This is a genomic window from Paenibacillus melissococcoides (assembly GCA_944800085.1).
In the GTDB taxonomy this organism is placed as follows: domain Bacteria; phylum Bacillota; class Bacilli; order Paenibacillales; family Paenibacillaceae; genus Paenibacillus_B; species Paenibacillus_B melissococcoides.
Window position 1 is genome coordinate 344,980 of sequence record CALYLO010000003.1, and the last position, 57,671, is coordinate 402,650.

Below are 57,671 nucleotides of genomic sequence, written 5' to 3' on the forward strand. Positions count from 1 at the left end.
CTGGCAGGCGCCTATGTCGGCTTCGGCATTATACTTATTTTTACGGTCGGCGGCAGCTTCAAGGCGGCAGGCTCTCCTGCCGTGCCGCTGGTGATGGGCATGTCCTTCGGCATTGCCCTCACCCTGGTCATATTCGCCGGCTCCGAGCTGTTCACGGGGAATAATATGCTGTTCACCGTCAGCTCCTTGTCGGGAAGAACGCCTTGGCGGACGACATGGGCAAACTGGTGCATCGTCTTCCTCGGCAATCTGCTTGGGGCGGTTCTGTTCAGTCTGCTCATTCGAGGATCGGGCGTGTTCGGCGCCGTGCCGGCCGATCATCTGCTGTTCACGGCAGCGGCCACGAAGATGAAGCTGCCGATCGATCAGCTTTTCTTCCGCGGCATTCTGTGCAACTGGCTCGTCTGTCTGGCGATCTGGACGGCGATGCGCGCCAAGGAAGATATCGCCAAGCTGGTATTGATCTGGTGGATGCTGTACGCCTTCATCGCCACCGGGTTCGAGCACAGCGTGGCCAATATGTCCCTGCTGACGACGGCATTGCTGCTGCCTCAGCATCCGGAGACGGTGACGCTTGCGGGATGGCTGCATAACATGATTCCCGTGACGCTGGGCAATATCGTCGGCGGAGCCATTTTCGTCGGCATGGCCTATTGGTTCATCAGCCCGGTCCGGAAGCAGTCATAACGCGCATTCAGCGCGGCACATCTCTGGATATAGTCAGCACATCAGCATTACATCAAGAGCACATCAATGAAAATGCATGAATCAAGAGAGCCTGAAGCGGGAGCAATCATCCGGCTTTGGGCTTTTTTGATGTCAATAAAAGGGGGCCTTGCTGCTTCAGCCTCTTGTTGCCGCCCGACTTGCCCGAAAATGCTGCAAAAGTGCAGCATTCGGATGGCTGCTTCTTATCCGGGCTGGAATTCCTGCAGAAGTACATCAATTTAGTGACATCGCGAGAAGTAGGGGATAGATTGGGCCAAAATGATGCACTAGCGCAGGGATTTTTACAAAAATAAGCTTAAATGGCGAAAATTGATGTATTATTGCAGTATTTTGGTGAAAATGAGCAAATTGCGGATTGCAACTGAGCAACAAAGGATTGCAACTGGGCAAATGCGGACGGGATGCGCTTGCGCAGGCCCGAAATTGCAAAAAAGCCAGCAACATCAAGCTGCTGGCTTCGATATGCGATTGGATGCGGAACGAAGGGGCCGTTATAATCGAATGACTAGATGCGGCAGATCTCCTTCGGACACATTTCACACCGGCAGACGTCCCGCAGATGATCCAGCTCGCGGATGACAATCATGCCGCTCTCGTATTCGAGCACGCCCTTCTTGCGGAGATCGCTCAGCATCCGGTTCACGCTCTCGCGGGTAGCGCCAATCATGTTCGACAAATCGGTGTGCGTAATCTTCTTGTTGATGAGCACGCCGCCGTCGTCCAGCTCCTCTCCGTACGTGTTGGACAGGCGGATCAGCGTCGAGCACAGCGCGCCCGGCTTGCCGTACATCATCAGATCGCGGAATTTCGTCTGCGTCAGACGATGGTGGATCCCCATCCATTTCATGAAGTCGATCGAAAAATCGCAGTATTGACAGATTAAAATCTCAATATCCTTCTGATCGATCAGGCCGAGCTCGGCTTCCTCGATCACTTCCGCCGTGAAGCTGTGCTTCGTGCTGTTGAACTGGTCGACCTGCCCGATCATGTCTCCGGCTTGATACATATAGAGAATCAATTCCTTGCCTTCATCCGTCGATTTCGTTATTTTGACGCGGCCGCTCTTCAGAATGAAGAGCTTATCGGACACGTCGCCTTCCCAGAATAGATGCGAGTTCTCGGGGTAGGTCCGATCCTTCGCAATCTCCAACAGCCGCTGTCGGTTCTGCTCCGAAAAACACGATAAGTTGCAGTGTTCGCCGAGTTGTTCCATCATGTTGGCCACTCCATTCGCCTCCAATTGTCTATTTCCAAAGTTATTTATTGGGTTTTATGATATATCATGTGACATGTTTCACTAAATCCTTTGATACTACTATCATGTACGTTCCAGCGAGTCTTGTCAATTTAGAAATGTTTAAATTTTTTACAAATTAGCGACAGATTGTGACGAGTGTCACAAAGTCTGGACGGGCTGTAAAAGATAGACGAAAAAAAGAGTCAACATGTGATGTGGATCACATACAGATTTGCAGCAATAAGCTACACTAAGATTGTGAAAAGATTCACAAATAATAACCGAGGAACATCGGATGATATCCGCAGATAAATAAAGCAAACCGACAGAAATGCGGAACCCCGGGTTGACTTGGTCTACGGAGCGGAGGCGGAGAAGATGGCAGCACAACCAAAAGCAACGGCAGTAGAAAAGAAAAATGTCCCGAATGCACAAGAGCATATTGATCAATTGGTGGCACGCGCCAAGAAGGCTCAAGCGGCATTTATGGACATGACGCAGGAACAGATTGACACGATTGTGCAGCAAATGGCGTTGGCCGGTCTCGACAAGCATATGCATTTGGCGAAAATGGCAGTCGAAGAAACGGGCCGCGGCGTGTATGAAGACAAGATCACGAAAAATATTTTTGCCACGGAATACATCTTCAACTCGATTAAGTACGAGAAAACCGTCGGCGTCATCGAGGACAATCCGAATGGCGCTTATATGAAAATTGCGGAGCCGGTCGGCATCGTGATGGGGATTACCCCGGTCACGAACCCGACGTCCACGACGATGTTCAAGGCGCTCATTTCCATTAAGACGCGCAACCCGATCATTTTCGGATTCCATCCGTCGGCTCAGAAATGCAGCGCGGAAGCAGCCCGCATTTTGCGCGACGCCGCGGTCAAATACGGCGCTCCCGAGCACTGTATCCAATGGATTGAATATCCGTCGATGGACGCGACCAATGCGCTGATGAATCATCCGGATGTGGCGCTCATCCTCGCGACAGGCGGGGCGGGCATGGTCCGGGCGGCGTACAGCTGCGGCAAGCCGGCGCTCGGCGTAGGCCCGGGCAACGTGCCATGCTTCATTGACAAGACGGCGGATCTGGAGCAGGCGGTTACCGACCTGATTCTGTCCAAAACGTTCGACAACGGTATGATCTGCGCATCCGAGCAGGCGGTCATCATCGAAGAACCGGTCTTCGCCGAAGCGAAAAAGCTGATGCAGGCCAAGGGCTGCCGCTTCCTGACGAAGGAAGAGACCGGCAAGCTGCAGGGCATGGCGATGAAGGCCGAATCCTGCGCCGTCAATCCGGCCATCGTCGGTCAATCGGCGAAGCAGATTGCGGAAATGGCAGGGATCTCGGTGCCGGACGATACGAAGATTCTGGTGGCCGAGCTGGATGGCGTCGGACCGAAATACCCGCTGTCCGCCGAGAAGCTGAGCCCGGTGCTCGCCTGCTACAAGGTGAAGAACGCGCAGGAAGGAATCGATCGGGCAGCCGAGGTCGTCGCCTTCGGCGGCATGGGTCACTCCTCCGTCATTCATTCTCACGACGACGACGTGATTGGCCGCTTCGCGGACCGTCTGCAGACCGGACGGATTCTCGTCAACTCGCCGTCGACGCACGGCGCGATCGGGGACATTTACAATACGAATATCCCTTCGTTGACCTTGGGCTGCGGCTCGTACGGACGCAACTCGACGTCTTCCAACGTAACGGCCGTCAATCTGCTCAATATTAAACGGGTGGCGAAGCGAACTGTGAATATGCAATGGTTTAAAGTGCCGAACAAGATTTATTTTGAAAAGGGCGCAACGCAATATTTGGCCAAAATGCCGGACATCCACCGGGTGATGATCGTCACCGATGCCATGATGGTGAAGCTCGGGTACGTCGAGAAGCTGGAATACTATCTGCGCCAGCGCCGGACGCCGGTTGCGATCGAAGTCTTCTCCGACGTCGAGCCGGATCCGTCCACGAAGACGGTCGAGCGCGGGGCGGAAATGATGCGGAGCTTCGAGCCCGACTGCATTATCGCCTTGGGCGGCGGCTCGCCGATGGATGCCGCGAAGGGCATGTGGCTATTCTACGAATATCCGGATACCGACTTCGACAATCTGAAGCAGAAGTTCCTGGATATCCGCAAGCGCACATTCAAATATCCGCGCCTTGGCCAGAAGGCGAAATTCGTCGCCATTCCGACAACGTCCGGTACCGGATCCGAGGTCACCTCGTTCGCGGTCATCACGGACAAAGAGAAGGGCAACACGAAATACCCGCTGGCAGACTATGAGCTGACGCCGGACGTGGCTATCATCGACCCTGAATTCGTCTACAGCTTGCCGAAGACGGCCGTGGCCGACACCGGTATGGACGTCCTGACGCACGCGATTGAAGCTTACGTCTCCGTGATGGCGAGCGATTATACAGACGGACTGGCGATTAAAGCCATCCAGCTCGTCTTCGAGAACCTGGTGAAGTCTTACCGGGAAGCATGCCCGAAAGCGCGTGAAAAAATGCATAACGCCTCGACCTTGGCGGGAATGGCGTTCGCGAATGCGTTCCTTGGCATCAACCACAGCTTGGCGCATAAGTGGGGAGCGCAGTATCATACGGCGCACGGACGCACGAATGCGATTTTGATGCCGCATGTCATTCGCTACAATGCGAAGAAGCCGACGAAGTTCGCTTCCTTCCCGAAATATGACCATTTTGTCGCCGATGTGCGCTATGCCGAAATCGCCCGCATTCTCGGGTTGCCGGCCCGCACGACGGAAGAAGGCGTGAAGAGCCTGATCGAAGCCATCCGCGGCCTGAACCGCGAGCTGGGCATTCCGGAGTCGTTCCAGGAGCTGGGCTTCGATGCGAAGGATTTCGAATCCCGCGTCGACTATCTGGCGGATCGCGCCTTCGAAGACCAATGCACGACCGCCAATCCGAAGCTGCCGCTTGTGTCCGAGCTGGCGGAAGTATACCGCGACGCTTTTTATGGCCGCTTCGAATAAGATAAGTTGCGTCAACTAGCACATCAATAAGCACTTCATTAGCACATCACTAGACATGAACAGGCAGCGGAGAGCAGCGGCTCTTCGCTGCTTTTCCTATTTCCGGGGAAGGGGGGAACAAAATAAACGGACTTTTATCTATTTTATGTGATTCATTTCACAAAAACCCGCTTCTTTTGTGATGTTTATCACAACCAAACTACGTGAAAGGAGGTACAATTAAGGTGCAGCAAGGATAGAGGCTGCAGGGCAGCGGAGACGCTGCGTTAGCCACTCAGGCAGGAAAAAAGCGGGCGGTTATTGAAGTAGAAGGCGGAACATAACGGCCGCATACCCTTAAACGTGAAATTCATCACAACTTAGTAAGGTTAAGGAATAGAGAGAACCATGTCGGGTGGCGCCTTCTGTTGCAAGCACATACGAAAAGTAAAACGGTATGGAGGGATTACGATGTCGGTGATGGAACGTAATAACACAGAAGCAAAAGGATGGCGTGGATTCAAAGCGGGAAAATGGCAAAATCACGTGGATGTGCCGAACTTCCTGGAGAACAACATCTTGCCTTATCATGGTGATGAATCCTTCTTGGTCGGACCGACTCAGAACACGAAAGATCTATGGGATATCGTAAGCCAATTGTCGAAAGAAGAGCGCGAACGCGGCGGCGTGTGGGATGTCGATGTCAATACGCCATCGACGATTACATCGCATAAGCCAGGCTATTTGGACAAAGATAAGGAGAAAGTGGTCGGCGTGCAAACCGACGCTCCATTCCGACGTTCCATCCAGCCGTTCGGCGGCATCCGGATGATGATTGATGCCTGTAAAGCGTATGGCTTCGAAATGCCTGATGAAATTATCAAGATGTTCACGGATATTCGCAAGACGCATAACCAAGGCGTATTTGACGCATATACTTCCGAAATGCGGATGGCCCGCAAAGCCGGCATCATTACTGGCTTGCCGGACGCGTACGGGCGCGGACGCATTATCGGCGACTACCGCCGCGTTGCATTGTACGGCGTAGATTTTCTCATTAAGATGAAACAGAAAGATCTGAAGGATCTCGAAGTTGACGTGATGACGGATGACGTTATCCGCGATCGCGAAGAGCTGTCCGAGCAGATCCGGGCGCTGACGGAGTTGAAGCAGCTGGCCGAGATGCATGGCTTCGATATTTCCAAGCCGGCGCAAAATGCGAAGGAAGCTTTCCAATGGGTCTACTTCGGTTACTTGGCAGCGATCAAAGAGCAGAACGGTGCGGCAATGTCCCTCGGACGCGTATCGTCTTTCCTCGATATTTATATCGAACGGGATCTGGAGGAAGGAACGCTGACCGAAGAAGAAGCCCAAGAACTGGTTGACCACTTTGTCATGAAGCTGCGGATCGTCAAATTCCTGCGTACGCCGGATTACAATGAATTGTTCAGCGGCGACCCTACATGGGTAACCGAATCGATCGGCGGTATGGCTGTCGACGGCACGACCCGCGTCACGAAAAACAGCTTCCGCTTCCTGCACACCCTGTACAACCTCGGACCGGCTCCAGAGCCAAACCTGACGGTGCTGTGGTCGACGAAGCTTCCGGAAGCATTCAAAAAATATTGCTCCAAAGTATCGATCGAGACGAGCTCGATTCAATACGAAAACGATGACCTGATGCGTCCGATCTATGGCGATGATTACGGTATCGCCTGCTGCGTATCCGCCATGCGCATCGGTAAGCAAATGCAGTTCTTCGGCGCCCGCGCCAACCTGGCGAAATGTCTGCTGTACGCGATCAATGGCGGCAAGGACGAGAAGCTGGGCTTGCAGGTCGGACCGGAGCTTCCTCCGATTACGAGCGAAGTGCTTGATTACGACGAAGTCGTCAAGCGGTTCAAGCAGATGATGGAGTGGCTGGCGAAGCTGTACATGAACGCGCTGAATGTTATCCACTATATGCATGATAAATACAGCTACGAGCGGATCGAAATGGCCTTGCATGATCGTGAAATTCTCCGGACGATGGCATGCGGCATCGCGGGCCTGTCGGTCGCAGCCGACTCGCTCAGCGCCATCAAATACGCGAAGGTTAAACCGATTCGCAACGAGCAAGGCATCGCGGTGGACTTCGAGACGGAAGGCGAATATCCTTGCTACGGCAACAATGACGACCGCGTAGACAGCATCGCGATCGACCTGGTTGAATCGTTCATGAATATGATTCGGAAGCATCATGCATACCGCAATGCGCTCCCAACTCAATCCGTATTGACGATTACGTCGAACGTCGTCTACGGTAAGAAGACCGGTACGACGCCGGATGGACGCAAAGCGGGCGAACCGTTCGCTCCTGGGGCGAACCCAATGCACGGCCGCGACCGCAAAGGAGCGCTCGCTTCGCTGAGCTCCGTTGCGAAGCTGCCTTATGAGCACAGCCTTGACGGCATCTCGAACACGTTCTCCATCGTGCCGAAGGCGCTCGGCAAGGAGCTCGAATCGCGCAAGTCGAACTTGACGTCGATGCTGGACGGCTACTTCAGCAGCAAGGGGCATCACTTGAACGTTAACGTATTCGACCGCGAGCAGCTGCTTGACGCGATGGAACATCCGGAAAATTATCCGCAATTGACGATTCGCGTATCCGGATATGCGGTCAACTTCATCAAGCTGACGCGCGAGCAGCAGCTCGATGTCATCAACCGCACATTCCACGGCAGCATGTAATCAGACATGTGAGCCGGAAGAGAAGGGACCGTGAGCGACATGATTGGACGCATACACTCCGTAGAAACATTCGGCACGGTGGATGGGCCGGGTATCCGATTCATATTGTTCATGCAGGGCTGCGCCCTGAAGTGCAAGTATTGCCACAATCGGGATACCTGGGATCTGCACGGCGGCACCGAGATGTCCGTAGAAGAAGCGCTCTCGGAAATCGAGTCCTACCTTCCGTATTATCGCAGCTCCGGCGGCGGCTTGACCGTATCGGGCGGGGAGCCGACATTGCAGGCTCCCTTCGTGAAGGAACTATTCAAGCAGGTGAAGGCGCGTTGGAACTTGCCGACAGCGCTCGATACGAACGGCGTCAACGATGTGACGAAGCTGACCGAGCTGTATGACTTGACCGATCTGGTGCTGCTCGATCTCAAGCATATCGACAATGAGAAGCACTTGGCCTTGACCGGCGTGCCGAACACGCGCACCCTGGAGACGGCGCGCTGGCTGTCAGACCACGGCAAGAAGATGTGGATCCGGCATGTGCTCGTGCCGACGATTAACGATGACGAGCAGGATTTGCTAAATCTTGGCCGCTTTATCGGCACGCTGCAGGGCGTCGAGAAGGTGGATGTGCTTCCATACCACCAGATGGGGGTCTATAAATGGGAGCAGCTCGGCGAGAAATACCCGCTGGAAGGCATTCCGTCGCCGACGGCGGAAGAAGCGGAGCGGGCGCAGCGGCTGATTGAACAGGGCCGGGCCGAAGCCGCAGCTCAAAAATAATCGCATATTGCTACATGGAACGTGCAGTGTCATCCTGCGAACAGGGACGCTGCACGTTTTTTGTCCGCTCACAATCTCCTGAGCTTCTCTCACGCAAGATCTTTATGATCCCTATCGCCGCTGCGGGTCATCCGCCAGAGAAAGACAAAATATGATAAACTATTTGCAGTGATGAAAACCTGAAAGTTGCGGTCATGCGGGATTGTGGACGAGGGCGAGGCGCTATATCGCCGTCTGGCGGAAGCAGGCGTCGAGGCGCAATGCAAGCGATATCTTGGCGTGAACCACGGCTTCTTTCAGCTTGCCGGCATCAGTATGGCAGGCAGACAGGCGATTCAAGATGTCGCCGCCATCCTGGCCAATGAGCCTATAAATATAAGGTTGAAAAGCTCCTGAACCGGAACGTGCCCGTTCTGAATGCAGGAGCTTTTTGCCGTGCGAGGAGATAAATATCCCTGGCCGGCCCCCACCCCCGGGTCGCAGCCCATGATGTAGCTGTCCCCGAAGGTCGCACCCTGTGCCATTCCAACCGACAAAATCCGACAATAGGATGTTCGAGCGCCTTATTTTTTGGTATGTTTATTATCACACATTAGACAAAAAAGGGGGGGCTCGAATGAATAGTCCGGCACCGAAGCCGAATCATTATGTAAGCGAATTCATAAAAGAGCGGATGGTTTCCTTTTGGACCCGGAAATGGATGGGGAGGCTCTGGTTCCGGTTCCTCCTTCCTTATTTATTATTTCTCATCTTAACCTTAACCGCCGGCTGGATCGCTTACCAGGAGACGATCGACGTGCTGGAGCGGGAAGTGCTGGAGCGGAACGACAAGGCGCTGCACCAGGCCCAGACGCTGCTGGAGACCCGGATTGCGGAAGTGGAGTCCATCGTGCAGCAGGTAGCCGATCACCCGAAGGTCAGAGGCTTCCAGGTCGTGCAGAAGCCTTTTGCCGGCACGAACACATACAAGGTCATGAGCACGCAAAAGGCGCTTGATGATTACAGCATCAGCAACCGGTTTTTGAAGAATTATTTTATCGTATTCCGCAATAGCTCGCTCGTCATCTCTCCGCACCGGGTGGAGTGGCTGGATGCATTCTACGGGGATGTGCTCCGCTATCGGGATTGGGATATGACCGAATGGCGGGAACTGACGCTGGAGACGTATCATTCCAAAGATTTCATCGGACTTCATACCGTTAAATACGGATCAACCGAGGAGGAGATGATCACGTACATCTGTTCGCTCGGGTATCCCGGTTATTACCAGGGAGCGGTCGTGGCGCTTATCCCGCATGCGGAAGTGGGCAAGCTGCTCAGCGGCATCAATGTGCAGGCCGGGGGCTGGGTGCGCGTGCTGGACAAGAGGGGACAGCTTATTGGTTTGGCCGGAGACGAAGCCGGGAGCGGACAGCCGGGAGGAGAGGATGATCTGGCAGGCATCCTGGAACGGTCGAACACCCATTACCGGACCGAGCTGAACGGGAGGGACATGCTCGTCTCGAAGAGGATGTCTCCGAAAACGGGCTGGACTTATATCGCCGCGCAGCCGGCGGACGAGGTGCTGGAGAGCGTGCATGCGATGAAGCGGACAACCTTCACGCTGGTTGGGCTGTCGCTCATCGTCATCGTGCTGCTGGCGCTGTGGCTCTCCCGCCGGAACAGCCGTCCCTTGGAAGGGCTGTACTCTTACGTGCATACGAACGCGAAGCCGGGAATGGGACAGCGGAGCCGCAAGTCCGACATCTTCGGCTATTTGCGCGATGCATTCACGGAACTGCTCGAGACGGCGAAAACGCTGGATCAGAAGCTGAGCGAGCGGCAGGAATATGCTCGCATGGCGGTGTTCGATCGCTGGCTGCGCGGGGGGTACGCCACCGAACAGCAGCTGGAGTCCTCGCTGGCGCATGCGGGATTGCAGCGGAGCGCCACCATGTATGCGGTCGCGGTGCTTCATCTCGGCTGGCATGGCGACGATTGGAGCGCCCCGGTCCTCGATGAGATGGGGCTGAAAATGCTGGTCGTGAAGGAGGAGGCGTCCGGCTTGGAGCGGATTCCCTTCGATCTTCACGAGGCAGGCCAGGATCAGGTCGCCTTGCTGTTCTACGGCACCGGGGCGGGGACTGAAGCGGACGGCGATGCGTCCATCCGCTTCGCGGCCTTGATTGAACAGACATTGATGGAATTGAACGAGCGTCTGAAGAGCGCCCATATTTTGCCGATGTATACGATCGGCGGCATCGTCACCGATCGGATGGATGTGCCCTGGTCGCTGGAACAGGCCCAGCAGTTGTACGGAATGTCCGACGGAGGCCAAGATTGGATCTGGTGGAACGAGGAGGAGCATGCGGATGCGGGAATGTACCGCTTCAATGCCGAGATGGAGACCCGGCTTACCCACGCCGTCCGCGGCGGGGATGAGGAAGAGGTGGCGAGATTATGCCAGACCGTCTGGCAGGACAATTGGGAGAAGCGGCCGCTTACCTGTCCGATGGAGCGATGGCTGCTGATGGAGATGTATGCCGCGGCGATGAAGCTGGCGCAGTCGCTCGATCTGCCGCTGCAGACCGACAGCGCGGCCTTTCAGCAAAAAGTACTAAAGAAAGGGTCGGAGCTGCATAAGCTGTTCCCCCTCGTCCGGAACGAATTCATTCAAATGAGCCGGACGGTTCATGAACGCAAGCACAGCCGCAACGCGACGCTGCTCGAGGATATCATGGCCTGCATTCGCGAGGGCTATGTAGATTCATCGCTGTCTCTCACCGTCATCTCGGATCGGCTCCAGGTATCGGAAGCCTATGTATCCGCCTTTTTCAAGGAGCAGACCGGCCGGAATTTCTCGGATTATGTGGAGGAGCTGAGGCTGGAGCATGCCAAGCGTTTAATGCTGGAGGGGGACGCCTTGACCTCGATTGCCGAGCGGGTCGGCTACAATTCCTTGAACTCGTTCAGCCGCGGCCTTCAAGCGGGCGCACGGGATGAGCGCCACCGAATATCGAAAATGGTTAAGCGAACAAAAAAGGAATAATGACTCTTCGTAAAAATCGCACAATCGCTAAAAACGGCTTCTTTTCCCGTTGCGGAGTCCCGTTATACACTGTGAGCACACAGCGGACTGCTGGCGAGGGCAAGCCCGCCAGCCATCATCGCAGCGACAGATGTAAGCGTCATCATCGCTGCGCCGATATAACGGTCCCGACCGGGAACAGGAGGTGTGCTTTTGTCGGAACAATGGCAGCCAGAGGCAAGAACATCCATGCCGGCAGCGGCGGCGATACCGGCGCGCAAGCCCGTGTTCGTATCTTATTTGAAGCGATCATGGCAGCTGTACGCGCTGTTCGCCCTTCCGCTGCTCTATGTCATCTTATTTAAGTACGGTCCGATGGTCGGCGCCCAGATCGCCTTCAAGGACTACAACGTCGTCAAGGGCATATGGGGGAGCGACTGGGCGGGATTCAAGCATTTTGCGCGCTTTTTTAACTCCTATGATTTCTGGCGCATTATGCAGAACACGCTTATTATCAGCCTGTATTCCCTTGCGGTCAGCACGCCGTTGCCTGTGCTGCTCGCCCTGAGCCTCAATGCGGTGCGGATTCGGTGGTTCAAAAATACGGTGCAAATGGTCAGCTACGCGCCCCATTTCATCTCCACCGTCGTCATGGTCGGCCTGCTGCTGCAGTTCCTCGATCCCCGATCCGGCATGATCAACCAGTTTTTGGGCCTGTTCGGAGTAAACCCGATTCATTTTATGGGGAAAATGCAGTTTTTCAAGTCGATCTTCGTCTGGTCCGGCATCTGGCAGCATATCGGGTTCTCCTGCATTATCTACCTCGCCGCGCTGTCTACCGTCGATCCGGCCCTGCATGAGGCCGCCGTCCTGGACGGAGCCGGGCGGATGAAGCGAATCTGGCATATCGATATGCCGGCGGTGCTCCCGATTGCCATGATTCTGCTCATCTTGAATACGGGCCAGCTGCTGGAGACCGGGTTCGAGAAAATTTATTTGATGCAGAATCCGCTGAACCTGAAGACATCGGAAGTGATCGACACCTACGTGTACAAAATCGGATTGTTGTCCCAAGCGATGAATTTCTCGTACGCGACGGCGATCGGCCTGTTCAAGTCGGTCATCTCACTCTTGCTTATCGTGATGGTGAACTATACCGCCCGCAAGACCGGGCAGGAGAGCTTATGGTGACGGGAGGGAGGACATAGATGGATTCACTGGCTCATGATAAAAGCGACCGTCTCTTCCATATGGTGAACAATGCGGCGCTTGGCGTATTTCTCCTTATCGTGCTGTATCCGCTGCTGTATGTCGTAAGCGCTTCCTTCAGCTCGGCGAGCGCCGTCATTTCCGGCAAAGTATGGCTGTGGCCGGTCGAGTTCTCGCTGGACGGCTATGAAGCCGTATTCCGGCACCGGATGGTATGGACCGGTCTGCAGAACACGCTGCTCTATACATTCGCCGGCACCTTGATCAGCGTGCTGGTCACCGTGCTGGCGGCTTACCCGCTGTCCCGGAACGACTTCAAGGGGAGACGAGGCTTCACGCTGCTGTTCGTATTCACGATGATGTTCAACGGCGGGCTCATTCCGACCTATCTGCTCGTGAAGGAGCTCGGCATGCTGGATACGGCCTGGGCCATGGTTGTCCCGGCGGCCTTGTCCGTCTGGAATGTAATGATTATGATGACGTATTTCCGCACCAGCCTTCCGCTGGAGCTGCTGGAATCGGCGCAGATGGACGGCTGCAGCGACTTCACCTTCCTGCTGCGCATTGTGCTTCCTTTGTCAGGGCCAATCATCGCCGTAGTAACCTTGTTCTACGCAGTGGACCAGTGGAATCAGTATTTCAATGCCTTGATTTTCCTGAAATCAGAGAAATTGTTCCCGCTGCAGCTCGTTCTCCGGGATATTCTCGTCCAGAACCAGGTCAGCCAGGAGACGCTCGGGGACGCGAAGACGGCAGCCGCGCGCCAAGGGTTGCGGGAGCTGCTCAAATACTCTCTCATCGTTGTATCTTCCGTGCCGCTGTTGGCTATCTATCCGTTCGTGCAGAAATATTTCGTGAAGGGCATGATGATTGGCTCGATCAAAGGATAAGGCATGAAAAAGGCGCAAGCTTCGGCATCGGCTTTTTGAAGCGTTTGCATCATTTGGCATAGAAGGTAAGATGGCTAAGAACAGGACAAAAGGGGGAATTCGTGATGAGATGGAAGCGTTGGAGTACGGGATGTCTGGCGGCGGTGTTGACGCTCTCGCTCCTGCTGAGCGCCTGCTCGGGAAGCGGCGGTAATGCGAGCGGAACGAATGACGGCGGCCAGGCCAGCGAATCGATCGTGACGCCGAAGGGGACGTACCCGATCGTAGATGAGAAGGTGACGCTGAAGGTCATGGTTCCATCGGAGGCGCTGGTCGAAAATTTCGAGACGAACGAGTTCACGAAATGGTATGAAGAGAAGACGAACGTGCATGTGGAATGGATCGTCGTCCCGCAGCAGAGCGCCAGCGAGAAGCTGAATCTGATGCTCGCTTCGGGCGACTACCCGGACGTCATTATGCGCTTCGGCGTAACGCCGGCGCAGCAGATGATCTACGGCAAGCAGGGCGTGTTCCTGCCGCTCAATGACCTGATCGAGCAGTACGGCGACAACTTCAAAAAGGTGCTGGACGGCAATGAAGGGCTGTCCACCGCGATTACGGCGCCGGACGGCAACATCTATGCGCTGCCGAGCATCAATGACTGCTACCATTGCTCGATGGCGCAGAAGATGTGGATCTACAAGCCGTGGCTCGACAAGCTGGGCCTGGACGTGCCGACGACGACGGATGAGCTGTATACCGTATTGAAGGCGTTCAAGGAAAAGGATCCGAACGGCAACGGCAAGGCGGATGAAGTGCCGCTGACGGGGGCTCCGCGCGGGAGCGGCTGGTATTCTTCCATCGACGCGTTCCTGATGAACTCCTTCGTGCTGAACCCGGTATTCAGCGAATCGCGCAGTCATATGTACGTGGAGGATGGGCGCATTCAGGTCGCCTTTGACAAGCCGGGCTGGCGTGACGGTCTCGCCTATATGAACAAGCTGTACAAGGAAGGCTTGATCGATCCGCAAATCTTCACGCAGGACAGTGATCAACTGCTGAAGCTGGGCGAAACGTCCGGCGATCCGGTTGTCGGGGCGGCCTTGGGCGGGCACCAGGGCGTCTTCACTCAGATTGCCGGGGAGAGCGGGCGCTGGCTCGACTATGTGACCGTGCCGCCATTGAAGGGACCGAACGGCGTGCAATATGCCGCCTACGACCCATTCGGGTACTCGGTCGGCTCGTATCTCATTACGAAAAACGCGAAGCACCCGGATGTCGCCTTCCGTTGGGCCGACGGCTTCTATGATGAAGAAGTATCGCTGCGCACGACGATTGGACGTCCGGGCGAGGAATGGCGCGAAGCGAAGGAAGGCGAAATCGGCATCAACGGCAAGCCGGCCAAGTGGGCGAAGCTGAAGGAATACGGGCAAATTCAGAACGTCCACTGGGAGCAGACGGCGCCGACGAACCGTTCGAACGAGCTTCGCTTGAGCTCGGCCGTTCCAAATAACGGCGAGCCGAGTCTCGAAGTGATCCTTTATAATGAAACGAAAAATAATTACGATCCATACAAGCCAAGCGCGGATATGGCCGTGCCGCAGCTGTTCTTCACCGATGAACAGGCCGCCGAGCTGTCGGACCTGTCGAAGACAATCAACGACTATGTCGACGAAATGATGGCCCGCTTCGTCATCGGCGACGCGGATCTGAACAAAGACTGGGACACCTATCTCCAGACCCTCGAAGGGATGAACCTCCCCCGCTTCCTGGAGATTTACCAGACCGCCTACGACAGCAAAAAATAAACTGCAGGCAGTCCCGCATCACATTAGAAGCTATCCGGGGTGTTATCCCGGGTAGCTTTTTTTGAAGCTAGATGAACGTAATTCCTGGGCTTGCTTAGTTTCTGCGAACCATCGCAACGTCTCATTATGAGGATTGATTATCTGCTGCGCTGATAACTTTTCGTTCGGGGTGATGTCAGGATGAAACTCCCACACCTCACTTCCTTGCTCAAATGCCTCTCCCACGGGTTCATTTTGCTGAATATAAAAGATCGGAATATGATGATGGCGGGCGCTTGCAATAAGATGCTTTACGTTGTTTTTTTCCAATCGAAGACAGGATTTTCAGCCGAAAACATCCCGTTTTGGACATCAATGACGCTCAGAGCCGTTTATTTCATATAATGCCTCCCGTTTTGATTTACCTATCATCCAGCCACTCATCAAGCATATGTGAGCGTGCCTCTTCAATCAATCTCTCCAGTAGTCCAGAAAGAAAACAGGTGGAGGGCCTCTTATGAGCAATCTCCCCGTCAGTCAGGAAGGCCAATAGTATGCCGGGTCGCTTATGAGCAATCACCCCGTCAGTCAGGAAGGCCAATAGTATGCCGGGTCGCTTATGAGCAATCACCCCGTCAGTCAGGAGGGTCACTATGTATGCTGGGTCTCTTATGTACAATCTCCCCGTCAGTCAGGAAGTGCAATAGTATGCCGGGTCGCTTATGAGCAATCACCCCGTCAGTCAGGAGGGCCAATAAGTATGTGTGGTCTCTTATGTACAATCTCCCCGCCAATCAGGAGGGCCAATAAGTATGTGCGGTCGTTTATGTACAATCTCCCCGCCAATCAGGAGGGCCAATAAGTATGTGCGGTCGTTTATGTACAATCTCCCCGCCATATCAGGAGGGCCAATAAGTATGTGCGGTCGTTTATGTACAATCTCCCCGCCAATCAGGAGGGCCAATAAGTATGTGCGGTCGTTTATGTACAATCTCCCCGCCAATCAGGAGGGCCAATAAGTATGTGCGGTCGCTTATGTTCAATCTCCCCGTCAGTCAGGAGGGTCAATATGTATGCTGGGTCGCTTATGAGCAATCTCCCAGCCAGTCAGGAGGGCCAATATGTATGCCGGGTCGCTTATGTGCAACTTCCCCGTCAGTCAGGAGGGCCAATAAGTATGTGTGGTCTCTTATAAGCAACCTCCCCGTCAGTCAGGAGGGCCAATATGTCCCCGATCCTCTTACGTTCAAACTCCCAACCACTCAGAATGGTATACTTACATGATTTCTTTTGAAAATTGAGTCATGCAAGAGCTACCCCATACTGTCATGTGGGGTGAAGAATTTGTTCAGGAGTCTTTGGTATGTTTGGATATGACAGGGGCTGGTTTAGCAGGAAAACCCCCAAAAGGGATCGTAAGGGGTGAGCCTGGCTCTACCTGATGCAATGGGAGAATGGTGCAATGTGCAGGTGGACAGAGGAAGCGCCTGACTGAATGGGATATTGATCAAAAGAACTCGTGAGCGGCCCGCGTGCCTCTACCTGACTCAATGGGAGAATGGTGCAATGTGCAGGCCGGTAGAGAAAACGCCTGACTAAATGAGATATTGATCAAAAGAACTCGTGAGCGGCCCGCGTGCCTCTACCTGACTCAATGGGAGAATGGTGCAATGTGCAAATGGACAGAGGAAAGCATCTGACTAACCGGGAAATTGGTCAAAAGAACTCGTGAGCGGCCCGCGTGCCTCTACCTGACTCAATGGGAGAATGGTGTAATGGGCAGGTGGACAGAGGAAAGCATCTGACTAACCGGGATATTGGTCAAAGGGACTTGGGACGGGGTGAATCCGAAATATTCCTGAGCGAAAAGCAATGCGTCTAGAGGGAGTCGATGGGAGAGTACCGCAAAAGGTAGAGGTGCGACGGAGATGTCCGACGATCGGATTTATCTTCTGAGGGTCAGGCTTGCCCCCAATTGGCAGGGATACAATCGTACAATCGGGAGTAGAGGATTTTATCCCCCGATCGTAGATATTCGTCCTTAACGGATACGGACGATAGACCTATAATTGATTATGTATGGACTACACTATTATTTTTCTTGGGGAGGCCTTGCCATGAGAAGAAAGGCTGTTCTTCTTCTCACGCTGATCGTGGCGGCGGCGACGGTGATTGGCGCCTGCGGTATGATTGGCGGCGAAGACGGTTCCAGGTCCGGACAATCACTAAATAGCGAGCCGTTCGATCTGAAGCTGCGGCATATTCAGCTCGGAGACGCGAATAAAAACCGCCTCGCTCGTCTCGAGGCGGTCGTGAAGAAGACGCAGGAGCAGCATCCGGGTCTTACGATCAGGCTGGATGGGGTAGACAGCGAGGTGAACCGCAAGGATAAGCTGAGAAGCGAGATGGCGGCCGGCAATCCGCCGGACATTTTCGATACATTCGGCAGCCCGGATGTCGGTCTGTATGCCAAGGAAGGCCTTGTGCTGGATATTGCGCCGATTCTGGAGGAGCTCGGTTTGAAGGACAAGTTCCTCAACCTGGAACCGTGGACGCATGGGGGGAAGATTTTTGGCTTGCCGAACGGCGGATCCATTGAAGGCTATTTTTATAATAAGCAGTATTTTGCGGAAAAGGGGCTGGAATTGCCGAAGACGCTGGCCGATCTGGAGGCGATCGCGGACGAGATCAAAGCCGACGGCAAAATCCCGTTCGCCCGGGCTTCCAAGGATGCCTGGGTTCCGCTCATGACGATTAACAATCTGTGGTCTTACTATACGGGACCTCATTTCACCGCAGGCTTCAAAACCGGCGAATCGAAGTGGACCGACCCGCGGATGGTGGAAGCGATATCGAAGCATCAGGAATGGGTGAACAAAGGGTATTTTAAGCGTGGCGAGCTCGGATTGGAGTATGCGGACCAGCGCACTCAGCTTCTGACCGGAGAAGCGATCATGATGTTCGACGGAACTTGGGGATCTTCCGGACTGACCGACGAGAAGACGGCTGACGGCAAGAGCAAATTCGGCTTCTTCCTGATGCCTCCGCTCAAGGAGGGGGACGGGGTAAGCGCGATGGTGGACACGAACAACGGGTATGCGTTCTCGGCCAAGGTGGCGGAGGATCCGCGCAAGCTGGAGGCGGTCAAGTCGTTCATCCTCAATTTTTATAATGAAGAGATTCAATTGCAGGGCCTGATGGAAGACGGCGTGCTGCCATCGCTTAAGATGGAGCAGGCGAAGATGGAGCAGGTGGTCGACAGCGGCCTTATTCTTGAGATTATCAAGCGCACCAATGAAGTTCGTTACCGCTGGCCGGCGTTCGATGCGCTCATCCAGGCCGAGGTCGATACCGAGCTGCGCATCGGCATTCAGCGCGTCATGGAAGGCGAAGTCAAGCCGGCCGATATGCTGGCCGCCGTGCAGAAGGTCCAGGACGAAGCGAACATGGCCATGAGATAAGGAATGTTCCTTTCGTTGGCTCAATATATACGGACGGAGCTGGGAACGGGCATGAATTTGCGGTTTAAAATGTTGGCTGGATTCGTAACGTTGATCATCATTCCCCTCCTTTTGCTGGGGTCGCTCGTGTTCTATATTACCTTTCAATTGTTCGAGCAAAAGTACAGCGAGCAGGCGGAATTCTCGCTCAAAGCGATCGGGCAAAGCGTCAGCTATTTCTTCTCGGAAATGAACCGGGTGACGGACACCGGCATTAGCAGCTCGGTTTTCCAGAACGCGCTGACGGCAGGAACGAGCGAAAATCTGGCCAACGCGAATTATTTGCAGCTGAACGAGAATCAGCGCAATTTCCGCCTGCTGTTATACAGCCATCCGTCTATCGGATACGCATTTCTTTATAATTACCGGAGTACTTTGCCGCAAAGTCAGGTCATCTCGATTTTTAACAAAGAAGGCTTTATGGCGCTTCCGTTCGATCAGTTCAAAAAGCACCCGCTCTACGAGCAGGTCCTGAAGCTGAACGGCGCTCCGAAATGGGTGGGCCCTTATGAGTACCCGGAGGTGACCGGCCAAGAACCGGTTTTTACCCAGATTCGGATGGTCAAGGAATTAAGCAGCCTGCGCAATATCGGCATTCTTGTCGTGCAGATCAAGAACTGGGAGATCGAATCGATATTCAATGATTTCCGCCGCAACCAAGGGGAAGAGGAGGATGACACGCGCTTCCTGCTCGTCAATAATGCGGGCATGATTCTGTATGACAGCGACAAGCTGGCTAACGGGGACTCGTTGACCGGGATGATCGATTCCGCCAAGCTATCGGATAGCTCGCGCTACCAGAGCATCAAGACGTCGTTCAACGGGCAGGAGAGCATCGTCTCGATGTATAAGCTGAAGGATTATGATTGGCATATCGTCTCGGTGACTTCCTGGAAAATGCTGACCAAAGAGATGATCAGCTTCGGCATGTGGGTCGCCATTATTTTGCTCATTTGCGTGGCTGCCGCCGTGCTGTTCAATCTGCTGTTCGTGAACCGGATTACTCATTCCATCAACCGGATCGTCCGCTTCATGCGCCGGGTGGAGTCCGGCGAGATGAACGCGCGGGTCGACGAGAAGGATCGGGATGAACTGGGGGCGCTCGCTGTCGGCTTCAACCGCCTAATCGATCAGGTATGCGTGCTCCTGCAGCAGGTCAAGCGGGAACAGCAACAGAAGAACAAGGCGGAGATGCGGGTGCTCGAAGCGCAGATCAAGCCGCATTTCCTGTTCAATACGCTGGAATCGATCAATGTGCTTGCCGTGCAGAACGAGGGGCGCAAAGTAAGCCAGATGGTGATCAGGCTGGGGAATATCCTGCGCACGAGCATTCAGGACAAGGAAGAGATTACCATCCGCGAGGAATTGGAGTATACGCGCAGTTATTTGGAAATCCAGAAGTTCCGCTTCGAGGATGTGTTCAACTTCGAGATCAGCGTTCCGGATGAAATCATGAACGCCAAAATATTGAAGCTGACCCTGCAGCCGCTCGTCGAGAACTGCATTCAGCACGGCTTCGACGGCATCATGCATCCCGGGATAATCCGGATCACCGCCTCCGAGGATGCCGAATGTATTTATTTGCGGGTGAAGGATAACGGAATCGGGATGTCGAACGAGCAGCTCAGCCGCTTCCAATATATGCAATCCGATGAGTGTCAGCCTTCGAATCCGGAGCTGCCCGACAGCTACAATACGGAGCGCCGCGGGCTCGGCGTGCGCAGCGTGGCCGACCGGGTCCGCATCCGGTACGGCCCGCGCTGCGGCTTGTTCATTTGCTCTGCGCCGCAGATGGGAACGGTCATCCAGATAACGATACCAAAATATGAACAGGGGGAAGCGAAATGAACGTGAAGGTGTTGCTTATTGACGATGAAGCGCCGATTGTGAACAATCTGAAGATCGTCATCCCCTGGAATGAGATGCAGATCGATATCGTCGGCACCGCGCGCAACGGCGCCGAAGGGATCGATGCGGTGCGCGCGCATGAGCCCGATATTATTTTGTGCGATATCCGCATGCCTGTGATGGACGGTATGGAATTTTTGCGGGAAATCCGTAAAATGGGCGTCGAAGCGGAGGTGCTGATGCTGACGGGCTACCAGGAATTCGAATATGCCCGCATCGCCCTGCAGCACGGGGTGCGGGATTATATTGTGAAGCCGATTAATTATGAAGAGCTGCAGCAGACCGTAGGCAAGCTGGCCGATGAGGTCCGCTCCCGCAAGCAGAAGAAAAAGCAGGAGGAGCGGCGCTGGGGAAAGGTCATCCGCCTTGCCTTTGAGAAAATGCTGTTCGATGTGCTGATGGGCTTCTCATCCGGTCCTTCCCCGCTCGTGATGCAGGAAGGGGACGTTCCGGCCGAGCGGTTGACCTATGCGGTCCTGCTCGTCGATCTGGACGGATATGCCCAGCGTACCGTATCATGGGTAGATAGCGAGCGCAAGCTGTGGAATTTCGCCGTTCGCAATGTGCTTCAGGAGGCCATCCAGGAGGAGGGACTGACCTATGCCGTCCTGCAAATGCGGGAAGGGGAATGGGCGGTTCTTATTCAGTTCGGCCCGGACCGCGCGGAGGCGACGACTTCGCAGATGGTGTGCTGGGCCCAAGATATTCAACAGGCGGTGCGGGAGCATGTCAAGATGACCGTAAGCCTCGCCTGGGATCAGGGTCCGGTGCCGATGGCCGCGCTCTCCCACACATACAAACGGCTGCAGCGCGTGCTCATATGGGCATCGGAAGACGAGCAGCTGCTCTCGGTCGATGAAGGCTCGATGGCCCGCCAAGTCGCGTCGGTCTCGGAATGGCATCTCGTCGAAGAGATCGTGTCCGGGATGAAGCAGAACGACAAGCGCAATGTCGAGCAAGGTCTTCATTCCTTGCAGACGAGTCTGTCCTGCATGTCAGAGCAGTCGATCATGCGGGTCGAGAAATTCCTGCATTATGTCGTCATCCATCTGCTGCGTGAAATGCGGGAACTGGAATTCATCCAGGCGCAGCAGGAGGAGGAAGTGTGGAACAAGCTGCAGCACAGCTTGACCGTGAAGGACTTGATGAACGTCATCACGGACCTGGTCGGCAATACGAAGGAACACGCCATGAACAAGAAATCGGGCGAATTGCTCATGATTTCGGCGAAGGATTACATTCATCGGCATCTGGGCTCCGATATCGGCATCGAGGAGCTCGCCGATTACCTCGGCATCAGCTGCAGCTACTTCAGCATGCTGTTCAAAAATTATTTCGGGGAGACATTCGTTGAATACGTCACAAGACAGCGCATGGAGCTCGCGATGTCGATGCTGCGCATGACGGACAAGAGCATCGCGCAGATCGGCATGCTCGTCGGCTATACCGAGCGCCGGTACTTCTCGAGAGTATTCCAGAAGTATACGGGCATGACTCCTTCCGATTACCGGGAGTCCCGGGTCATGGCCGAATAGAACGCGCGGCGGCATCTGCGCTCCATTTTACGACAGAGAGGATGGAACGAGAGGCATGGGTAAACAGCAACTGACATTGGAACAGAAAATCGGCCAAATGGTCATGTGCGGCTTTCACGGCCCGGTTGTCAACGACAATATCCGCACGCTGATTGAGAAGCATCATGTTGGCGGCATCATTTATTTCCGCCGCAACGTGCAGAGCAAGGAGCAGGTATGCGGGCTGTCCCGGGAGCTGCAGCTCATCTCGCGCAAGCACACCGATATTCCGCTCTTTATCTGTATCGACCAGGAAGGGGGCATGGTCGCCCGCATCGATTGGGACGATATTACGCTCATTCCCGGCAATATGGCGATCGGGGCGGCGCGCAGCGCGGAAGACGCATATGAAGCGGCCCGCATCTGCGGCGAAGAGCTGCTTCATATGGGCATCAATATGAACTTCGCGCCAAGCGTGGACGTGAACAATAATGCCCTGAACCCGGTCATCGGGGTGCGTTCGTACGGCGAGCGCCCGGATCTCGTGGCCGAGCTTGGAGCGGCTCAGATCCGCGGGCTGCAGGAAGCGAACGTCGCGGCGACCGCAAAGCATTTCCCGGGTCATGGCGACACGGCGGTCGATTCCCACCACGGGCTGGCGGCGGTGAATCATGACGAGGAGCGGCTGCTCGCGATCGAGCTGGCGCCGTTCATTCGCGCCATCCGCGAAGGCGTCGATCTGATTATGACGGCCCATGTTATGTTCCCGGCCTTCGAGCCGAATCCGATTCCGGCGACGCTGTCGCGCAACGTGCTGACGAATCTGCTGCGCAAACGGATCGGCTATAACGGCGTCATCGTCACCGATTGTCTGGAGATGCATGCGATTTCAAAAGAATTCGGCATCCCCGAAGGGGCCGTGCGCTCGGTGGAAGCCGGCGCCGATCTGGTGCTAGTGAGCCATACGTACGAAGAGCAGGTCGCGGCGATCGCGGCGCTGGTCGAGGCGGTGCGCAGCGGGCGCATTCCGGAGTCGCAGATCGACGAGTCGGTCGATCGGCTGCTGTCGCTGAAGGCGAAGCGCAGCATGGACGCCCTGCCGGAGGTGACGCCTCGATTCGCGGCCCTGTTCGGTTCCGACGCCTCCAAGGCCGTCGTCGACCGCATCTGCGAGAACAGCATTACGCTGGTCAAAAATGAAGGCGGGTCCATTCCGCTGCGCAAGGAGGAGCCGACGCTCGTCATCTGGCCGGAAGTGCGCCAGCGCACGGAGGTCGATGAGCCGATCGAACAGTCCTACACATTGGCGACCGCGCTCTCGCCTTACGTAGACCATGTGGAGAAATGGCGGATCGGCACGTATCCGGAAGCGGACGAAGTGAAGGCGACCTTGGAGAAGGCCGCATCCTTCAAGCAGATTGTCGTGCTGACCTATAATGCGGTATCCACGCTCCATCCCGGCCAGGTCGAGATTGTACAGGGCCTGATCGGCCGCCCGGATGCGCAGGTTATCGTGGCCTCGACGCGCAATCCGTATGATTTGAACCAGTTCCCGGACGCGCAGGTCTATCTGTGCTGCTACGAGAATCGTCCGGCGACGATGAAGGCGCTGGCGGCCGTGCTGGCAGGCAAGCAGGAAGCGCGCGGCAAGCTGCCGGTCACGATCTCGCCGGAATATCCGTTCGGGCATCAGGCGTAGAATTCTATAACATCGGCAAGGGATTCGGGCCGATGATTGCAACATAAGGCTGTTCCCCAGTCGTCATGGCGGCGGGAACAGCCTTTTTGCTTGCTGCCCGCGCGGTTCGGCCGGAGTGAAAATATCCGATGGATTTATGAGGCCGGATCCGGCTATATTGGAATAAGAATCGTTCCGATTAGGAGAGAAGCTGCGGAGGCCCGTATCGACGTTAAGAAGGCGCGCGCTTTGCTGGAGCATTTCGTGAAGGAGAAGGCAGACGCGCAGTCGTTGAAGGAACTGATTTACGGCAAGCCTTTATAACATCGATGAAAGCATCACTGTGTCAGAAGCAAGGACAGCATCAATGGCATGCGGCAGATAAGGGAGGCGGCCGGATGAGAAATCAGGAACAATATGCAGAGCTGGAGCGGGCGCTGCGGGAGGTAGAGAAGTGGGAACGGGAGCAGAAGGATCTATCCTTCTTCGACAAAATCGGGCGCCTGCCCTTCACATTGCTTGAGCGGTTCACGCCCGCAGGACTCCAGCGCAAAATAGCCGAGCTGCTGGATGAGCTGGGAGCCTACCTGCAAACGGGCGGCAAATATTTGGTTCAGAAAAAGCATGTGCTGAACAAGCTGCAGGCGAAGCGGGCCGAACTGGACCCGGCGGCGGCCGGGCAGCGGGCCGAACCGGATCTTGCGCTCGCCCAATCGCTGCCGCTTGCCATATGCGATGCCGCTGCGGCCGAGGTCATGGAGGTGAACAAGAAGGTGGCGTTCGCCCAAGGAGCGACGACGGGCTTCGGCGGACTGTTCACGCTGGCTGTGGACATCCCGGCCGTGCTCGGCTTGGCCTTGAAGGCTTTGCAGGAGACCGCCATCTGCTACGGCTTCGATCCGGATGATCCGCGCGAGCGGGTCTTCATCGTCAAATGCATGCAGTTCACGACCTCGGATGTCGTGGGCAAGCAGGCGATCCTGAAGGATGTGGCCGATTATGACAATCCCGAACGGGAACGGGCGGGACTGTCGGAGATGCAGGGCTGGCGGGAGACGATGGCTTCCTTCACCGACAGCTTCGGCTGGAAGAAGCTGTTCCAGACGATTCCGATCCTTGGCATGGTATTCGGCTCCTTCAGCAACCGCTCTTTAATCCATGATATGGCGGAGACCGGACAATATTTGTACCGCAAACGGGCCATTCTCGCGCGCCTGCAAGCGGTGAAGAATCAGGCTGCCCCGGAGTAGCCTGTCTTTTTTTGCACGTCCGCTTCGATGCTGCACATGGGTACAGAGCAAGGGGATGGCCAGGGAATCAAAGCGGCCCTTTTATTGAAACCGTTATATTTTTCCAGTATAATGAAGTCTCCTTCAAAATATTGGAACGAGAAGGAGGATTTTAAAGCTGATCGTTTGAAAATTTTTCTATGAATAACGGGGGTGTTGGAATGGCGCGATTTGCAGAGCCGTTTAAAATCAAAATGGTGGAGCCGCTGCGCATCATCTCACGGGAAGAACGGGAGAGGGCGCTGGAACGGGCGGGATACAATCCATTTTTGCTGCGCGGGGATGAAGTGTATATCGATCTGTTGACAGACAGCGGCACGAGCGCGATGAGCGACAACCAATGGGCCGGCATGATGCTGGGCGACGAGTCGTATGCGGGCAGCCGCAACTATTATCATCTGTGCGACACGGTGCAGCACATTACAGGTTATCGGCATGTGATTCCGATGCATCAGGGGCGGGGCGCCGAAAAGGTGCTGTTTCCGCTGCTTATTCAAAAAGGGCAGTATGTCCTGAGCAATTGGCATTTCGATACAACGCGCGCGCATGTCGATCTGGCCGGAGGAATTGCGGTTGATCTTGTAACCGAACAAGCCTATGATACGACGACGCCTTATCCGTTCAAAGGGAACTTCGATACCGATAAGCTGCGCCATGCGATCGCGGAAAAAGGAACGGAAAACATCGCATTTATCCTTATCACCGTGACGAACAACAGCGCTGGCGGCCAGCCGGTCTCCATGGAAAATATTCGCGAGGTATCCGCCATTGCGAAGCAGAACGGGATTCGCGTGTTTTTCGATGCCGCGCGTTATGCGGAGAATGCGTACTTCATCAAGAAGCGCGAGCCAGGCTATGAGGATAAAGAAATCATTGATATCGTCCGTGAAATGTTCTCTTATGGCGAAGGGTTCACGATGAGCGCCAAAAAGGACGGGCTTGTCAATATCGGCGGCTTGCTGGCCTTTAAAAAGGATGAAGCGTTATTTACGCAAGCGCGTTCGATGACGGTGCCGATGGAGGGCTTTCCGACGTACGGCGGCTTGACCGGCCGCGATATGGAAGCGCTTGCCCGCGGGCTGCGCGAAGGCATCGACGAGCAGTATCTTGCTTATCGCATCGGCCAGATCGAATATCTCGGCCGGCGGCTCGAGGAGGGCGGAATCCCTTTTCAGACGCCGACGGGCGGCCATGCCGTATTCGTTGACGCCAAGAAGATGCTGCCGCATATTCCCGCGGCGCAGTTCCCGGCCCAGGTGCTGGCGAATGAGTTATATCTTGAAGCGGGGATACGAGGAGTCGAAATCGGTTCTTTTCTGCTGGGACGTGATGCCGCGACGGGTGAACAGTTGGAGAGCAAGCTTGAATTGCTGCGCTTGACGATTCCGCGCCGCGTCTATACGAATAACCATATGGATGTCATTGCGGATGCCCTGATTGCAATCAAGGACCGGGCAAGCACGTTGAAGGGATTAGAGTTCACGTACGAACCGCCGATATTGCGGCATTTTACTGCGCGTCTTCGGCCGATCAAGACAGAAGTCCCCTCCCGCTGAGCTATCCCGCCCAGCCTGAACAGGGAATGCGAAAGCGGAAGGACACCGTTTACCGAAGGGCATCGAACGGCATCGAATGGTCATGTACGTTGATCGGAGCAGGAGGGGGGCGTCCCCCTCCTTCCCGCTTCGCAAGCAGGGGAGGGGAAGCGGGGAAGGGACCCGTAATGCCCCCGCTATTCGACAGCTTCGACCTCGACGACCGGAATCGCCTCGACCTCGCCGCCGATATATACGTTCGTATAGTTGTTGAAAACGCCGATGACCGTAACCGGGCCTTCCTGGAAGGAGAAAGCGCCCTGCAGCAGAACATAGCTGTCTCCCATGCGGGCGTAGGATCCTTCTTGGCTGACCGCGGCGATCTCGCAGGTGAAGCGGACCTTCTCGCCCGGATGCTCCGGCAGCTGCTCCACGCGGATATCGGCATAATCCACATCCTGAACGAGCCCTGCAAATTGATAACTGCCGCCTTGCAGCACATAGCGGGCCGTCCTGCCTTCGGCTCCCGCCTCGTTCGGGCTCTTCACCAGCAAGGCGCCATCCGCCCCGACCTCGTAGCCGTCCGCCTCGAACGCGAACAGCGGCTGCAGCCGGTTGCTCGCGGCGGCGTAGGCGATGTACGAGGCCGCGCGCGCATCGGATTCGGCTTCGACGAGCAGGACTGGCTGACCGCCGGCGCTCAGCCGGTCCTCGACGGTCAGGCTGCGCACGGCGTCCCGGATCGGGAGCGGCTGGCTGCGCAGCACCGTCGGCCGCGATTCGCCGTCCCAAGCCGCATAGTACACGCGCCGCTCCGAATCGATCGCCAGGGCGTATACTTTGGCGCCGAACCGGTCCCGGCCGCCGCTGACGAGCGGATAGTCCCCATCCGGCAGCAGACGGGACGGATCCGCCGCGGCCCAGGCGATGCGGACGGCCTCGATGTTCGCGGACGTGTCGCGGAAGCCGGCCAGCGCCTCATAGAGGCCGATCGCCGCTTCGTACTCCCCGGCCTCCACATGGCGGTCCGCCTTCCGCATCCAGTTCTCCATCTCGCGCTCCAGATAGCCGCTTAGCCGTGACGGGATGCCGGAAGCGTCCACATAGGCCGCAATGGCGGAAGCGTGAAGGGCGAACGCCTTCGCATTGTTCTGCTCGACATCCTTCCGCAGCATCGCCTCGGCAAGCTCCTCCGATTTGCTCTGCAGCCATGCGGCCTCGATGTCAAGCTTCCGGTACGCTTCGCGCATGGCCAGCACCTCGTCCAGCATAAGCCGGAACTCTCCTTGACCGGCCAGGCGGGCCAGCTTGGCTTCGTCATGGGCTCGGAACAGGCGCGTCAATTGCTCGGCCTTCTCGTCCGCCCCGCCGAAGAGCGAGGCCGGAATGGCCAGCAGATTCGCCTTGAACGATTCATCGCCTCCGTCCTCCCTCTTGCCGTCCTCCAGCTCCGCCTCGAAATGAGCCTTGAACCGGCCGAAATGCTCCTGCATCCGGTCTGCGGCCCGCATGGAGGCCAGCATGTCCTTGAACTCAGCGGCATACGAGCCGCCCGACTTCAAATAAGTCGAACGCAATTGCTGATAACGGCTATGTATCTTCAAGAACGCATCGAAGCGAAGCGATGCCGCCGCGGCGTCCGCCTCGGACATCACCTCGTTCAGTTGGCGCTTCATCTCGGTAATCGGCGCCAGCTCGCGCAGTCGCTCGGCAAGCTTGTCTTCTTCATAGCGAATCGAGCGGTTGTTCCGGGCCTCACGGTACGCTTCTTCCGCGGCGACGAGATCATGAGCGGCATATAGCCGGTCCGCCTCCTTGACGGCATCGATTTTCTCAATAATATGCATCCCCTTGAATCCAATCATTACCACCGCGGCGGCGCATAACAAGATCAACAAATTCCGCGGGTTGATGACGTCTCGGATCGTCATATACATCAGCCTCTCCCGGCCGAGTCCTGAAAGTCAGGATCCCATTCGTATTTCTCGCGCACAATCCGGTTCACCTCGTCGGCGACGCGGTCCCAATTCTCGTGCGGGTGCTGCCGGATCATCCGGTTCAGCCGGAGCAAGCGCTCCTTCGGCAGACGATGGGCGTAGCGCCGGACCAATCCGGGATAGGCGAGCACGTACCGTTTCATGCGCACGGCCGCGCCAGCCACGCCCGCCAGAATCTCCTGGCCGTTGTCCAGGCCGAGAATTTCCGGCTCGTAATGAATGACGTACTGGAACGTGCGGTCCTTAATCAGATCCCGCTTGATTTTGGCGATCTCGCCGATGTAATCGGCCAGCAGCGGATCATATTGCTGCAGCAGAAGCGGCTCCAGCTCCAGCTCCATATCTTTGCGCAGCGCGAAGTAATGAAGCAGCGCCAACTGCTGCAGCCGAATCGTATCGTTGCGGATCAGCGGCCGCAGCTCGCGAAGCAGCTCGTAGGTGAGCTGCTTGTCTTCATCCCAATGCGAGAAGGCATGCTCCCAGTCGCGGTAGATGTCCTGGGCCAGCTGTTCCTCCTCGCGCTGCAGCAGCTGGTCCAGCTCGCGGCTGGCTTCGGCGGACATCGCCTTCCGCTGGACGAACCAGAGGAGGCCGATCAGGAGGATGGACGCCGCAGCGCAGAGCGCCATCTGCCCGAATGTATCGCTCAGCAGGATGCCGATGAGCCCGAGCAGCAGCGCGAACAGCCGCTTCGTCTGCATCGATCGTCTCACCCGAGAGGCAGCATGCCGTTCGATCGGGCGCAGCGAGGCTTTGCCGCAGACAGGGCACACTTCTTCCTCCAGCGCGGTGAACGCCTGGCACGAGGCGCATCGATGCACGAGATGATAGAGCTGCTTCGGCTTGCGGTACGGTCTGAAATAGACAGGTATTTTTTTCATGGCGTTCTCCCGCTCTCGCCGTTCACGATGGAGACAAGCCGGGCGTCAATATCCGCCGGCGCAGGCGTCGACTTCCGCCGAACCCAATAGAGGACGGCCTGGCTGGCGACAAAGAGAAACAAAACTGCGATGCAACCGTATGCTAACATAGAGAGTCCCTTCCTTTAACTGCAAACTAGAGTAACTAGAGTAATAGGATACGCTCCGCAACCCGCAGCAAGCAAGCTATCCAGGCGGCGTGTCCTTGTATCGTATACTGATTAGACAAATTCGACAACGATATCCTTCATTCCGATGACCTTGTCCCTATTGCATTGTGTCGAATGAGGTTGAACTTTACAGTCACTGATTATATCATAATGACAGATCGGTGGTAGAATCAGTAAATATATTGTCATATCAGACAATATCGTGGCTGGGAAGCAAAGGAAATTCAGAAAATTTTCATCTAATCTTAAGAACTATAAGGTATAACAATATAGTGCCGTCTTCCGTGGCGCTTGAGTGCCTGCCATTAACCTATCATTTTATGATAAAGGAGTACAACTATGCTTCGGAGAAAATTAGCTGCTTACATGATGCTGTTCACTCTGGCATTCGGCTTGCTGCCCTTGCTCGGCAAGATGCCCGCGGCGCAGGCTGCCCAGGCGGCCTCGAAGATCGATGCCATGCTTGTCATCGATGTGAGCAATTCGATGGATACGAGCGATAAAGACAAGATCGGGAACGAAGCGATGAAGATGTTCGTCGATATGCTGTCTTCCTCGGGAGACAAAGTCGGCATCGTCGCTTATACCGATAAAATCGAACGCGAGAAAGCGCTGCTGGAGATCCGGTCCCAGGCGGACAAGGAGGATCTAAAGCAGTTCATCGACCAATTGAGCCGCGGGCCCTATACCGACATCGCGGTCGGGATGAAGGAAGCCGTCAAGGTGCTGCAGCAGGGAGCCGACCCGGCCCATGAGCCGATGATCGTGCTGCTGGCCGACGGCAACAACTATTTGAACAAGAACGGCAGCCGCACGCAGGAGGAGTCGGATCGGGAGCTGAACGCGGCGGTAGAAGAAGCGAAGCAAAAGGGCATCCCGATCTATACGATCGGGCTGAACGCCGACGGTCAGCTCAACAAGGAAGCGTTGGCGGAATTGTCGAAGCGGACGAACGGCAAATCGTTCGTCACATCGTCCGCGGACGATCTGCCGCAAATTTTGAGCGAAATATTCGCCAGCCATCAGAAGCTGAAAATCGTTCCGGTCCAGTCGATCACCGGGAACGGGAGCTATCAGGACGTGACGGTGAACGTGCCGAACGCGAACGTCATGGAGGCGAATATTTCCATTATGTCCTCCAAGCCGGTCGAGCTGAAGCTGTACGACCCGTCCGGCAAAGAGGTCGCGATTCCTTCGGATGACGTCCAGCTGTCCCGTTCGAAGAGCTATTCCCTCCTCAAGCTGCTTCAACCGGGCCAGGGGGACTGGAAGCTGCAGGTCAAGGGGGCGGACAAGGACAAGATCGATATTAACCTCGTCTTCAACTACGATCTGGAGCTTACGATGGATCCGATTCCGGCCAAAACGTATAAAAAAGGCGATAAAATCAAAATCGGGGCCTACTTGACCAGCAATGGCCAGCAGCTGCAGAACGATGCGCTGTACCGGAACATGAGCGCCGTGCTGAATGTCAAGGACCTTGATACCGGCGATACGGCCGATCTGCCCCTCGCTCTGGCGGGAGACCGCTTCGAAGGGGAATTCGAGGTAAAGGACAAGCATGATTACGAGATCAAAGTTAGAGCCGAGGAGAAGAGCTTCTACCGGGAGACGGAGCCGGTCAAGGTAAGCGCCAAGCCGGCGGGCGCCGGATCGACCGCTCAAGCGGGGGCAGGCGAAGGAGAGGCGGACAAGCCGTTCCCGATGTGGATCGTGTACGCGGCCATCGGCCTGATTGTCCTCGCGCTGGCCGCCGGGTTCCTGATTGCGGCATGGAAGAAGGCGAACCGCGGCTTCGTCGGGCAGATGGTCATCGAGATCCGCGATGAGAATACGGGAGAGAAGACCTACCCGCAATATAAAAAACTGACCGCCTTCAAGGGCAAATTTACGCTCCACCAGCTCCTGCAGTTGGCGCCTGAGTTCAAGGAGACCGAGAAGATGGTCTTTATGCCGGGCAAGAACGACCGCATCCTGCTCAAGAACGGCTCGGCCGGAACGGTTGAGAAATCGGGCCGCGCCGTCGATGCGAGCAGAGGGCTGGAGCTGAAGAGCGGCGATCGGATTACGGTGCCGCTGCAGCAGGTGGATAAGACGGTCTGGATCGAATATATCGTGTAGAACCGTTCCGCACGCCCGTATTGAACTTGAACCTATAGGGAGGAACATCCATTTATGAAACCAATCGTCAGAGAGCATATTCAGCAATTGGACGTATCGCTGGGCGGAGGAATCGTCAGCGATAAGATCCGCGTCGACACGATCGACAATCCGATTCTGATTATCGGCCTAGGAGGGACCGGCATCGACGCGCTGCTGCGCTTGAAGTATCAGATCAACCGCCGCTTCAAGCTGCCGGAGGATCCGATCTCGAAGAAGAAGCGCGAGAAGCCGGACAATGTGGAGTTCCTGGCCTTCGAGACGAACGAACAGGATCGCAACAAAAAATACCGCGGCATCGGACTCGATCCGCTCAATGAATTCGTGCTGCTGTCGAACGCCGAGATCGGCGGGCTGCTTCAGAACCGCAGCATCCTGGAGCCGTACATTACCGAGTGGCTGTCCCCCGAGCTGAGCATCACCGACGGAATGAACGGCGCCGCCGGCGTGCGCCAGGCGGGACGCCTGCTGCTGTTCACCAAGATCAATCAGGTCGTGCAGGCGATCGACAAGAAGATTAAGACGCTGTCCGTCGGCACGAACAAGAAGCTGATGGTGTTTCTGCTGTCCGGCTTGTCCGGGGGAACCGGAAGCGGCTGCTTCCTGGACATCGCCTACATCGTGCGGGGCATTATCGAGCGGGATTACGGCTCGGCGGGCATCGACCGCGTCAATACGCTCGGCTATCTGTTCACGCCGGACGTGAACCTGTCGAACAAGAGCCTGAGCGAGCATACGCGCGAATATATCAAGAAGAACGGCTATGCCGCGCTCAAGGAGCTCGATTACTGGATGAACGTCGACAGCCGCGGCGAGCGCTTCCGGCAGAAATACGGCAACATTTTGACGGTCAATTCCCCGCTGCCGCCATTCAACCTGTGCCATCTGATCTCGGCCACGAACACGGAAGGGAATCTGCTGGAGAACGCCTACGACTACTGCATGAACGTGACGGCCGAGAACATCACGAACTTCATGGCAAGCGAGGAGAAGCAGTCGGGCGAGGAATTCGCGATTCACGATTACATCAGCAACATCCGCACGAATATCGCCCAGATGAACCGGGCGTATCCGGCCAATTATGAATACAACATCATCGGCGCTTCGTCGGCCGTCCTGCCGATCGAAGAGATGACGACCTATCTCGGGTACCGTCTGTTCCAGAAGATGGAGAAGATGTTCCAGAAGGCGCCGAGCCAGGAGGAGGTCGAGAAGTTCGCCCGCAAGCTGGGCGTCGATCTCGACACGATGGTGAAGACGTTCGAATCGCGCGTGCCCGAGCCGCTGCCGGGCTACGAGAACAGCGAGCGCCTGAGCTATAACAATGTCATCAAAATGCAAGTCGTCAATATGGATACGGAGCTGGAGCAGACGTTCTTGGCGCGGGCGCGCGAGGAATACATCAAGGCGAAGAAGCAGCTTCCCGGCGAGATCGTCGGCAGCTTCACCGATCAGATCCGGCGGATGTTCCTTCATCCGGAGCAGGGGCCATTCTATGTGTCCCGTCTTATCTACACGGAGAAGGGCTTCTGCCTGCTGAAAATGCTGCTCTCCTACATCGAGACGCTGCGCGAGAATCTGCATCATATTCCGCGCGATATCGAAGCGGCGCAGGAACAGGCGAACGAGCGTCTCGGCGATGCGAAGAGCGCCTTTCTTTCCAAGGACAAAAAGAAAAATATGTACATCGAAGCCAAAATCCAGGAATATTGGCTGCATGCCGATGTGGAGCGCACCGAGCAGATGATCGAATTCTATGAGGATCTGTATCAGCTGCTGAACCAGGAGAACAACCGCATTTATAGCGTATTTACGGAAATATTGAACGCGCTCAACTCGATCTTCGAAAAGAACGGCGACATTCTGATCAACGGCGAGGAGCAGGCCGACCACAAAGGGAACCGGACCTACTACTGGAACATTGTCAGCGTGCCGGATATCTCGAAAGTCATCAGCAACATCATGGATCAGAAGGAAGTCGACGACCTGATCCGCGACTTCTCGCTGGAGCTGCTGAATCACTCGAACCAGTGGATCAAGGAGCAGGAGCTCGATATCGTCAGCTCGATCTCGGACTTCCTCTCGGACAAGTTCGGCGATCTGATTACGCAATCGATGGAGGAATTCCTCGTCATGAAATTCGGCAACGACGAGTCGATCGACAAGTTCGTCGAGCGGCAGATCGCGAGCAAGCTGGACGACGAGGCGGTTCCGGTGTTCCATCTGAGCAACAGCTCGGGCAATTTGCATTTTCCGCGCTGGGGCTTCGTATCGGTGCCTGTCAAGGCGCCGAGCATTCTCAAAGGGATCCGCAATTATCAGAACAATGCGGTCGGCAAGTCGAACTTCACCGTCAAGGAGAGCGAGGTGAAGAACCGCATCTTCTGGCTGAATACGCATAACGGGGTGCCCCTCTTCGTCTATACGCCGCTCAAAGTATATGAGGAGAGCTACGAGCGCACGATTCTCGACAAGGAAGGCATCGGCCGCCATCTCGTGCAGACCGACAAGGCGAACTGGACTTATCTTCCTTCCCCGATTCCGGAGCAAGCGTGGGGAGATACGTACCGGAACGAACGGGTGCAGAATTACAATGCCCGCGTCCGCGCCGAGTTCGAGCGGGGATCGCGCTTCAAGACCGTCATCGAGAAGGGGATGGACGAGAATACGAGCAACCGCTATGCGGTCGTCTTCACGAAGCCGTTCAACCTTGATGAGATGCTGAAAGGCTACGATCTGCAGCTCCAGGCCGCGAAGCCGAATCTCGGGGAAGTGAAGCGAGCTTACCTGGATCTGAAGCGGCTGCTGGAAGAAGGTCTGGAGCCGGTGGAGACCAAAGATATTTTCGGCAGCATCAACGAGGGGCTGGCGAAGGAGAATCTGATCCGTTCGCCGGAGCTAATCGCGCGGCTGCGCGAGGAGCTGGCCAAGTACGAAGCGATCGAGGCGAAGGTGGCGGAGTTCGACCAGATCCTCAATCAGCATCAGGATGAGGACAAGTGGCAGGATCAATTCATCGAAGCGCTCTACACCGGAACGATCTGCAAAAAAGGCGCGCTTTACGTCTATGACCGCGATGAGGAAGAGGAAGCGTGGGAGCCGTTCGCCAATCTGATGAAGAGCCGGGATTATGTCGAATACGAGGTATACGAGCATTTCCGCGGCCTGGATGAGAAGCATCGCGGGACGCTGCTGCGCAAATCGGCCCGCCGCGCCGCCGAGATGACGGCGACGGAGGATGTCGCTCCGCTGCTGGCGAAGCTGGATGAGCTGTATGCCGCGTTCCTGGAAGCGCGCGAACGGCTGGAATACGAAAAAATCGAGCTGGCGAACGGCGAGGATGCGTACCAGTTCTACAAGCAGTTGACGACCAAGCTGAACGCCATTCGGAGAAAGTTGAAATAAGATGATGACGCACACCATGGTGGAAAGGTTCGCAACCGAATATGCGCGCGACGAGGACCGGCTCACCGGCCGGGACGACAATCAGAGCAGCATTCACTATCCGACGGTGTTCCTCTTTATCGGCGAGAAGGCGGGGGACGCCATCGAGCCGATGATCCGGATCAACGACCGGAAATGGGATAACAGCGCCGGCGTCATGTATGTGCATGCCACGGCCCGGGTCCAAGGCGCGGAAGCTTCCGGCGCTGACGCGGACGGTTCAGCCGCCCGCGGCGCCGCTTCCGCCCGGGATGGGGCGGAACCCGGCGGCAGAGTCGCCCGGCTCGCGCTTCCGCTCGGCGGCAGCGGCGGGAGCGACAGCCGCAAGACGATGCGCCGCGATGCGCACCGCCAGTTCTATGAGGAGAAGAGCGGCCTGCTTGAGCTGAACCGCACCTTGCGGAAGGTGAGCGGCGATATCGCGGAGTACGGCCGCCTCTATGCCTCCTTCGATCGGATTCATCTGGCAGTCATTACGCGGGCCGATGATCCGCTCAATGTGCTGGTGCCGGAAATTACGCTGCTGGCGGAAGCGATTTTCCAGCAGTCGTTCAAGTCGGTGCAGACGGACTTATACGCGCTGATCAGCGAGCGGGAGCAGGCGGAAGCCTTCGGCTATGCCAGCTCGGCGGGAGTCGCGTTCCTGCGCGAGCTTGATTATATGCAGAGTCCGGACTATTCGTTCTCGGCCCCCCTGCATGTGACGGAAGACGGGATTGCGATCGAGGTGACGCATCCCGCTTCGCCGCTATTCGATCTCGTCTATGTGCTGACGGATAAAAATGAACGCGGCATGTCGTCCTTCGACGAGGAAGACAATTACGAGATCATTTGCCATATGAACCTGTTGAAAAACCGGAAGCGGACCGACTCGGCCGGGGCGCATGGAATGGACAACTACAACAACACCTCCCTGCGCAACAATCTGATGACCGAATCCGGCCGGATCGGGTTCGTCTCGGCGGGATTCTCGAAGGTGAAGCGCCCGAATCATTCGATAGCGCTCGCCGTGCTGTACCATTTCTGCCGGGAGCTGACGGAGCGGATGAAGGGCGGACCCGAACGGACGGCGGCGGAGAAGCTGGCCTGGTTCGGGCTGGACCCGGAAGCGATCGAGGCCCGGGTCGATCAAGCGGTTCCGGATGAGGAGCGGCTCGGCGACATGAACGGCATCATGACGCATGGCGTCAGCTTCGGCCAATTGAAGCGCATGACGCTGCGCGAAGCCGAGGAAGCGCTGTTCGGCAGCGGATGCATCGCTTTTTTCCGGGATAATTATGAGCGGGCCGCGGAGAGCGCGATCCGGCAGCTTCCGGATGACGAGCTGCAATATACGGTCCGGCAGCGTCTGGCCGCCCAGGCGGATACCGGCTTCTATCAGGTGTACGCCTGGACGAACGAGGCGGAGGAAGCGGACAGCGTCTGGCCGCTTCTGCACGGCCGCATCCGCGAGGCGGGAAGAGCGCTCGAAGCGGCGCGGGCGGAGCTGGAGCAGAAGTACGGCGAGACGGTGGAGGAGCAATCGTTCCAGCGGCTGCCGCTGATGGACAAGCATAATGTGCGCAGCTTCATCCGCTCCTTCTTCGACACCGTGTACCGCCAGAAGCTGGAGGTGCTGCGGCTGGAGACGGAGCTGCGGCTGTACCGGAAATACGAAGCGGAGCTGGAGCGGCTGCATACGATCTACAAGCAGTACGTGCAGCAGATGGAGTCGCTGGAGCGGACGCTTCGGGAAGCTGCTCTCGCCAGCATCCGCCAGGCCGATGACTATATCGGCCAAAATATTATGGAATATTACGAACGGGTGACGGCGGACGTCATGCGGGACATCGAGGCGAAGCGGGGGCCGGGCGCCTTCGGCGAAGAGCGGTATATGGGCAGCGTCTCCGGCCTGCTGGAGCAGGGAACGGACGCGTTGGCCGCACGGATGTGCGAGGTGTGCCGGGCTCATATTTTGACGGCGGCTCCGTTCAAGCAGACGTTCGAGGAAGAGCTGCTGCGGCGGGCGAACGTGACGATCGACTACAGCAACCAGGAGGTGCTGTCGCGGGACGAGCTGTTCAAGAAGCTGTACCGGACGCTGGAGGAGCATGCCGGCATTCATATCCGGCTGCTCGATTATACGCATAAGCACCGTTACGAGGAGAAATATTTCTTCGGCGACGCGACGAGCGAATTTATGCGGTATGCGCTGAACGAGGAGGAGACGTCCCGCATCTACAAGCTCGGCTGCGTGCATGAGAAGCGAAGCAGCGGGGTGGAGAAGCTGAACATCATGGGCGGCTTCCGCGTCGAGGATCTCATGTATTACCGGAACGGCAAAATGTACTATGAGAGCTATATGCAGAACGGGTATTCATTCCATGGCATCGATCCCGAACGGCTGCCGCCTGTCCGTTAAACCGGTATGCCGGTTGAATGTACGCCGGGAGGCGTAGGGGACAGCGGCCGTGCAAGGCGGGGTTCTGTACGGACAACGGCCGTTCCCGGGTCAGCGGGGAAACCGAAGGCTTGCCGCACGGAAGGACAACGGATGGACCGCCGCGTCGTAAGCGTCTGACCGGACGATGCCGGGGCCACGTATTCTATGTGAGAGGATGCTATATTTATGCAGCGAAAAGTGAATTGGCTCATGGTGGTGTTCAGCCTGATCGGCGGCGCCGTCGGCTGGGCCGCCGGGGAGTGGCTGCTGGGCCGCCTGTTCGGCGAATGGCCGGATGTCGTGGTGACCGGGCTTTACTTCGGGGTTATCGCCCTATTCATCGGCCTGGCCTGCCTGACGGCCGAGATGATCTCGCCCCGGCTGAATGGCCCATCGTGGCGGCAGCGGTATGCGGGCACATCCTGGCTGGTGCTCGTGCCCGCGACGCTCGTCATGCTGTTCATCGCGGGCCTGGCGCTGGAAGCGGTGTACCAGATCGAAGCGGGCGGCGTGAAGACAGTCAAAAATATCGTGCTTGTGATCGACAATTCCGGCAGCATGGAGCAGACGGATCCGAACCAGGATCGGTATGAAGCGGCCAAGCGGATGATCGAAGAGATGGATCGGGACAAGCGGGTAGCTGTGTTTGTATTTAACGACAGCGTGGACCTGCTTCAGCCTTTCGTGCAAGTGAAGGATCAGGCTGTCAAGGATGAGCTGTTCGCCAAGATCGATGCGCTGCAGCCGACACAGGGCGGTACGGATATCGGCCTGTCTCTATCCGAAGCGATGAAGCATATCAAGGATAATCAGGATGATTCGCGCGGCACGATGGTCGTCCTGCTGTCGGACGGCTTCAGCGAAGTGAATACGAACGAAGCGCTCGCCGATTATAAGGCGCAGCATATCGCCGTTCACACGATTGGCCTCAGTCTGGTCGAGGCGGAAGGCTCGGGCCTCCTGCGCCGGATCGCGGACGAGACCGGCGGCCAATACTACGATGTGTCCAAAGCGAACGAGCTGTCGTTCATCTTCGAGAAGATTTACAGCAGCATCGGCGATCGGACACTGGTGACGGAGCGTTCCGGGCCGCTTCAAGACAGCGGCTATTATATGGCGCTGCATGTCATCGCCTTGGTACTTATCGGAACGGCGCTCGGCTTGTCGCTCGGCCTCGTGTTCGACAACCGCTATCTCGCCAAGACCTTCGCCATCGGCGGCGCGGCGGCGGGGCTGCTTGCCGGTCTCCTGCTGGAGGCCGGCCTGTCCGGACGTCCGCTGACGGACGGAGCCGTGCGCTTGGGCGCCGATCTGGTGCTGGCGGGGATCATCGCGCTGTTCCCGCTGGTCGTGCCTGTGCAGGAGAACCTGCGGCAGCGGGAAGGCCGCCGGCGGAGAGGAACGGCGGACAGTGAAGGCAGCAGCCTGTCCGGACGGCATGCCGATCGGAGCAGCCGCGGATTCTAGTGTGGGGAGGCCATGACAGATGCATTATACGGAAGCGGGTCCGGAGACGCCGGTCATCCGCGGACTGACACATAGTATTGACGAAGAGCGGTGTACGCTGCGCTGGCTGTGGCCCGATGCGATCCAGGCCGTCTATGTGCACAAGGCGGCTGCGGATCGCCCGGCGGCCGAGCGTCCGCCGGCCGCGGAGCTGAAGTTGTATACGAGAGACGAGTATAAAGCCAACAACGGATACCATGACCGGATTGAAGGGATCGGGCGGCTTGTCTATACGGTCTACGCCTGTCTGCCGCAGGAGGACGGACAGCGGCAGCTCGTCATCCAGCCGGACGGCGGGAACCGGATCGCGCTGAGCACCGGCCGGGCGAGAATCTATTACTCTGTCCGCTATAAAGGCGGCTGGTTCAAAAAATTCAAAACGGCGCAAATCCAGGTGACGGCAGAGGTGCCGCTGCCTGCGGAGGCGCTGTGCTATGTGAAGAAGCATGGCGGCTCTCCCGCCGGCAAAGACTACGGAACGGTCTACCCGTTCGTCGAGCCGTTCGCCCCGGGACGGAACGTGCTGCCGGAGATCGAGATCGGGAAGGACGATTACATTCGGCTCTTCTTCACCGACGGCCGCCAATACGGCCAGCTGTATGAGCTGATACCGGAATGAGGAGGGGAAGACATTGGGGATTTTTGATTTTCTGAAGCGCAAGCCGCAGCCGGCGCAACAGCCGCCGTTCTATGATATCGTATGCCCCTACTGCTTCAGCAAATTCTCGCCCGAGGAGGTCGTGTTCCGCGCGGCGCATCACCGCGAGGATGACGAGAATTATGCGCTGCAGGAGGATGAGAAGCTGAACAAATACCGGGACCGCTTCGGCCTGGATACGGTCTATGATATGGAGGCGGTCATCGATCCGCGCGATATTCCCGAAGAGCATCATCTGTATTCGGATAACGTGCTTATCGGGCTGAACGACCGCTATGGCGTCGTCACGCGCAGAAGGCTGTGTCCGCACTGCCATAATGAGCTGCCGGTGACGGCAGGGAAGGTGCCGAACAATATCATTTCCATTATCGGGGCTTCCCAGGTCGGCAAATCGGTCTACATGACCTCGCTGATCCATACGCTCCAGCATGCGACGGCCGATCATTTCGATGCCGCCTGCATGCCGCTCAACGCGGAGATCAGCCGCAAGTTCCGCACGATGTACGAGGAGCCGCTGTTCGAGCGCGGCGATCTGCTCGCGTCGACGCAGAAGGAGAAGATGCAGGAGCCGTTCATCTTTCAATTCGTCTTCAAGGATGAGACGAAGCCGCCGCTCACGCTGGTCTTTTTTGATGTCGCGGGGGAAGGGATGGTCGATCAGGATTATCTCGGCCTGCACGGCCAGCATATCAAAAATTCGGCCGGCATTCTGTTCATGATCGATCCGCTGCAAATTCGATCGATTCGTGAAAAAATCCGCATGCAATACGGAGGAGCTTCCGACGATTGGGTGCCGCAATACGACGAGCCGCGCGATGTCGTGCTGACGCTGTTCGGCGACTTCATCGCTTACCAGGATAAGAACAAGACCGACATTCCGACGGCGGTCGTGCTGACGAAGAGCGACATGCTGCATGCGTTGAAGGATGAGGATGGCGACTATATCAAGTCGAACAGCAACATTTTCCATAATATGGTTCATCGCAAGTATCTCGATTTGACGGAGTTCCATAATATCGACGGCGAGATACGGCGCTTCATCGAGAAGGTGGATCGTCCGTTCAAAGGAACGATGGATGTCTATTTCTCTAATACGGCCTATTTCGCCGTGTCGGCATTGGGCAGCAACCCGGTCAATCAGAAGCTGCAGGGGGTTGTCAGTCCGATCCGGGTAGATGAGCCGTTCATCTGGCTGTTGTATCAATTGAATTATATCGAGGGGAGAGAGCAGCATTGACATCGAACAGACCCTCTCGCATCCAGCAGCAAATGTATACGCGGGAGCGGCGCGGCATTTTCCGCTCCAATGAAGGCTTTGACACGATCGCGGCCTCCTCAGGTCTTGATCCCGGGTTTATCAAAAAAGTGCTGCATCCGTTCTGCGTCTATGACGCACCGGCGGAGCTGGCCTCGCGCGGGGAGAAGGACGAAGCGCGCTATCCGCAAGCGCTGCACCTGTTCCACGCCGATATGGGACAGCTCGTCCTCGGGCGCAGCATCTATCAGGCGGCGGATTTCACGGGCTTGCGCAGCGCCTTCTTCACCCACAACTATATCGTGCCCGCCGAACGGGCGGCCGAAGCGGTGAAGGACTATCCATCGCTGCTGAACGCGGACTTCGCCGGCAGCTATGATATCGAGCAGGGCACGGAGCTGCCCGAACTGGAGCGGATTCCGGCCGCGGCGGAAGCGGGCCGTCCAGCTTCGCCGACCAATCTGCTCGCCAGTCTCGGCATCGACGAGAAGATGTTCAAGCAGCTCCTGTTCGCCGTCATGTCGTCCGTTGTCACGAGACGCAAAGTGTTCGTCGCGCTCGATGTCGCGGCGGAGGAGTTGTCGGAGACCGCTTTGCAGTTGGTCGGCGTGCTGTACGGCAGTCTGCCGTATGCTTATCGCCGCGCGCTTGGCTTCCTGACTTTCTCGAAGGAGCCGCTGAACCGGAAGGGGATTCATCTGACGTTCGTGGAGCAAGGAAGCTTGCGCCCGAATGATCGGAACATCGACAAGGATTATACCTTCGATCTTGCGTCGAAGCGGGTGACGAATGTCGATCTCGACCTGGGGAAGCAGCCTTACTTGAGCTTCGCCTGGAGCAATCTGGAGCAGCCGGAGCGAGCGGAAGCCTTCTTTGCCTTCGCGGAGCAGATGCTGGAGGGCATGGACACGCAGCGGCATACCGCGATCGCGAGCTGCCATGAACTGGCTGTCTTGTTCCAGATTGAAGAAGGCAGCGATTCTCTATATATGCAGAACCGGGTCGGCGCGCTGCGCTCGATGCTCGATTACTTGACGCCGGAAGGGGCTGTGCAGTCGAAGCAGCGGCTGGCGGAGCTATTCCGCGGGTGCTTCCAGCGCGAGTATGAACGGGTCAAGCAGGGAGAGATTCCCGATCCGTCTATCGTAAAATGTTTTATGGAATATGAGGCCCTTGCCGGAGCGGCGCTCGGCAGCGATCTGATCGGGTATTTGATCCGGAGCTTGCATGAAGCCCATCAGGGGAAGGGCAGCGATCGAATGGAAGCCTATTATGCGCTCATCGAGGGGAGCGACAGCGTCAGCCGGACCTTTTTTGAGACGCTGCTGCGGGGCGGCAAGACGGTAGACCTCTTCTTTCCGTATATACGGCAGAAGTTCCAGGAGACCGTACGGGCCGAGGAGCTCGTGAAGCTGGCTCTTCATTGGTCCAGCCGGCACCCGGTACTGCTGCGCAAGGCCGAGTTCACCGAGCTCGCCGCCGGGCAGCTCGCCGAGAAGCTGCGGCATGATGCGGAGCCGGTGTCCGCCGTGAACGCGGTGCTGGACACGGGCGATCGCCTGCTCGCGGAGAAGGGGCGGCCCGCCGAAGATATGCTGCTCTTTATGGAGCAGTTGTCGTATGCGGCGAATGTGTTCCTGCTGACGGAGCTGAATCTTGAGCAGACGCGCCAGGAAGCGTTCCTGCAGATCGGATTCCTGGCGCATCCGGACGAGGTGAGGGAATGGGCCGCCCGCTATCCGCCTCAGGTGCAGTCCACGGCAAATGTCATGCTGTCTGCCTACCGATGGTTCCGCGACGACGAGCCGGATGAATCGATTTTCGACGGCTTATCGCCTGCCGAGCTGGATCGGCTGCAGCAGCTTGGGCGCCGCTGGCTGCAGAAGGATCTGGGGCCGTCCCGGTTCGGCAAGCTGGTGCTGGCGTTCTGCCGGGATGCCGACAAAGCCTTGATCGAATATGGAGCGCTGCTCCATTATTTGCATCAGCATGCGCCGGACCGGGAGACCGTCTATCAGTTCATGAACTGGTCCGAGAAGCAGCGCTTCTTCTCGCGAGGAAGGAAGCTTGAGCCGGGATATGCCGCGGCAGTGGTCGCTTATTTCAAAAAATACGACCAGGATGCGTTCAAAAACCGGACGAACCGCAAGCTCTATTTCGAGCAGGCGGGCGCTCCGCTTCAGGCCGTATACGACAAGGCCCGCAGCGAGCTGTCGCCGCCCATCGTCAGATGGCTGCGGCGCAACCGGCAAGCGATGGTATGGTTCGCGGCCATTATCCTGGTCATCGGCGGCATTGCCGGCGGATTGGCGGCCTCCGGCATCTTCGACAGCGGCAAGCCCGCGGTGGCGGATCACACCGCGTCCGAGCCGGAGCCGCCTCGGCCAGAGGAGCAGGCGACTAAGCTCGAACCGCAAGTCTACGCGAGACAAGTCGAGGATTTCGTGGACGGCGAATTGAAGGCGACGACCGAGCTTGTGTTCGAGTTCGGGACGGAGGCGGAATGCGCCGCATTTCAGGCAGGCGCGATTACATTGAAGCTGGAGGGCGGCGCCGAGCAGACGTATACGGATCGTTCCGTGCAGCATCTCTGCTCTTCGGGGGCCGGTGCGGAAGGCACGCCGCCGGACGGCTCTGCCGGAGCAGGAAGCGGCTCCGGCGGATCAGCGGGCTCGCGGGATGCAAGCGGCGCCGATTCTTCCGCCACAAGCGCCGGGCAACAGGATCAGAACGGCGGCGGGAGAGGAGAAGCAGGCGATTCTTCGGTGAGCAAGGCAGGCTTGCCGGGAGAAGGGGACAGCGCGCAGCCGGACGCGGCGGCGGGAGAGAGCTCTCAAGGAGACACGTCACCGGGAGACACGTCACCGGGAGATACGTCACCGGGAGACACGCCAACGGGGGATGCGGCACCGGGAGATACGCCGCCGGCACCGCCAGCCGGAGGCGCAAATGGCGCCGCAGGCGCGGATTCGGCCAACCCGGCCCGGCAGCGAACCTATCAAGCGATTGTTTCTTTAGGCGAAGAAGTGGACATTGGAAAAATAAGTGAAGTACTTGTGAATCAGAAGATAGTCCAATATATTGAGAAATAGAGGCTGAACGTCAGCCTCTATTTTTTGTCATCCTGTACCGGATGATAGAGGAGGCTGCAAGCCATGCGCTGGATACCGGCACGCTGGAGCCGCAAATGGATTCGATGGGAGCTGTGTCATGCGCTCGTGCTGACGCTCGGATTGTGGGGCGTCCGCTATGTGGCGGCAGGAGCGGAGCCGGCATTCGCTATCGGATATGGATGCGGGGTACTTGCCGAGACGGCCTTGGCGATCTATTATTGGATTCAGTGCCGGCGAAATGTTAAATCATAGAAATGAAAGATAGGAAGATAGATTCGAAGAAAAATAGATTGCTAAGTTACTAGGGGTTACTAGGGGGATGTCGCATTGTGAATATCAATCTCAAGCACACGCCGCAGCCTGCCGCGGCCGCAGCCGGCTCCGGTCATGTGGTCGCGCTCATGTGGAGGCAGCTTCGCCCGAAGCAGTGGACCAAAAACCTGCTCGTGTTCGCCGCGCTTCTCTTTTCGTTGAAGCGGGTGGATCTGTCGGCCGTATATCATTCGTTCACCGTTTTTTTTCTTTTTTGCTTCGTATCCGGCTGCGTCTACATCATTAATGATTATTCGGACCGGGAAGCGGATCGCGTCCATCCGGTGAAGCGGCATCGGCCGATGGCGTCCGGCGCGTTGAATCCGGCGGTCGCCCTTGGAACCGGCGCGGTGCTGCTAACCGGCTCGCTGGCCGCTTCTTACTTTATCCATCCGCTATTGACGGCGGTGCTGGCGATTTACTTTGCGTTGAATGTGGCTTACTCGTTCAAATTGAAGCATATTGTCATTCTTGACATTATGACGATTGCCGCCGGGTTCGTGCTGCGGGCCATCGCGGGCGGCCTGGCCATTCACGTTCAGTTGACGCCATGGTTCCTGCTGTGCACGATGTTGCTCTCTCTCTTTCTCGCGATCGGCAAGCGGAGACATGAACTGTTTTTGCTGGCGGATCAGAAAGGGACGCACCGCAAGGTGCTCGACAACTATTCCTTCGCGCTGCTGGATCAGTTGATAAGCATCGTGGCTACGGCGACCGTCATCAGCTATTCGCTGTTCACCTTTACCGCCGGACGGACGACGCATTTGATGTGGACGATTCCTTTTGTCATATACGGCATCTTCCGTTATCTATATTTGATCCATGTGGAGAAGAAGGGCGGAGCGCCCGATCGGCTGCTGTTGGAAGACAAGCATATTTTTGTTACCGTCATTTTGTACGTGATTAGCGTGCTGGGGATATTCATCCTGTTTGAATAGGGAAAAGGGGTTAAACATCATGCTGGCCAAAGTAGCGCTTTTCGATATCGATAAAACGATTATTCGGCGCGATTCCATGTTCTTGTTTTTGAAGTACGGCCTTGCGGCAAAGCCGCGGTCTGCCATCCATTTGCCCGCTCTGGCCTGGAACCTGCTGCTGTATAAGCTTGGCATCGTGCCGGCCGAGAAGGCCAAGCAGTTCTTTTTTCAATCCATTGCTTATATGGAGGAGACCGATCTGGAGGCTTTTTACGACCGGATCCTGGTGCCGGAAATGTATCAGGATGCGCTCGCCGAGATGCGCAGCCGCAAGAAGTTGGGCTATCGCGTCCTTCTCGTCACGGCTTCACCTGCTGCCTATATGAAATATTTCAAGAAGCTGGGATGCGTGGACGAGGTGCTGGGAACGGAGCTGCAGCGGCGGAACGGCCGCTATACGCATCTGATCGAGGGCAAGAATTGCAAAGCGGAAGAGAAGGTAAGGCGCATCCGCGATTATTTGGAGCGCCATCAGCTTGAGATCGATTACGAGGCCTCCTGCGCGTATTCCGATTGCACCAGCGATTTGCCGATGCTGGAGCTGGCGGGGCAGCGGTATTTGATCCGGAACGCCCCGATCAAGCAGGAGGGGCTGGAGGTCATGAGATGGAGCTCTTGAAGTCGAAGCATGCCGGCAAGGCGCTCATGATCCTGTCGGCCTGGTGCACCGCGACGGGGCAGTTGTTCTGGAAATGGGGCGTCGCGAATCTGCCGTATTTGGGGATTGGCTTTGTGTTCTATGGCATCGGGGCCGTGCTCATGATTAAGTCGCTATCGCTGGAGAAGCTGTCCGTCGCTTATCCGCTCATGGCATGCAGCTATATTTTTGCCCTGCTGTATGGCGGCCTGCTCTTGGGCGAGACGGTTACTCTGCAGAAAGGAATCGCCGTCCTGCTGCTCATTATCGGCGTCGCGTGCATCAGCTATGAGAAATGAATGGCTGTGGCTCCTCCTCGCGGTGATGACCTGGTTCGGGTCGCTCGGCAGCGCCTGCTTCAAATTATCGTCCGCGCGCAAGCAGCGGAGCATGCTTCTTCTCGGCTTCCTGTGCTATGGCTCCGGGGCCTTGCTCAATATTTATTTGCTGCGGTTCTTGCCTTATACCGTCGTCCTTCCGGCGAATGCGCTGACCTTCATCTGGACGATGGTGCTGGCGAGATGGATATTCAAGGAATCGATAGGCTTGCCGAAGGCGGCAGGCATTGCCTTTATTTTTGCGGGTATGCTGCTTCTCGCGGGATGATGGGTTAGACTAGAAATTATCGTATGGAGGCATGGGGTCATGCAGTTTTGGAAATCGGTTTTTGGCGTGAAGCAGGATAACCGCAAAGCGCTGCTGCTGTTTTTGGGCTTTTTTGTGTTCTATTTTTTGCTGAATCTGCCGTTTATTACGTATATGGAGCGGAATCAGGCGGTGCTGACGGAGCTCAGCCCGTTTTACGGGGCGCCGTTCACATTGAATCTGTTCAATTTCGATCCGTCGCTTTATTATGCGCCGCAAGCTTCCGTGATTCATCCGCTGATTAATTATTTGTCGGCGCCGTTGAAGCAGGCGGCCTCCATGACGCGGGGCAACGGCCTGTTTCTGGGGATACAGAGCGCCATGAACGCGTGTGGCGTCGTCCTGATGTATTATTATTTGCGCCGCAATTCCTACGGCAACGCCTTGTCTATCGGAACGGCCGCCTTTTTCGGCGCAAGCTCGTATCAGATTTTTTCGGCGCTGATCCCGGATTCTTACCCGTACGCGGTCCTGATCATTTTGCTGACGGTGCTTTACGCGCAGCACTGCCGGCACCAGCAGAACCTTGGAGTATGGCCGGCCTCGATTCTGCTGACGCTGAACTTCGGGGTGACCGTGACCAACGTCGCAACGGCCGTCGGCTCGCTCTTCATCAGTACGCTGCGCAAGAGCAGATCATATTGGAACGCCTGTCTCAAAATCGCCGGCACCTCCTTGCTGCTCGTCGCTCTGTTGACGGGCTTGCAGTTCGTTCTGTTTCCCGGCAGCTCCTGGATTACGACATGGCAGCATAATATCCAAGCCGGGGGATTCAGCTATGTGGCGCCATTTTCCTTTGCCCACCATTGGAAAGCGTTGTATTCGATGATCGAGAGTCCGATTGTGACGCCGCACTTGGCGATGATTGACGACTCGGTCATGGCGTTCGTCACGAATCTGTCGAACCCGTTCCCGCTGTATGGACATCTCATCGGCATCGTGGTCATCGTCCTGACCTTGCTGGCTCTCGTCACAGGATATCGGTCGAAAGAGGTGCAATCTCTCGCCGTCTATCCGCTGTTCGCGCTTCTGCTGCATATTGTCGTCGGCTTCGGTTTGGCGGCATTTCAATACGATATGTATCTGTATGCCGGACATTATTTATTTGCCTTGTTCCTGTTAAGCGCTTGGGGGGTCCACCGCTGCGGCGGGACCGCGCGCCGGATACTGACCGGGGTTATCATCGCCTGCGCGGCGGCAACCTTGGTTCACAATATCATTGGCCATGCGGCTGCGCTGGACACGATTCAGCAAGTCTATATTCAGATCGGTTCGGCTCCGCTTCAACCGTAGCGGCCAGTGTCTGAATGGATGCCGCATGAACAGATTGAATAGAAAGAAAGTGATTTTTTATGAAAATAGAAATGCGGAAGCGACATGTTCGAATATCGCCCATCGCCGGCATCTCTCTCTTGCTGCTGGCGAAGCTGGCCTTGCTTCGTGTTTTCTTTTTCGGCGAGATGAAGGCCTTGGGGCTTCTCAGCGACGCCTTGTCCTTGCTCGCCATGATGAGCTTGCTGGAGCTGGCTCTGCCGCGCCGGGGGAAGCGCGGCGTCTATTGGGCGATCAACGTCGTTTTTTCGCTGATGCTGTTCGCCGCCACCTTGTACCGGATTCATTTCAATACGGTGCCGACGTATACGGCGCTTGGCGGATTGGGGCAAGTCCCGCAAATCCGGGGCAGCATTACGGTCTTGATTCAGCCGTATCATTTTCTCTTCTTTGCGGATATGGCGATTGCCCTGGCGATCGGAGCGGTGCGCTTGTTCAGCCGGTCGTCCAAGCGGGAGCTTGCGGGGCTGCAGCGGGAGCGGCCGCGAACCGGGACGCTGCGGGGCAAAATCACCGCCGCCCTCGCGCTCGTCGTCAGCGCGGCGGTCTCCCTGCAGTTCATTGCCGACGGCAGCCGCATTGACAATGAACTGGTGCAGGCGGAGCGCCTCGGCTTCTTGAATTACCAGGTCGCGTCGGCCATCAAAAGCAAGCGGGAGAATGATCTGATTGCCAGCGGCAACCTGCAGGACACGATCCGGCGGGTGAATGAGCTGCAATCGACTTATCCTTACCGCAAGGAAGAAAAGAAGGGCGCCAAGCCGGCGCATTTCGGCGAGGCGAAGGGCATGAACGTCATTGTCGTGCAGATGGAGGCCTTTCAAAATTTCCCGATTCATCTGAAGCTCGGCGATCAAGAGGTAACGCCGGTGCTGAATCGGCTCGCGGATGAAGGCTATTATTTTCCTTATGTGTATCAGCAGATCGGTCAGGGCAATACTTCGGATGCGGAATTTATGTCCAATACGTCGATCTACCCGACCGGCACGGTCGCGATGTCGACGGGCTTCGGCGGCAGGGAGCTCCCCAGCCTGCCGCGCCTGTTGAACAAGCTTCAGTATCAATCGGCGACGTTCCATGTCAATGATGTCCACTTCTGGAGCCGCCATCTGTTGTATCCCGGCGTCGGATTTGATCGTTATTTCGACCAGCCTTTTTACGAGAATGATCATTTCAATGATTTCGGGGCTTCGGATGAGGAATTATACCGCGTCGGAAGCGAGAAGCTGGCGGAAATGGCCGCAACCGGCCAACCGTTCTATGCCCAGTTCGTGACCGCGTCCAGCCACGCTCCGTTCGTGGTTCCGCCGGATCGGCGCCGGCTGAAGCTGCCTCCGGAGATGGAGAATACGCAGCTTGGGCATTATTTGACGGCCATTAATTACACTGATTATGCGTTGGGCCGCTTCATCGAGCAGCTCAAAGCCGACGGCCTATGGGACAACACGGTGCTGGTCGCCTATGGGGATCATTCCGGCGTCAACCCGGCGGAGACCGACGGGAAGGAGATTACCGCCCAATTGGGCATCCCTTATGATAATAAAGTAAGCCGCTTCAATATCCCGCTCATTATTCACGTGCCGGGGCAGAAGAGCGGCAAGACGGTGGAGCTTACCGGGGGCCAGGTCGATATAATGCCGACGGTGGCCAATTTGCTTGGCATCTCTCTGAAGGATCAGCAGTTCACTGCGTTCGGCCGCGATCTGCTGAACACCGACAACAATGTCATCGGCATGCGCTATTATTTGCCGACCGGGTCGTTTTTTACGAATGATATTTTGTTCGTGCCGGGTACGGGCTTCGAGGACGGCGAGGCGATCTCGTTGAAAACGCTGGAGCCGATGCATGATCTTGAGCCTTACCGCCGCGATTATGAATATATTTTATCGTTGATGAAGCTGTCGGATGAGTATGTCCAACTGCTGCCCAAGCGGTAGCGGCCGGGCGATCCGCTCTGCTTCGCGGGTTGTCCCGGCAGGGCTCGCCCGGTCCCGGCAGCGATTGCGGACGAAGCCGCTCGTTAGTTTGCGGCTTTTCAGATGAAGCCTTCTGTTGTACGCTAGAGATGAAGATCGGGCATATGCCCCGCGAAAGCTCGCTTCCGGCGCTTGGCCAAGACGGCATAGGTTCGCAGGGTCTGCCACTCTCAGGCTGCTGCTCTCTGCCGGCGCGGGGGCCGCTTCGTCCGGGGCTGCCGAATTTACTAACTCATGAGGGAAAAGGAGATAATCGACAATGGCTCATTTTGCGGCTTTATTGGAAATGAAGGATGCCTCCAAAAACCAAACGTACCGCCAAGCGCACTTGGACTATTTGGACAAGCTGAAAGAGCAGGGCAAGGTGTTCGCCAAAGGCGCTTTCGGCGACGGCTCGGGCGGCATGGTCATTTATGTGGCCGATTCCATGGAGGAAGCGCGGCAGTTGGCGGAGAACGATCCGTACGTCGTGGAAGGGGTTCGGCATCTGAACCTTCGCGAGTGGAAAATATAGAAATGAGGGAAGGGGGCGGCTGTCGCCCCCTTCCCGTGCAGGAGGCGGCGACATGAATCACCGATCAGAGACGGGCAGCGGCGGTCAGATGCCGGAGGACGAGGCGCTCGATGAGCTTGTGCTCGGCAAGCTGAACGACATGCTGCTGCTGGATCGCACGAACGATTGGACGGAGCCGGATCCGCTCTATTCGTTCGCGCTGGATGAGCTGCTGTGCAGACAGACCGGCCGCGGAGGCCCGCCGCTCTGCCATCTGTGGCGCCATCCGCGGGCCTTTATTCTCGGGCAGCGCGACAGCCGGCTGCCCCGCGCCGCCGAGGCGCTGCGCTGGCTGGAGTCGCTCGGCTATGCGACAGCGGTGCGCAATACCGGCGGCGCGGCGGTGCCGCTCGATTCCGGCGTCGTCAACCTGTCGCTCATCCTGCCGAAGCAGGAGGGGGGCGACAAGTATTTTCACGGCGATTTCGAGCGGATGTACCGCTTGATTCGGCGCGCGCTGCAGCATACCGGCTGCCGCGTCGACAAAGGGGAGGTCGAAGGGGCCTACTGCCCCGGCGACTTCGACCTCAGTATCGGCGGCCGCAAATTTTGCGGCATCGCCCAGCGCCGGCAGGCGAACGCCTTCATCGTGCAGGCGTTCGTCATTGCCGGCGGCTCCGGCCGCGACAGCGCCGGGCTCCTGCGGGAGTTCTACGCCCGCGCGACCGCTGGCGGCACGGAGCGGGATTATCCGCGCGTGACGGAGGAGAGCACGGCCAGCCTCGAGGAAGCGGCCGGGCTTGGCCGCGAAGCCGATGCGGCGGAGGCCTTCACCGCGGCCGTGAAGCGGGTTATCCGCGAGCGGCAGACGGAGCAGGGTATTGCGGCCGCGGCGGCGAAGCTGCGGCTGCCGGAGCCGGACGAGGTGCGGGCGGCCGCAGCCGAACTGCGCCGCCGGTACGGGATGCAGGGAAGCTAAGTCAACAAAGGGGGTGTCTCACAGGCACTGCAAAATGATGGAGATGACGAGGTAACAGAGAATGTGGATGCGGGAAAAACGGCGGCGCGCAAACCGGTGGAAGATGGATGAAGCAGTGAAATGCTGCGTGGATGCATCAATTTCTGCTCTTTCAGCCGCTAATTGATGAAATTCCTGCAAAATTACCACTAGCGTTGCATCAATCTTTTTACGAAAATTTCTATCCCATAAGTCTCTATATTTGTAACTTATTGAACTATATTCATGGACAAAAATAAAGAAATCTCCTATTGTTGAGTTACCCTAACGTTATCCATAAAACGCCTCAACAAAGGAGATTTCTTATGGATAACGTACCGAATCATAACGTCATTTGTCAATGCCTAAAATGGTTACATGTCCATTCTACTCGACACGAGTCATTGGATTACCGGGCCCAAAAGCTGTTTGTCGGCTCTTCGACACTCTTATTTGTAGAGGCACAGCTTCAGCAACGAGACTCATACAAAGTCATGTCAGAGCATGTAGCGGCTAATCCTGAATTTCAAGATCTTCTGGGTCTCAAGAGCATAAGCGCTTCTCAACTATCGCGGAAGCTGAAACGGCTGCCTATGGAGTATCTTCAGACGCTCTTTTTCTCGCTCATTGATCGAATCAAGCAACTTACAAAAGGGAAACGCGGCATTACGCCTGGTATTGGGAAACTCAAGCTAATCGATTCATCGGGAATTACACTACCTCCCATTCTCGCGAAATGGTCCTATTGTTCCAAAAGTAGCCATGGCGTGAAGATGCACACCTCCTTGGTCGTTGCGGACTCCAAAACGATGTATCCAGACAAGATCGTCGCTTCAACCAAAGATGTAGCCGATCATGAAGTCGTGTTGGAATTTACAGTGGATAAAGATGCGACCTACGTGATGGACCGAGGATACCAGGTATACGACCATTTTCAGAAATGGGTAGAGGATAAGATTAAATTTGTTTGCCGCGTCAAGCAAAAGAGCCGGTTAACGATCATCAGAAAAAGAGACCTCCCCAAAAGGCAGAATGGGTTTATCCTTGATGCTGATGTGACGATGCCGGAGCTGCCAGCGGTTCTGCGTTTGATTGAGTTTAAGGATGACCAAGGGCGTACCTATCGAATTGTAACGAATCGATTTGACTTATCCGCACATCAAATTGCCGAGATTTATCGAAATCGCTGGCATATTGAGTTGTTTTTTAAATGGGTCAAGCAGCATATTCGATTGGTAAAACCCCACGGTTATACGGCCGAAGCGATTTGGAACCAAATGTATATTGCTTTAATCGCGTATGCTCTCTGTTTGCTGATTAAATTAACACTGGACTGTAAAAAGTCGACATGGGACCTCCTCCAGTTGATTCGCATCTATGCGGAAAAACCATGGGAAAATTTGATCGCTGCACTCAACCGCAAGCCGACTCGAACATCTAGAGGTCGACCAAAGCGAAATGGGAGACGTCCGAAAAAGGCAACAAAGTCGATGAAACCGAGACTGATTGTGACGTAATGACAAACGAAAACGATTTTTACATATAATGGATAACGCGTAGGGTCTGTTTCCAGCTCGACTTTTTTAGACTTAGCGCGGACATCGCAAATGTAAATATATATCATATATTGATGTTAATTGAAATTAGATTATGAACTAACCGCTCGATGCAACGCTAGTGCAAAATTACATGATGTTCATCGATTTTTGTCTTTTATCGATTGGATAGTCAGAAATTGATGCCGTTTTGCAGGATTCCCTGTAACGGAGTACACGTCATAAAGGAAAGCTGCCGTTTTGCAGTTTTCGGCGAGTCGAGCTTTGAGAATCAGTGGGGGGCTGTCTGACTGTAGTGAAATACTACTTTTGGGACACCCCCTTTGTTGTTGATAGGTAAGATTCGGCAGCTAATACTGACTACAATTGAGTAATATGATGAACGTTGGAATCCGGATGGCGGTGCAGCTGCCGGCGGTACTCGACCTGCCCGATCTCGCAGCCCGGGCCGATAATAACATCGTTCCCGCGGACGATGCGTGCCGTCGTATGCTCCAATTCAATATGATCGCCTTCGATGAGGTCGGCCCTCATGCGCGAATCCGGGGCCATATGGAACAGGCCGGGGAGCAAGCCGAGCAGATTGCCGAGTCCGCTGCCGCGCCGGATCTTGATCGTGTCGCCGCCGATCTCGCGGGCATGGCAAGGCCACTGAAGACGAAGGTCCAAGCTGCCCGCATTGAGCAGGCCTTCGACTTGGAGCGAGCCGCTGGCAGTGATGGACTCGAATTCGCAATCGCCCTGAACCGTCGCGGAGCCTTTCAGGCTCAGCCGGTCGCCCTGCAGATTGCGGCCGATGTTTGCCATCCCGCCGATATTGGCCTCCCCGGCGCGCAGGCTGCCGCGAATCTCGCCCTGCCCCTGAATAGAGAGCTTGTTCACATTCACGTTTCCGTTCACTTGGGAGGTTCCCCGAATTTTCATTTCGCCTGCCTTTACGCTGCCTTCGATATTGGCGCTTCCCGCGCAGCTGAACTGGCGGCAGTCCACATCGCCGTGCACGGAGCCGTCACCCATAATGCTTACTTTGTCATATACTCCTCCGCCCGCGCGTGAGGAGCCCATAATTTTCAGATTACGCCGCTGTTCCATGTTGAATCTGATTCCTCCTAATTCAGGCTTGTCGGTGCCGCAAGGGATAAATCCCAGACAGCCCGCATCCCGTTCATTACAGCTTCCGGTGGCTGTTCACTTGAGCCTCTTCATGCAGTTGTAAGGATTGCCGGTATTCGACATGATCGATCTGGCAGCCGGGACCGATGGTGACATGATTGCCGCGCACGACGCGGGCCCGCGTATATTCCAGATCGACAATATCCCCCTCGATCGTGTCCGCCTCCAACTGAGGGCGGTTGATGAACGAGGAGAACAGCTTGTTGAAGATCGATAACGCGGCGCCCTGCCGAACCTGAATCCGCTCGCAGCCAATTTCGCGTGCCCGGCAGCCGCCAGCCATTTTCACATCGATCATGCCTGCGTTGAGCAGTCCGCCAATATGGAAGGCGCCGCGGGAGACGAAGCTTTCGGCCTGGCAATCGTAAGCGACCGTGACGGTGCCGTTCAGCTCGATCTCATTGCCCGACCAATGACCATCCAGCCGGGCCGTTCCATCGATGCGGCTATAATCCGATTGGAGGTTGCCCTTGAGAGTAAGCATCCCGCGAACCTCGGTTGAGTCCGCCTCCAGATTGCCCGTTACTTTGCCTTTCCCGTTGGAGACAAAGGACGAGCAGACGAGATCTCCATCGATATTGCCGACACCATCTATCCGAACGCGCTGATACGTGCCGCCGGACGAGCTTCCGAGACCTGAAATAATAATATCTCCCGTTGCTTGAGACATAAGAGGTTCCTCCCATTACGTAAGTTTGAGTTTCAATTCTTGCAGGCAGCTTGCAAGCGACAGGCGGATTACGAGCTTCGTGCCGCCGTCGACGAAGATTTCTTCCGGGCTGGAGACGAGCAGCAGCGTGCTGATGCCCATCTTGCGGATCAGTACAAGATCGCAATCCTTCCCCTCGAACTTGTCATAATGATCCACCAGCAGTTGAAGCAGCAGCAGGCCTTCCTCCAGGCTCATATCGCCGGATTGGAGCAGCCGATCGAGCACATAAATATGCAGCAGCTTTTCGAATGAGAAAGCTTCGGCATCGCCCATTTGCTCGGTGTACACTTGAAGCGCCATCGGCGACACGAGACCGCGGCCGATAATCTCGGACCGGCTGAATGCAGTGCTGGCGACATGAGGCGAGAACATGTCCGCCAATTCATCGAGCGACAAATCCTCTTTCATATTGATGATTTTATCGATTCGCTCCAATATTTTCTCTCTTGGAAAAAAAGTCTCTTGGCCGGTGTGGGTAGACTTCCGGATAAACCACGCTTCCGGTATCAGATTTTTGCGCTTCCACCGGTATAGCTGCCCATAAGAGATGCCGGTCAGATCGAGCAATTCTTTTTTTGAAATCAATTGTTCGTCCACGCCAAGCGGAAGCCTCCTTTATTATTGATGTAACAGTGTTACGTTGATATCGTAACACTGTTTTATTTAGAGTGCAATCCTGAGGTTCGCCTGCTGCCCCGTTTGGGAGATCAAATGATGAATTATCGTTTACCTGGTTTCTATTTCGCCCTTTTTCTTCGTTAATCACCTGAATCCTTCTCTATGCTTCACTCTCTCTGAAAAGGGTTACGAAAATAGAAACTTTTTGTAATCTTTTGCGTCTAAGACTATGTTCAATACAATGGTCAGGATTCTATGAGCACAATGATTACGATGGGTGAGGAGAACACACAGAAATGAAATCTTGGAAAAAGCTATTTGTTACTTGCTTGGCAGCAATACAACTTATCACGATGGTTCCCGTCATGGCAGCGGCAGAAGGAGACGGCAGCGTGGCAGGAGGAACGGAAGCAGCCGTCGAATTCCCACAGCAAGGCGACATTACAAGTGAAGAGCCGGACGGAGATGGAAGCGCGGACAATCCCGATACAGCGGACCCGGACATGACGGAGCCGGAAACGGTTACCCCCGATCCAACAGCCGGCACAGCCGGCAAGGATGAGCTCATCCTGATGGCGAACAGCAATGTGATGTATCATAACGGCGTCAAATACACTTCCCCACAGCCGATTACCGTCAAAAAGGGCGTTTCTTATATAGCTCTCCGGTCCTTGGTGGATCGGTTCGGATTGCAGACCCGATTCGACAATAAGACCAAGGAAACGATTATTACGAACGGAGACAAGGAACTGCGCTATAAAGCGGGCAGCGATCAATACCGGGTGAACGGTTCCCCGACGAAGATGAGCGGGGAATCCTATATTGTCAAAAACACGTTAATGGTGCCGGTCACGTCCGCAATGCAGGCCTTTGGCTATCCATATACATGGGACAGCAAGAACAAGCGAATCGTGATTCAGTTGAACACGCAACCGATTGCCAAATTCAGCGTAAATGAAGAGGAAATTTTCGCGACGCAGACCCGCGTGACGGTCAAGAATGAATCGACGAGTCCAACCGGGTTGAAGATAGTCGATGAGCAATGGGAAGGGCTTCAGGAGTATTATGATGAGCCGGGGGTTTACACCATCACGCTTCGTGTCGTCGACGAGCGCGGCAACATAAGCGAACCTTACTCTGTCAATATTACGGTCCAGCCGGCGAAGGAACCGCCGAAGGCGAACTTCCAGACGCCTAAGACGACCTACAAAATGGGGGAATATATCCGTTACGAAGACTTGAGTACGGATAAAGAGGATTCCATCACGGAACGGGTATGGACCAACAACGAGCCGGCGTTTTTTCAACCGGGTCCACAGACGATTACGCTCAAGGTTACAAATGAGTTCGGGCTGACGGATGAGTATTCCCAGACCATCATGATCTCCGACGAAACACTGTACACCTTCGATGAGTTCAACCTGCTCTACACTCCGTACGGGGAAATATTCCCGCTTGGCGCACGTTCCGTATTGGACATGAAGCTGCTTCAGCCGGAAGTGAAGGAAGAGCGACGGACACTGTACCGCACGAATTCCCCGGAGACCGTGCTTGAGGAAGGAATCGTGTACAAAGATCGCGTTGCAGGCGGCGCCCGTATTTTCCTCCATCACAAGAATGGAACCGACAAGAAGATGAAGCTCTATGTGCTGGCGAAGAACATATCCGATGATCCGGCCACCGTCTATGTGGAGCATTACGGCCAAGCTGGACCGAATCCGTATCCGCAGCAGACCGGGAAGCTCGCATCGGTTCGATATATGGAATCGTTCGAGCAGACGGGAGAAATCAATGAGCTTGTGCTCCAGCCGAATGAGACCCGGGTGCTGATACCGGAATTGAACGAGCGC

The 57,671-nt window shown here is 56.1% G+C and carries 42 protein-coding genes (2 of these 42 only partly in view); 34 read left to right on the forward strand and 8 right to left on the reverse strand.

All coding sequences use genetic code 11. The features are described from left to right. On the forward strand, positions 1–687 hold the 3' portion of the coding sequence (locus OCY70_RS13265) for a formate/nitrite transporter family protein (RefSeq protein WP_261944898.1). 96 nt of this gene lie to the left of the window's left edge; the window shows 687 of its 783 coding nt (coding positions 97–783); the start codon falls outside the window, past its left edge; the stop codon is at positions 685–687. Between the two features lie 547 nt (positions 688–1,234). Here OCY70_RS13265 and OCY70_RS13270 read toward each other — a convergent pair. Beyond that, the gene (locus OCY70_RS13270; RefSeq protein ID WP_213427813.1) at positions 1,235–1,945 is read right to left on the reverse strand and encodes a Crp/Fnr family transcriptional regulator; all 711 of its coding nucleotides are present in this window, start codon (positions 1,943–1,945) and stop codon (positions 1,235–1,237) included. A gap of 399 nt (positions 1,946–2,344) precedes the next feature. Here OCY70_RS13270 and adhE point away from each other — a divergent pair, with 399 nt between their 5' ends. From adhE to OCY70_RS13310, 8 genes are all read left to right on the forward strand, one after another. Continuing rightward, positions 2,345–4,966 (forward strand): bifunctional acetaldehyde-CoA/alcohol dehydrogenase, encoded by a 2,622-nt coding sequence (gene adhE, locus OCY70_RS13275; RefSeq protein ID WP_213427814.1) that lies wholly within the window; start codon positions 2,345–2,347, stop codon positions 4,964–4,966. 450 nt (positions 4,967–5,416) lie between these two features. Continuing rightward, positions 5,417–7,675 (forward strand): formate C-acetyltransferase, encoded by a 2,259-nt coding sequence (gene pflB, locus OCY70_RS13280; protein WP_213427815.1) that lies wholly within the window; start codon positions 5,417–5,419, stop codon positions 7,673–7,675. A 39-nt stretch (positions 7,676–7,714) separates the two neighbouring features. Beyond that, positions 7,715–8,452, forward strand: a complete 738-nt coding sequence (pflA, locus tag OCY70_RS13285; protein WP_213427841.1) for a pyruvate formate-lyase-activating protein — start codon at positions 7,715–7,717, stop codon at positions 8,450–8,452. Positions 8,453–8,638: 186 nt separating this feature from the next. Beyond that, positions 8,639–8,848 (forward strand): alpha/beta hydrolase, encoded by a 210-nt coding sequence (locus tag OCY70_RS13290; RefSeq protein WP_249724924.1) that lies wholly within the window; start codon positions 8,639–8,641, stop codon positions 8,846–8,848. A 220-nt stretch (positions 8,849–9,068) separates the two neighbouring features. After that, complete coding sequence (locus tag OCY70_RS13295) at positions 9,069–11,480, forward strand: AraC family transcriptional regulator (RefSeq protein ID WP_249724927.1); 2,412 nt, start codon at positions 9,069–9,071, stop codon at positions 11,478–11,480. Between the two features lie 192 nt (positions 11,481–11,672). After that, positions 11,673–12,650 carry an ABC transporter permease gene (locus tag OCY70_RS13300; RefSeq protein WP_213427816.1) on the forward strand — a complete coding sequence of 326 codons (978 nt, stop codon included), beginning with the start codon at positions 11,673–11,675 and terminating at the stop codon, positions 12,648–12,650. A 17-nt stretch (positions 12,651–12,667) separates the two neighbouring features. Further along, the gene (locus OCY70_RS13305; RefSeq protein ID WP_213427817.1) at positions 12,668–13,558 is read left to right on the forward strand and encodes a carbohydrate ABC transporter permease; all 891 of its coding nucleotides are present in this window, start codon (positions 12,668–12,670) and stop codon (positions 13,556–13,558) included. 104 nt (positions 13,559–13,662) lie between these two features. After that, positions 13,663–15,345, forward strand: coding sequence for an ABC transporter substrate-binding protein (locus tag OCY70_RS13310; protein ID WP_213427818.1), 1,683 nt, complete (start codon positions 13,663–13,665; stop codon positions 15,343–15,345). 42 nt (positions 15,346–15,387) lie between these two features. Here the strand turns inward: OCY70_RS13310 and OCY70_RS13315 are convergent, their stop codons facing one another. Further along, positions 15,388–15,654 (reverse strand): isochorismatase family protein, encoded by a 267-nt coding sequence (locus OCY70_RS13315; protein ID WP_249724930.1) that lies wholly within the window; start codon positions 15,652–15,654, stop codon positions 15,388–15,390. 1,787 nt (positions 15,655–17,441) lie between these two features. Between OCY70_RS13315 and OCY70_RS13320 the strand changes: the two genes are divergently transcribed. From OCY70_RS13320 to OCY70_RS13350, 7 genes are all read left to right on the forward strand, one after another. After that, entirely contained in the window at positions 17,442–18,785 is a 1,344-nt protein-coding gene (locus OCY70_RS13320; protein ID WP_213427819.1) for an ABC transporter substrate-binding protein, read from the forward strand. A 51-nt stretch (positions 18,786–18,836) separates the two neighbouring features. Next, a complete protein-coding gene (locus OCY70_RS13325) occupies positions 18,837–20,672 on the forward strand; it encodes a cache domain-containing sensor histidine kinase (RefSeq protein WP_213427842.1) in 1,836 nt (611 codons plus the stop codon). Further along, positions 20,669–22,267, forward strand: a complete 1,599-nt coding sequence (locus OCY70_RS13330) for a response regulator (protein WP_213427820.1) — start codon at positions 20,669–20,671, stop codon at positions 22,265–22,267. The genes OCY70_RS13325 and OCY70_RS13330 overlap by 4 nt, the downstream gene beginning before the upstream one ends. Before the next feature lie 55 nt (positions 22,268–22,322). Continuing rightward, on the forward strand, positions 22,323–23,945 hold the full coding sequence (nagZ, locus tag OCY70_RS13335) for a beta-N-acetylhexosaminidase (protein WP_261944899.1): 1,623 nt from the start codon (positions 22,323–22,325) through the stop codon (positions 23,943–23,945). Between the two features lie 36 nt (positions 23,946–23,981). Next, positions 23,982–24,248 carry a hypothetical protein gene (locus OCY70_RS13340; RefSeq protein WP_261944900.1) on the forward strand — a complete coding sequence of 89 codons (267 nt, stop codon included), beginning with the start codon at positions 23,982–23,984 and terminating at the stop codon, positions 24,246–24,248. Positions 24,249–24,322: 74 nt separating this feature from the next. Then, positions 24,323–25,174 (forward strand): EcsC family protein, encoded by an 852-nt coding sequence (locus tag OCY70_RS13345; protein WP_213427822.1) that lies wholly within the window; start codon positions 24,323–24,325, stop codon positions 25,172–25,174. Positions 25,175–25,374: 200 nt separating this feature from the next. Next, positions 25,375–26,769, forward strand: a complete 1,395-nt coding sequence (locus OCY70_RS13350) for a tryptophanase (protein WP_213427823.1) — start codon at positions 25,375–25,377, stop codon at positions 26,767–26,769. Positions 26,770–26,945: 176 nt separating this feature from the next. Here the strand turns inward: OCY70_RS13350 and OCY70_RS13355 are convergent, their stop codons facing one another. Genes OCY70_RS13355 through OCY70_RS13365 form a run of 3 tightly spaced genes read right to left on the reverse strand, consistent with a single transcriptional unit; the run spans position 26,946 to position 29,775 of the window. After that, the gene (locus OCY70_RS13355; RefSeq protein ID WP_261944901.1) at positions 26,946–28,679 is read right to left on the reverse strand and encodes a hypothetical protein; all 1,734 of its coding nucleotides are present in this window, start codon (positions 28,677–28,679) and stop codon (positions 26,946–26,948) included. Positions 28,680–28,684: 5 nt separating this feature from the next. Next, positions 28,685–29,626: a hypothetical protein gene (locus OCY70_RS13360; RefSeq protein ID WP_213427825.1), complete on the reverse strand. Its 942-nt coding sequence runs from the start codon at positions 29,624–29,626 to the stop codon at positions 28,685–28,687. Continuing rightward, positions 29,623–29,775: a hypothetical protein gene (locus OCY70_RS13365; protein ID WP_213427826.1), complete on the reverse strand. Its 153-nt coding sequence runs from the start codon at positions 29,773–29,775 to the stop codon at positions 29,623–29,625. Before OCY70_RS13365 ends, OCY70_RS13360 begins: the two co-directional genes overlap by 4 nt. Positions 29,776–30,174: 399 nt before the next feature. Here OCY70_RS13365 and OCY70_RS13370 point away from each other — a divergent pair, with 399 nt between their 5' ends. The 17 genes from OCY70_RS13370 to OCY70_RS13450 all read left to right on the forward strand — a co-directional run bounded on the left by OCY70_RS13370 (position 30,175) and on the right by OCY70_RS13450 (position 53,279). Further along, entirely contained in the window at positions 30,175–31,956 is a 1,782-nt protein-coding gene (locus tag OCY70_RS13370) for a vWA domain-containing protein (RefSeq protein WP_213427827.1), read from the forward strand. Positions 31,957–32,010: 54 nt separating this feature from the next. Next, positions 32,011–35,400: a tubulin-like doman-containing protein gene (locus tag OCY70_RS13375; protein WP_213427828.1), complete on the forward strand. Its 3,390-nt coding sequence runs from the start codon at positions 32,011–32,013 to the stop codon at positions 35,398–35,400. A gap of 1 nt (position 35,401) precedes the next feature. Then, the gene (locus OCY70_RS13380; RefSeq protein WP_213427829.1) at positions 35,402–37,840 is read left to right on the forward strand and encodes a transcription initiation factor TFIID; all 2,439 of its coding nucleotides are present in this window, start codon (positions 35,402–35,404) and stop codon (positions 37,838–37,840) included. A gap of 207 nt (positions 37,841–38,047) precedes the next feature. Beyond that, a complete protein-coding gene (locus OCY70_RS13385; protein WP_213427830.1) occupies positions 38,048–39,328 on the forward strand; it encodes a vWA domain-containing protein in 1,281 nt (426 codons plus the stop codon). A 19-nt stretch (positions 39,329–39,347) separates the two neighbouring features. Further along, positions 39,348–39,986: a beta-mannanase gene (locus OCY70_RS13390; RefSeq protein ID WP_213427831.1), complete on the forward strand. Its 639-nt coding sequence runs from the start codon at positions 39,348–39,350 to the stop codon at positions 39,984–39,986. Between the two features lie 13 nt (positions 39,987–39,999). Next, positions 40,000–41,262 (forward strand): TRAFAC clade GTPase domain-containing protein, encoded by a 1,263-nt coding sequence (locus tag OCY70_RS13395; protein ID WP_213427832.1) that lies wholly within the window; start codon positions 40,000–40,002, stop codon positions 41,260–41,262. Next, the gene (locus OCY70_RS13400; protein WP_213427833.1) at positions 41,259–44,372 is read left to right on the forward strand and encodes a GAP1-N2 domain-containing protein; all 3,114 of its coding nucleotides are present in this window, start codon (positions 41,259–41,261) and stop codon (positions 44,370–44,372) included. The genes OCY70_RS13395 and OCY70_RS13400 overlap by 4 nt, the downstream gene beginning before the upstream one ends. A 63-nt stretch (positions 44,373–44,435) precedes the next feature. Beyond that, positions 44,436–44,645: a hypothetical protein gene (locus OCY70_RS13405; protein WP_213427834.1), complete on the forward strand. Its 210-nt coding sequence runs from the start codon at positions 44,436–44,438 to the stop codon at positions 44,643–44,645. Positions 44,646–44,722: 77 nt separating this feature from the next. Further along, the gene (locus OCY70_RS13410) at positions 44,723–45,643 is read left to right on the forward strand and encodes a decaprenyl-phosphate phosphoribosyltransferase (RefSeq protein ID WP_213427835.1); all 921 of its coding nucleotides are present in this window, start codon (positions 44,723–44,725) and stop codon (positions 45,641–45,643) included. A 19-nt stretch (positions 45,644–45,662) separates the two neighbouring features. Continuing rightward, positions 45,663–46,301: an HAD family hydrolase gene (locus OCY70_RS13415; RefSeq protein WP_213427836.1), complete on the forward strand. Its 639-nt coding sequence runs from the start codon at positions 45,663–45,665 to the stop codon at positions 46,299–46,301. Next, positions 46,289–46,618: an EamA family transporter gene (locus tag OCY70_RS13420; protein WP_213427837.1), complete on the forward strand. Its 330-nt coding sequence runs from the start codon at positions 46,289–46,291 to the stop codon at positions 46,616–46,618. Before OCY70_RS13415 ends, OCY70_RS13420 begins: the two co-directional genes overlap by 13 nt. Then, the gene (locus OCY70_RS13425; protein ID WP_213427838.1) at positions 46,608–46,925 is read left to right on the forward strand and encodes an EamA family transporter; all 318 of its coding nucleotides are present in this window, start codon (positions 46,608–46,610) and stop codon (positions 46,923–46,925) included. Before OCY70_RS13420 ends, OCY70_RS13425 begins: the two co-directional genes overlap by 11 nt. Before the next feature lie 39 nt (positions 46,926–46,964). After that, positions 46,965–48,257: a DUF6080 domain-containing protein gene (locus OCY70_RS13430; protein WP_213427839.1), complete on the forward strand. Its 1,293-nt coding sequence runs from the start codon at positions 46,965–46,967 to the stop codon at positions 48,255–48,257. Between the two features lie 59 nt (positions 48,258–48,316). Continuing rightward, complete coding sequence (locus OCY70_RS13435; protein ID WP_249724934.1) at positions 48,317–50,233, forward strand: LTA synthase family protein; 1,917 nt, start codon at positions 48,317–48,319, stop codon at positions 50,231–50,233. Positions 50,234–50,531: 298 nt separating this feature from the next. Next, positions 50,532–50,786 (forward strand): YciI family protein, encoded by a 255-nt coding sequence (locus OCY70_RS13440; RefSeq protein ID WP_213427840.1) that lies wholly within the window; start codon positions 50,532–50,534, stop codon positions 50,784–50,786. Positions 50,787–50,838: 52 nt separating this feature from the next. Beyond that, positions 50,839–51,744: a lipoate--protein ligase family protein gene (locus OCY70_RS13445; protein WP_373871446.1), complete on the forward strand. Its 906-nt coding sequence runs from the start codon at positions 50,839–50,841 to the stop codon at positions 51,742–51,744. 344 nt (positions 51,745–52,088) lie between these two features. Then, positions 52,089–53,279, forward strand: coding sequence for an IS4 family transposase (locus OCY70_RS13450; RefSeq protein ID WP_261944552.1), 1,191 nt, complete (start codon positions 52,089–52,091; stop codon positions 53,277–53,279). Positions 53,280–53,678: 399 nt separating this feature from the next. Here the strand turns inward: OCY70_RS13450 and OCY70_RS13455 are convergent, their stop codons facing one another. The 3 genes from OCY70_RS13455 to OCY70_RS13465 all read right to left on the reverse strand — a co-directional run bounded on the left by OCY70_RS13455 (position 53,679) and on the right by OCY70_RS13465 (position 55,800). Then, positions 53,679–54,410, reverse strand: coding sequence for a polymer-forming cytoskeletal protein (locus OCY70_RS13455; protein WP_213430721.1), 732 nt, complete (start codon positions 54,408–54,410; stop codon positions 53,679–53,681). Between the two features lie 76 nt (positions 54,411–54,486). Then, positions 54,487–55,161 carry a polymer-forming cytoskeletal protein gene (locus OCY70_RS13460; protein ID WP_213430722.1) on the reverse strand — a complete coding sequence of 225 codons (675 nt, stop codon included), beginning with the start codon at positions 55,159–55,161 and terminating at the stop codon, positions 54,487–54,489. A gap of 15 nt (positions 55,162–55,176) precedes the next feature. Beyond that, on the reverse strand, positions 55,177–55,800 hold the full coding sequence (locus OCY70_RS13465; RefSeq protein WP_213430723.1) for a YhbD family protein: 624 nt from the start codon (positions 55,798–55,800) through the stop codon (positions 55,177–55,179). Between the two features lie 317 nt (positions 55,801–56,117). Here OCY70_RS13465 and OCY70_RS13470 point away from each other — a divergent pair, with 317 nt between their 5' ends. Further along, positions 56,118–57,671, forward strand: partial view of a stalk domain-containing protein gene (locus OCY70_RS13470; RefSeq protein WP_213430724.1) — the 5' portion only. The gene runs 585 nt beyond the window's last position; 1,554 of the gene's 2,139 nt are visible here — the first part of the coding sequence; it begins with the start codon at positions 56,118–56,120; the stop codon falls past the right edge of the window.

Excerpts from the sequence above, each read along its gene's own strand:
- OCY70_RS13270 (WP_213427813.1), bottom strand. The coding sequence starts at position 1,945 with ATGATGGAACAACTCGGCGAACACTGCAACTTATCGTGTTTTTCGGAG.
- adhE (WP_213427814.1), top strand. The coding sequence starts at position 2,345 with ATGGCAGCACAACCAAAAGCAACGGCAGTAGAAAAGAAAAATGTCCCG.
- pflB (WP_213427815.1), top strand. The coding sequence starts at position 5,417 with ATGTCGGTGATGGAACGTAATAACACAGAAGCAAAAGGATGGCGTGGA.
- pflA (WP_213427841.1), top strand. The coding sequence starts at position 7,715 with ATGATTGGACGCATACACTCCGTAGAAACATTCGGCACGGTGGATGGG.
- OCY70_RS13295 (WP_249724927.1), top strand. The coding sequence starts at position 9,069 with ATGAATAGTCCGGCACCGAAGCCGAATCATTATGTAAGCGAATTCATA.
- OCY70_RS13305 (WP_213427817.1), top strand. The coding sequence starts at position 12,668 with ATGGATTCACTGGCTCATGATAAAAGCGACCGTCTCTTCCATATGGTG.
- OCY70_RS13310 (WP_213427818.1), top strand. The coding sequence starts at position 13,663 with ATGAGATGGAAGCGTTGGAGTACGGGATGTCTGGCGGCGGTGTTGACG.
- OCY70_RS13320 (WP_213427819.1), top strand. The coding sequence starts at position 17,442 with ATGAGAAGAAAGGCTGTTCTTCTTCTCACGCTGATCGTGGCGGCGGCG.
- OCY70_RS13325 (WP_213427842.1), top strand. The coding sequence starts at position 18,837 with ATGAATTTGCGGTTTAAAATGTTGGCTGGATTCGTAACGTTGATCATC.
- OCY70_RS13330 (WP_213427820.1), top strand. The coding sequence starts at position 20,669 with ATGAACGTGAAGGTGTTGCTTATTGACGATGAAGCGCCGATTGTGAAC.
- nagZ (WP_261944899.1), top strand. The coding sequence starts at position 22,323 with ATGGGTAAACAGCAACTGACATTGGAACAGAAAATCGGCCAAATGGTC.
- OCY70_RS13345 (WP_213427822.1), top strand. The coding sequence starts at position 24,323 with ATGAGAAATCAGGAACAATATGCAGAGCTGGAGCGGGCGCTGCGGGAG.
- OCY70_RS13350 (WP_213427823.1), top strand. The coding sequence starts at position 25,375 with ATGGCGCGATTTGCAGAGCCGTTTAAAATCAAAATGGTGGAGCCGCTG.
- OCY70_RS13355 (WP_261944901.1), bottom strand. The coding sequence starts at position 28,679 with ATGACGATCCGAGACGTCATCAACCCGCGGAATTTGTTGATCTTGTTA.
- OCY70_RS13360 (WP_213427825.1), bottom strand. The coding sequence starts at position 29,626 with ATGAAAAAAATACCTGTCTATTTCAGACCGTACCGCAAGCCGAAGCAG.
- OCY70_RS13365 (WP_213427826.1), bottom strand. The coding sequence starts at position 29,775 with ATGTTAGCATACGGTTGCATCGCAGTTTTGTTTCTCTTTGTCGCCAGC.
- OCY70_RS13370 (WP_213427827.1), top strand. The coding sequence starts at position 30,175 with ATGCTTCGGAGAAAATTAGCTGCTTACATGATGCTGTTCACTCTGGCA.
- OCY70_RS13375 (WP_213427828.1), top strand. The coding sequence starts at position 32,011 with ATGAAACCAATCGTCAGAGAGCATATTCAGCAATTGGACGTATCGCTG.
- OCY70_RS13380 (WP_213427829.1), top strand. The coding sequence starts at position 35,402 with ATGATGACGCACACCATGGTGGAAAGGTTCGCAACCGAATATGCGCGC.
- OCY70_RS13385 (WP_213427830.1), top strand. The coding sequence starts at position 38,048 with ATGCAGCGAAAAGTGAATTGGCTCATGGTGGTGTTCAGCCTGATCGGC.
- OCY70_RS13390 (WP_213427831.1), top strand. The coding sequence starts at position 39,348 with ATGCATTATACGGAAGCGGGTCCGGAGACGCCGGTCATCCGCGGACTG.
- OCY70_RS13405 (WP_213427834.1), top strand. The coding sequence starts at position 44,436 with ATGCGCTGGATACCGGCACGCTGGAGCCGCAAATGGATTCGATGGGAG.
- OCY70_RS13415 (WP_213427836.1), top strand. The coding sequence starts at position 45,663 with ATGCTGGCCAAAGTAGCGCTTTTCGATATCGATAAAACGATTATTCGG.
- OCY70_RS13420 (WP_213427837.1), top strand. The coding sequence starts at position 46,289 with ATGGAGCTCTTGAAGTCGAAGCATGCCGGCAAGGCGCTCATGATCCTG.
- OCY70_RS13425 (WP_213427838.1), top strand. The coding sequence starts at position 46,608 with ATGAGAAATGAATGGCTGTGGCTCCTCCTCGCGGTGATGACCTGGTTC.
- OCY70_RS13430 (WP_213427839.1), top strand. The coding sequence starts at position 46,965 with ATGCAGTTTTGGAAATCGGTTTTTGGCGTGAAGCAGGATAACCGCAAA.
- OCY70_RS13435 (WP_249724934.1), top strand. The coding sequence starts at position 48,317 with ATGAAAATAGAAATGCGGAAGCGACATGTTCGAATATCGCCCATCGCC.
- OCY70_RS13440 (WP_213427840.1), top strand. The coding sequence starts at position 50,532 with ATGGCTCATTTTGCGGCTTTATTGGAAATGAAGGATGCCTCCAAAAAC.
- OCY70_RS13445 (WP_373871446.1), top strand. The coding sequence starts at position 50,839 with ATGAATCACCGATCAGAGACGGGCAGCGGCGGTCAGATGCCGGAGGAC.
- OCY70_RS13450 (WP_261944552.1), top strand. The coding sequence starts at position 52,089 with ATGGATAACGTACCGAATCATAACGTCATTTGTCAATGCCTAAAATGG.
- OCY70_RS13455 (WP_213430721.1), bottom strand. The coding sequence starts at position 54,410 with ATGGAACAGCGGCGTAATCTGAAAATTATGGGCTCCTCACGCGCGGGC.
- OCY70_RS13460 (WP_213430722.1), bottom strand. The coding sequence starts at position 55,161 with ATGTCTCAAGCAACGGGAGATATTATTATTTCAGGTCTCGGAAGCTCG.